The sequence below is a fragment of the Streptomyces sp. NBC_01717 genome (genome assembly GCF_036248255.1).
GTDB lineage: Bacteria > Actinomycetota > Actinomycetes > Streptomycetales > Streptomycetaceae > Streptomyces.
On sequence record NZ_CP109178.1, the window covers coordinates 1,418,042 to 1,475,712 of the forward strand.

The window sequence follows — 57,671 nt, forward strand, 5'->3', positions numbered from 1 at the left end:
TTGACCCGTCAGGTTGTCAACCGTCGTGTGGCCCTCGCTCCCGGGAACGGTCACAGGTGGCGTGCCTGCTGTGTGCTGCACCTCGGCCTCCGGCGGGGACGGGTCCCAGGCGCAAGCCAGGGATCCGCCGACAAGGCCGAAGAACATTCCGAAAAGGAGGCCCCCGAAGTTGGCAAGGGGGAAGGAGACGAGGCTGAGCAACAGGCCCGCGATCCCGGCGAAGACACGCACCTGCTGATGGAACCAGAGCGTGATGCCCAGAGTCATGAGCAGGATCCCGATGATCAGCGATGCGGCACCGGCCGTGGTGGACAGGGCAACAGCGATGCCCTTCAGCGTGATGTGAACGTAAGGGAAGTAGATGATGGGCGCCCCCGCCAGGAGCATGAACAGGCCGGCCCAGAACGGGCGCCCACCACGCCAGGTTCTGAATCTGCGTCGGGTGCCGTCGATCCTGTCGCGTAGTCCTGGGCGGGTGCCGAAAAGTTCGCTGATCACGTGCGGCTTTCAGGGTGAAGGGGTGGGTATCGCCTGTGATGATGCGGTACGTGGAGTCGGTGAACGTTGGTGCCCAGCTGAACGAATACGGATGGGCCGGTCCAGGACCGCGCGTCGGCACGGTGTCCGGGGCCATAGCGGTGCGCCCGGAGTCAGAAGCAGCGGTGGCTGCCCTGCTTGAGACTCACTGCGAGGTCAGGGACGCTGAGTGTGGCAGCCGAGATGGCAACCGCGTTGATGCGCACGTCGGTCAGGGTGGTCGACACGGCCTGCTGGGCAAAGCCGTTGGGATCGAAGAACCCCGAGTTCCGGTCGCCCGGGTTGATCGGCCCCTTGGTGATCGAGCCCGCGGCGACACCGATGTCCAGGTCGTTCAAGGTCGCCCGACCGGCTGTCAGGGATGTCGCATCGATGAAGATGTCCCGGGCCTCGGCCCGGTCGCCGCCGGTGAGCCGCAGCGTGTACAGGCCCAGAACCGGGATCTCGACCGCTACGGACTCGCACAGTCTCTTGATCGTCGCGTGCCGGGCACCTGTGACCACGACGGGCACACGGCGGCCCTCTCTGGTCACGTCCACCATGCCGTAGATACTCGTACCGCGAGTGGTCAGTGTGTCTGCAGCGAACTGGAACCGGTCGCCGGAGATGAAGAACGACGCAGCCAGTGCACCTTGCGCCATGCCGATACCCAGCGCCGCGGCAGCCGCCGTGCTCGGAACCAGGACAAGGGCGAAACGCTTCCACCGCGTCCTGCCGCAGCCGTGCGACATGCCGTGCCTCTCTCCTGTGAAGTGCAGGCCGCCCCCAAACACCGTGCCCTCGGACAGGCTCGCCCGCCAGGCTGGACGGCGGACATTCCGGTCGCGACACAAGCCTTGCAGGTACCGGCGGTCCGACATGGACCACTGTCCTGCGCCTTTGATCGACTCTAGAGTGCGGACAAGGAAACCCGTCGGCACGCCAGCCCGCCCAGACGGGTGAAACAGAGGGACCGGCGGAGGTCCCCTGCGACGGATCGCGGTGGTCGACGAGCTGGGTGAAAGTCAGTGCGCAGTTCGACGGGAAGCCGCCCTCGTCCTCGTCAGGCGGGAGTCCGTGAAGCCCGGGGCGCCGGAACCGTGACGCTGCGCCGGCACCAGGCCGGCCGGGGACGCCACGACAGCCCGGCCGACCGAGCGAAGTGGCGCAGCGATCAGGCCGGACTCGATCCGGGCCCGGATCAACCTCTGCCAGAAGGGGTGCAGGGCAGCTGACCGAGCTGAGGTCACGCTGTCGCTCGGCCTGCGCCGGGCGGCCACACGTACCGACTCGCCTTCCATGTCTGTGCGTTGACGTGCATCGCGGTGAGCCGAGGAGACTCAACGCCTCAAGGCCGCCCGGCAAGTTCTCGCTCGGCACCCCGATGGCATGATCAAGGCGTGACCAGTGAACCTGCTCGACCTGCCGGGAAGTACGTCCTGTTCGATGTCGACGGCACGTTGATCGACGCGGTGGAGAATCAACGGCAGGTCTGGGGCACTTGGTCGGCGCAATACGGACTGGACCCTGATGAGGTCCACAGGGTGGCGCTGCGGACGCGGCCGATGGAGACCTTCGCGACGGTCGCTCCTGATCGGGATCCGCGGGCGTGCCTGGCGGCATTGCATGAACTGGAGGACGAGGACGTACGGTCCGGTGTCTATGCCGCCTTCGAAGGTGCGACGGAGCTGCTGTCGGCACTGCCCTCAGGGCGCTGGGGTCTGGTGACATCGAACTACGAGCACCGGGTGCGCGGTCGGTTCGCCCGGACCGGCCTGCCGGTTCCTGACGTGCTCGTGGATGCCGCCGCCGTCGCGGAGGGCAAGCCGTCACCGGTGCCCTATCTGCTGGCTGCTGAGCTACTCGGGGCCGGACCGCAGGACTGCCTGGTCATCGAGGACGCGCCGTCCGGTGTGAGGTCCGGGCTGCGCGCCGGCATGACGGTGTGGGGGGTCAACGCTCCTGTTGCGGTGGACGGCGTGCACCGCCATTTCGGGAGCCTGCGCGAAGCGGTACCCGAGATCCTGGCTTTCGCGACGTGAGCACGCGGGAATCCGCTGTCCGCGTCCGCCTTCCGCCGCGCGAAGGCGGACGAACCTGACGGTGCGCAGGTCGACGCCGCTGTCCGGGGACTCGAAGTCCGCGGCCGACCGCATCGTCCAACACCTGAGGGCTGTCCCGTGATCCCTGGTGGATCAACGCGCGGCGTCAGATGCGGTGCATCGCAAGGCGGAGGGGCGTCCGCATACCGGGTGTATCGGGCGTTCCGACAACGCGGCGAGGTGCCGTAGCTGTCGTCGCGCGCCCGCCAGGGATAACGGGACAGCCCTTAGTATGGCGTACCAGGTGTATGGGCCACCGGGCCTGCGTCGCACACGCGTGCGGCGCGCCCGAAGCCGGGCATGCGCCGAGAGGCGTCCCCATGCCGGAAACCCCGGCCCGATTCCGACGGGCCGGGGTTTCCATGTGATGCGGGTGGAGCTGTTACCACTTGTTGCCGTAGTGGTCCCTGACCACTCGGAAGCTGCCCACTACGCCGTTCTTGACCCACACGCCGCCGTGGACCTGGCGGGTGAAGACACCATTGCTGGTGCTCCAGGGACCGACAGTGGCGACCGGGGAGCCGTTGTCGCAGGTCGCCCCGCGGAAGAGCTCTACGGTCCTGCGGCTGTCGTTGCGGACGTTGAAGCTCCGCGAGCCCAGGCCGCTGACCACGGTGATGCAGCCGTCCGGCTGAGCGGAGTACGACCGCTCGTTGATGTGGATCCGCCCCTTGTCGTAGCCGCCGTAGCCACCGTCGTCGCCGCCACGGCCACCGCCGCCGCCACCGCCGCCGAAGCCACCGCCACCGCCGCCGCCGCCACGGCCACCGCCGCCGCCACCGCCGCCGAAGCCACCGCCACCGCCGCCACCGAAGCCGCCTTCGTCGCCGCCACGGCCACCGCCGCCGCCACCGCCGAAGCCGCCTTCGTCGCCGCCACGGCCACCGCCGCCACCGCCGCCGAAGCCGCCTTCGTCGCCGCCACGACCTCCGTTTCCGTTCCCTCCGTTTCCGTTCCCGTCGCCGGCAGCGGGGCCCGGGGCGGGGGCTGCCTGTTGGACGGATGGGGCGGCTGGAGCGGATCCAGCAGCCGAGGCATAAGTAATGCCGGTTGTCGCGAGGACTGCGGCGCCCACTACGGCGGCAGTCACAGCGACGGTACGCGTCGTCATGTCACTTCTCCCTGTCTCAGAGACGTCGGCCGGTAAGCCGACCTGCGATGAACGTACTAATAGTCCCTTTAGCTGTCATATCGGACATCCCCATGGTGTGACGCGAAGGGGCCGACCGGGTGTACGAACGGCAGGTTCCATGGGCCGATGCATCATCTGATGGGTCGTGAAAGCCCAGGAAAATGGGCATATCTGGCGCACCGTTGGGCTTTCCGGGCGACATACTGCGGCCCTCTCACCCTGTCGGCAGCATGCCGCCGATTCCAGCACGGCGGAAACGCCCCCCGCCGCCCGTCCCGACGCCTACGCGTCACATGTCCGGTCAGGTCTCCCCAAGTTCTCGGGACTCATGGTGGGTCCCTCAGAACACGGACCGAATGGCAACGGCCCGGCGCCCCGCACCGATCCCCGGCCCGGATGCCCCGTGCTCGGGATATTGACGATCCCTTGACCTCCAGGACCGCATCCATGACTGCGCCCGCGCTGTCCTCAGTGGTATCGAACCTGCCCCTCGTGAAGGAGTCCGCTGCCATGGATGGCGCTGTCGTTGGAGCTGTGGTTGTCGTCGTCTGCGTGCTGCTGGTGCTGCGCAGCGGGATGCGTGTGGTCAATCAGGTGGACCGAGGGGTGGTCTTCCGCTTCGGCAAGACGCTGCCCGGCCATCGGCAGCCCGGCATCACCTTCCTCATCCCGTTCGCCGACCGGATGCGGAAGGTGAACGTACAGGTGGTGACGCTGCCTGTGCCGACGCAGGAGGGCATAACCCGGGACAACGTGTCGGTGAAGGTCGATGCCGTCGTCTACTTCAAGGTCGTCGATCCGGTACGGGCCACGATCGAGGTGCAGGACTACATCTTCGCGGTCGGCCAGGTCGCCCAGTCCTCCCTGCGCTCCATCATCGGCAAGAGCGACTTGGACGATCTGCTCTCGGACCGCGAACGGCTGCACGAAGGGCTGGCCCTGATGATCGACAGCCCGGCGGCCGGCTGGGGTGTGCACATCGACCGGGTCGAGATCAAGGACGTGCAGCTGCCGGAGTCGCTGAAGCGTTCCATGTCGCGGCAGGCCGAGGCGGAGCGTGAGCGGCGCGCCCGGGTGATCACCGCGGACGGCGAGTTCCAGGCGGCACAGCAGCTCGCCAACGCTTCGCGCATCATGGCCGACACGCCGGAGGCGATGCAGCTGAGGCTGTTGCAGACGGTGGTCGAGGTGGCAGCCGAGAAGAACTCCACGCTGGTCATGCCGTTCCCGGTGGAACTGCTGCGGTACTTCGACCGGGCGGCTCGCCAGTTCGGGACGGGCAGCGACGTCGCGACACCCGTTCCGGCCCCGCACGACGAAACAGTGCCCGACCCCCGCGCGTAACGCCGTCAGGGGTCCGTCAGGGTCTGCTGCCCCGGCGTCAGGGATTCGCCAACGCACCATGATCGCCACCGCCCTTGGGCCTTCCATGAGGTCAGGACCTGAGGTCGGCGAGGAGTGGTGACGAAATGGAGCGAGCGGACGAACGGCGTGTGGTGGCCGGTGTGAGCGGCACGCTGGGCAGTCTGACAGCACTGCACCGGGCCGCGGCCGAGGCCCGGCGCACCGATGCCGTACTGCGGGCCGTACTGGCCTGGTCACCTCCCGGCGGCGAGCTCGGGCAGCGCAGTCAGCCGTGGCCCGAGCTGCTGACCGAGTGCCGTCGGGTGGCGGGCGACCGGCTGCTCCGGGCGGTGGACACCGCCTTCGGCGCGGCCGGGCCCGGGGTGCCGATGGAGACTCTGGTCGTACGGGGCACACCGGGCGTCGCGCTGATCGCTGCGACGAACGGCCCCGACGACCTGCTGGTGGTCGGGGCCGGGGCGCGCGGAGGGCTGCGGAGGGCTCTGCATCCTTCGGTCGCCCGGTACTGTCTCGCGCACGCGACCTGCCCGGTGCTCGCCGTACCCCCCTCTCCGTTGCAGGACGACATTGCCGCCGTCCACCGCCGGATTTCCTGGCACATGCCGCTGAACGCCCGGGAGTTGGCGGACTGACGGGCTGCGTCCGTGCGCGTGAGGACGGTCGCCATGAAGTGGGTCGCGTCCCCGTCGACCCGGGGGATGAACAGCGCCCTTGACGGTCCTCCGAATATCGGCCGACGGAACGAGCAGCGCTGTCGTCAAGGAGTTGTCAGCAGGCCGTAAATCCGGGCCGGATCGGTCGAACAGCACCATCGCGGCGCTTAGATTCTGTTTGTGCCGCTCAAAAACTGCGGACGCTCAGGCCCTGACCGTGCCCGACAACCCGGTCGCGCCGACGGAGGATACGCGGCGGCGTATTCTCCGCACCGCGCCCGCGCACGGCCTTTCCGGTACCGGGGCCCCGGTACCGGAAAGGCTCAGCCTCACTTCCGGTCGACTCACCGGTTGCTCGCGCTGTGCGGACGATCGTCTTCAGCACCCTGATCATCCTGGCCCTGATCCGCTCGCCCTGCGCAGCGTCCGCCACCGCCTCGGCCGACTCCTGTCAGGGGGTCATCAGGGATTCGCGCGCCGGCTTGAAGCGGGGCAATCGGCAGAGTGGGATAGGGGACGTGAACAGCGGTCTGCGACATGACGATCGGCCACCGAATACGGTGCCGCCGGTGATGCGCGTCGTTCACCCCTGGATGCGTTGACGCATTCGCCCGTGCTTCGGCACACGGTGCTCCTGCGCACCGCTCACCTGCGGCCGCCCGATCAATGAAGCGGCCGCTTCTCCATTTCTCTTTCCACTGTGCGCGCCTTGCCCCATGCACACCTGAAACTCAATTCGCAGGCGGCTGGGGCTGTTCCATCGCATCGGCCCGACACCCGAGCCCGCACGTACAAGAACAGGAATCCACGATGTCTTCTGCCTCCTTGTCCGGACCGGGCCGTGCCGGTCACCGGGGCCACTTCCGGTGTCGGCTGGGAGACCGCCCGGATCCTCGCCGAGCGCGGCACGCTCATCCTCGTCCACGGCCGCACCGCCGAGGAGGCTCAGGCCGCGACCGACAGGCTCATGGCCGCCGGTGTCAGTGAGCCCCACCTACGCACTTACGCCACCGACTTCACGGGCTCCGACACGGCGGAGGCGATGGTCCGGGAGGTCGTCGGGATCCACCCGCACCTGGACGTGCGCGCGTACGACGAGGGCGTCGCCCCGGCGCCGCCCGCCACCGGGGAACGGCTGAAGCGCCCGCAGAGACGGCCAGAACCCGGCGTACTGGCCGCCGCTTTCCCGTACACCCGGCTCCGGAAGGGACCCACCATGATCGAACTCCTGCCGCACCGACTTCCCGCACTCTCACGCTGGTTCCCCGCCGGAGCGCCGGGTCCGGCAGCCCTGGCCGAGCATGTCCTGACCACCGGGATCGGCCGCTTCTGGGCCGACCACGCCGTCCAGCCGCGCGCAATCGCCGTCGACTGCGCCGCCCATGTACTGCTGCGTGGCGATCCCGGCGCACTCGTCCCCGCGGAACTGGCACCGCTCGGCTCGCGCTACATCGAGGCACCCGCCCGATTCCTTCCCGTCCTCGGCGCCTCCTTCGACCGGATCATGCCGTGGGAGCGCATGGTCTACACACAGCAGGAGGAACCGACCTCCCCTGCGCGCACTCCCAAGGGCGTGACCGTACGCCGCATCACCGCCGCCGATGCCGACGCACTCGACGCGCTCGGCCCGGGTGCTGCCTGGATACATGCCAGCTGGGGTGGCCCGGCCGGGCTCGCCGCCTCCGGGCACGCCTGGGGCGCCTTCCACCAGGGCGAAGCCGTCGCCGTGGCGTGCACGTACTTTCTCGGCAGCGCGTACGAGGACCTCGCCGTCGTCACCGCCCCCGACCATCGCCGCCGGCAGCTCGCCCTCAGTTGCGTCACCGCACTCTGCGCCGACGTCACGGCACGCGGCCACACACCCAGCTGGAGCTGCTCGCGCCACAACAGGGCCAGTCGGCTGCTCGCCTGGAACGCCGGTTTCCGCCTGGTGCGCGAATACGTCCACCACGCCACCGGCGCACCGGCCGTCCGCGGGATGTCGGGGACGAGAATCCCCGCATGAAGCCCCACCCGGCACTGCGGCAGCTCGCGGCGCAGGTCGACCGCAAGACGGCCCGCACGGTCTTCAAGGTCTCCGACCTGAAGTGAACCTGCCCGACTGTGCGGGATACCGGCTCGGTCGGCCCGCGGCGCGTCAGGACCCTGCACTGCCCCCGGTCGTACAGGTCGCCACGTCGATCACCACCGCCGGCACGATGACACCGACGGGGATCCACAGAGTTCTGCTCTGCTGCGCCGCTCCCCGACGCTCCGGAGAAGGCGCTCGCGCCGCATCCGGGACGGTGCGAAACGTGTACGGGCGGCCGTCGTGGCGTGCGCGCCGTCCCATGCGGATGCGAAGTGCGGCACAAGTGGCGACGCTGGAAGGGTCAGGGTGAACGCACCGAGGAGGACCCATGTCCATGATGGACAAGATCAAGCACATGCTGAAGGGCCACGAGGACCAGGCGGGCAAGGGCATCGACAAGGCGGGTGACACCATCGACGACAGGACCCAGGGCAAGTACACCGGCCCGGTCGACACCACTCAGGACAGGCTCAAGGGCCAGCTCGGTTCGGACCGCGGCCAGGACCAGCCGCCGCAGACCTGACCCTCACCAGGCCATTGCACCGTCAATAGGCCGCTGCCGCCTCGCCTGCTCATGACGTGAGCAGGCAGGGGCGGCCGGATGTCCGGTCCATGCGGGCGCGGTGCGGTCGAGACCGGCTCCCACCGTCGATCCAGCTGTCCCGCAGACCGCCTGCGGGTCGTGGCGTCGCTGATTCCCCGGCGGCCATCAGGTGCCGGCTGTCCGGCTCCGTCCCGCCACGGCGGCTGAGCGGCTCGGACCTCTTCAAGGAGAACGTGCATCGGGCTCGTGCGAGCCCGATGCGGCGTCCTCGTCCTTGAGCCGGTGGCCGCGCACGCCTCGTACGCATGGTCAACGGGAAACTCGCATGGCCATGCGAGTCGTCCCGTTTCTCTCGGGGGGGGGCGGGGGGCGCCGCACCTCGCTCGCTACCGCCCGGAGAGCGGCGGGTCAGCAGATCCGGGGCAGCTGCTCCCCGATCGGCAGGTCGACCACGCGCGTCCCACCGAGCCCGGTACGGGCCACGACCATGCCGGGATGCGACTCCACTGCCTCGCCGATGACGGCCGCCTCCGCTCCCAGCGGATGCGCCCGCATCGACTCCAGAACGGCTTCGGCGTGCTCACGGGGGACGAATGCGACGAGTTTTCCCTCGTTGGCCACGTACATCGGGTCCAGGCCCAGGATCGCGCAGGCGTTGGCCACGGCCGGCGGGACCGGGATGTCGCGCTCCTGGAGGACGACACCGGTGCCGGAGGCCGTCGCGATCTCGTTGAGCGCCGCGGCCAGTCCCCCTCGTGTGGGATCACGCAGGACATGGAGGTCGGGGGTGACCGCGAGCATGGTCTCCACCAGCCCGCCCAGGGCCGCGCAGTCGCTCTCGATCTCCACGCCGAACTCCAGGCCCTCGCGCACACTCATGATCGCCACGCCGTGCGCACCGATCGCACCGCTGACGATCACGACGTCGCCGGGGACCACCCGCTGGGGACGGAGGTCGACGCCGGCCGGGACCAGGCCGATCCCGGCGGTGTTGATGAAGATGCCGTCGCCGTGACCGGCGTCCACGACCTTGGTGTCGCCGGTCGCCACCTCGACGCCCGCCGCGCGCGCGGCTGCGCCCAGCGCGTTGGCCACGCGTGCGACGACCGAGACCTCTACGCCTTCCTCCAGGATGAAACCGCAGGAGAGGTAGGCGGCCCGGGCACCGCTCATGGCCAGGTCGTTGACCGTGCCGTTGACCGCGAGGTCGCCGATGCTGCCGCCGGGGAAGAACAGCGGCCGCACGACGTACGAGTCGGTGGAGAAGGCCAGCCGGGCGCCACCCAGCGATACCACGGCCGAGTCGGTCAGTTGCGCCAGCACGTCACCCCCGTAGCCGGGCGCGAAGACGTGCTGGACCAGTTCGGCCGAGAGTGCACCGCCACCGCCGTGGCCCATCACCACCCGCGGCTGGTCGCGCAGCGGTGCCGGGCAGGTCCATGCCGTCAGGTCGAGTACGGCCGGGTCGCCGGGAGCGTCCGTCGCCGTGGCGGTGATGTTCAATGCTTCGGTCGTCTCAGGCAACGGGGCTCGTCTCCCTGGCTGCGGTGGTGATGTCCAGTCGCCGGTAGAGGTAGTACGCGGCGCAGGCGCCCTCGCTGGAGACCATGGTGGCCCCGAGCGGGTTGCGCGGAGTGCAGGTGGTACCGAACGCCTCGCACTCGTGGGGCTTCAGCAGCCCCTGCAGGACCTCGCCGCTGCGGCACGCGGCGGGCTCCTTGGTGTCGATGCCGGTGACGGAGAACCGGTACTCGGCGTCGTAGTCCCGGTAGCGCGTGGAGAGCCGCCAGCCGCTGTCGGGGATGGTGCCGATGCCGCGCCAGGCACGGTCGGTGACCTCGAAGACGTCGTCCAGCATGGCAAGCGCCGCGGGGTTCCCGTCCGGGTGCACGGCGCGCGGGTACGCGTTTTCCACGCTGTGCTCGCCGCGCTCCAGCTGCAGGACGGTGCGCCGTACGCCTTCGAGGATGTCCAGCGGTTCGAAACCGGTGACCACAATGGGCACCCGGAACCGTTCGGCCAGCTCCGGGTACTCCCGCGTGCCCATCACGCTGCACACGTGACCGGCGGCGAGGAAGCCCTGCACCCGGCAGCTCGGCGACTGCATGATGGCCTCGATGGCGGGAGGGACCCGCACATGGGACACCAGGAGGCTGAAGTTCGCGATACCGAGTCTGCGTGCCTGATACACCGTCATGGCGTTGGGGGGTGCGGTGGTCTCGAATCCGATCCCGAAGAAGACCACCTCGCGGTCGGGGTTCTGCTGGGCGATCTTCAGGGCATCGAGTGGCGAGTAGACGACCCGTACGTCGCCGCCCTCGCTGCGGACCCGGAACAGGTCGCGGCCGGTTCCGGGTACTCGCAGCATGTCCCCGAACGAGCAGAAGATCACCTCGGGGCGGGAGGCGATGGCCAGCGCCTTGTCGATGACCTCCAGGGGCGTGACGCAGACGGGGCAGCCCGGACCATGGATCAGTTCGACCTGTTCCGGCAGGAGTTGATCGATGCCGTGCCGGATGATGGTGTGCGTCTGCCCGCCGCAGACCTCCATCAGCGCCCAGGGCCGGGTCACCACGGAGTGGATGTCGTCGAGCAGCCGGCGCGCCAGGTCCGGGTTCTGGAACTCTTCGATGTACTTCACTGCTGCACCTCCTCGGGTGCGTCGGCACCACCGGCGCTGGATGCGTCGCCGGGCTCCGCGGCCCGTTCCCATGGGTCCCCGAACTCTTCCTGGAGCAGGCCGAGTTCGGCGAAGAGTTCGAGCGTCTTCCTGGCCGACTCCTCGTCCAGCCGCTGCAGGGCGAACCCCACATGGACGATGGCGTATTCACCGACCTGGAGATCCGGCAGATACTCCAGGCACACTTCTTTGACCACACCGCCGAAGTCGACGGTGGCCATCCGGGTACCGTCACGCTCCTCGATGTCCATCACTCTGCCGGGTACCGCCAGGCACATGGCTGCTCCTTGCTGTGGGGGGGGCGTTGCCCGGCTCTGCCGGGCCGGACGTCAGTCGGCGGCTGCGCCGGTGCGCGCCGCCGCGTTGCGGGTGGCCACCATGAGCTGACCGAGCGCCAGTCCACCGTCGTTCGGGGGGACCTCACGGTGGCGCAGGACGGTGAAGCCGATCTCGTTCAGCGTCCGGGCGCACCGGGAGGAGAGCAGGGTGTTGGCGAACACACCTCCGGTCAGGGCTACTTCCTGCAGGCCGTACTGTTCGCGGGCTGCGACGCACACCTGGAGCACGACGTCCGCGACGGCTGCGTGGAAGCGTGCGGCGACCAGTGCCGTCGCCGCACCGGCGCGCACGTCTTCGACGACGGCTGCGAGTACCGGCGAGGGGTCCATGACCAACGGCTGTCCGTCGACCGGGTCCGCCGGGCGCAGCGCGAAGCCGTAACCGGGCCCGGGGTCGGCGGCGGCGCCGACCGCGGCGGCCTCCAGTTCGACGGCGGCCTGGGCTTCGTACCCGGCGCGGTGGCAGACGCCCGCCAGCGAGGAGACCGCATCGAACAGCCGGCCCATGCTGGAGGTGGGAACGCAGTTGAGGTTGCGCTCCAACTGCCGCAGCAGCACCTGTCGTTCGTCCGGTGGGCAGGCTGCCGCGCAGGGCAGATCGTCCGTCCAGCCGATGCCTGCCGCGTACAGGTGGGCCAGCGCCATCCGGTAGGGCCGGTGTACGGCGGCATCGCCGCCGGGCAGCGGCGCGTACGCGAGGTGTGCGAAGCGGAGACAGGCGTCGTAGTCGGCCAGCATGATCTCGCCGCCCCACACCGCCCCGTCGTCCCCGTATCCGGTGCCGTCGAACGCGACGCCGATCACTCGGCGGCTGCCGTCCCGGCCGTGCTCGGCCATCGCGGCGGCGATATGGGCATGGTGGTGCTGCACACGCACGACCGGTCGGCCGGCGGCCCGGCGCAGCGCCCACTGGCCGGTGCGGTAGCGGGGATGCCGGTCGGTTGCCAGGATGCCGGGCCGCACGCCGGTGAGGGTCTCCATGTGCTGTTCGGCGCGCGCGAAGGCCTGCTGCGTGTCCAGGTCGTCCATGTCGCCGACATGGGCGGACAGCCAGGCCCTGCGCTCCTCGGCGAGGCAGAAGGTGTTCTTCAGGTCGCCGCCGGTGGCGAGGGTCGCAGGCACCGGGTGGGGCAGGGCGAGCGGCAGCGGGGCGTAACCGCGTGAGCGGCGTACGATCAGCCGCTCCCCGTCGCAGACGCGCACCACGGAGTCGTCGCACGGCACATGGATCGGGCGGTCGTGCATGAGCCAGGCGTCGGCCAGGTGGGCCAGCCGCTCCAGCGCCTCGTCGTCGTCCGTGACGATCGGTTCACCGGCCACGTTGCCGCTGGTCATGACGAGCAGGCGCGGTCCAGGCGGGTCACCGGGCAGGCCGAGCAGCAGGTGGTGCAGCGGGGTGTACGGGAGCATGACGCCGAGGTCGGGGCTGCGCGGGGCGACGGCATCGCACGGCCAGGGGGTGCGGGCGCCCGGGCGGGCGTCGGCACGCCGCCGCAGCAGGACGACGGGCCGGACCCCACCGGTGAGCAGGGCCCGCTCCTCCTCGCCCACATGCACGAGGTGCGCGACGTCGTCGACGTCCCGCGCCATGACGGCGAACGGCTTGTCGCCTCGGGCCTTCCGGCGGCGCAGCAGGGCGACCGCGGCGGAGTTCTCGGCATCGCAGGCGAGGTGGTGGCCGCCGAGCCCCTTGACCGCGAGGACCGCACCCTCCGACAGCAGTCGGCGTGCCTCCGCGACCGGGTCGCGTCCGGCTGCGCACTGCTCGGGCGTGGTGCCGGTCGGCCGCCCGACGAGCAGTCGCAGCGTGGGGCCGCAGGCGGGGCAGGCGACCGGCTGGGCGTGGAAGCGCCGGTCGGCGGGGTCGGCGTACTCACGGGCGCAGTCGGTGCACATCGGGAAGCGGGCCATGGTCGTGTGCGCGCGGTCGTACGGCACCGCGGTGACGATCGTGAACCTGGGCCCGCAGTGCGTACAGGTGATGAACGGGTGGCGGTGGCGCCGGTCGGCCGGATCGGCCAGTTCGGTGAGGCAGTCGGCGCAGGTGGCCGCGTCCGGGGAAACCAGTGTGCGGGCCGGTCCGCCGGTGTGGGAGTCCACGATGCTGAAGCGGGATCCGCCCGCGGCCGGGACCTGCGTGTGGTCGACGGAGTCCACCCGGGCGAGCGGGGGTGCCTCCGCTGCGATCCGGTCGCAGAACAGGGCCACGGCGGCCGGGGCGCCCTCGACCTCGGCGACGACGCCTTCGGTGGTGTTGGTGACGTGTCCGGCCAGGCCCAACCCGGTGGCCCGGGCGTACAGGTAGGGCCGGAATCCGACGCCCTGCACGACGCCGCGGACCACGACCCGTCGGCGCTCCACGGCTCCCGCGAGGGCTGCTGCGCCGGGCTGTGGGGTCGTCACGAGCGGTACTGCGCCGCGGAGTCGGGTGCTGTCGTCATGACGAGCGGCTCGTCGGGATGCGCGTGTGCGTGGGGGCCGGTGTGCGGATGTTCGTGGGTGCCCAGGTCCGGATGGGTGTGCGTATGCATGCCGGTGTGCGCGTGGGTGTGGGTGTGCGAGCCGCCGTCCGCGCCGTGGTCACTATGGGTGTGGGTGTCGTCGTGTGTGGCCATGTCGCCGTGCGTGTGGGTGTGCTGCTGGTACGGGTGCTGCCGGGCCATCACCGGTCTGTGGACCGGGGCGCCTGCACCTGCGGCCAGGGCCCGGTCGAGAAGCGTGCCCACCCCTTCACCGCGGCGGGCGGCGGTGAGCAGCACTTCCACACCGGGGTTGACCTGCTGGACATGGGCACGGAACGCGGCCTCGTCGAAGTCGACGGCCTCTGCGATGTCGGTCTTGGTGACCACGACGAGCTGGGCCAGTCCGAATGCGGTGGGGTACTTCAGCGGTTTGTCCTCGCCTTCCGTCACGGAGGCGAGGACGACCCTGAGCGTCTCCCCCAGGTCGTACGAGGCTGGGCAGACCAGGTTGCCCACGTTCTCCACGAAGAGGATGCGGGTCCCGTCGGGCAGCCAGTTGTCGAGGTGGCGGCCGAGCATGCCGGCCTCCAGGTGGCACAGTCCGTCGGTGAGCACCTGCTTGACCGGCACGCCGGACCGGGCCAGGCGTACCGCGTCGTTCTCGGTGGCGAGGTCTGCGGTGAGTGCGGCGACCGGCACTCCTCTCTCGCGGGCCCGGCCGAGTTCGCGTTCCAGCAGTTCGGTCTTGCCGCTGCCGGGGCTGGAGAGCAGGTTGACGACGGTGGTGCCGCGGGCCGTGAGCCCGGCTCGCAGGCTGTGCGCCGTCGCGTCGTTCTTGGCGAGTACCGCCTGCTGCAGGTCGACTTCACGGCACATCGTTCAGTGCTCCTGGGAGATCGGTTCGCGGGTGTGTTCGGGTGCGGGGCCGTCCTGCCAGTGCACGCTGAGGATCTGCAGTTCGCGACCTGACAGGAGTTCGGCGGTCGCCTCGCCGCAGACCGGACAGCACAGCTGCGGCGGCATGCCGACCGCCCATTCGTCCGCACAGGGCACGCACCGCGCGCGGGCCGCCACGGAGTCGATGACGAGTTCGGCTCCTTCCAGGACGGTCCCGGCGCAGGCGAGTTCGAAGCAGAAGAACAGGGCGTCGGGGACGACTCCGGCCAGTTCCCCGACCTGGAGCCGGACGGACCCGACCGAAGTGGCTCCGCCTGCCTGAGCCGCCTCTTCCACCTGGTCGACGACGGCCATGGCGATCGACATCTCGTGCATTGGTTCTCCGTCCTGCACTGCGTCATTACAGCGGCGGGTCACGGGGCCCGGCAGACCGGCTCGCCGGTACCCGTGCGGCACATGCACCATTCGGTGCAGCCACGGGCCGGGTCCGGGCGGCAGGTGCCGTCACATCCTGCGCATCCGCAGATAGCGCCTGACGTCGGGCAGGATCTGCGCGACGACGGCTGCGACGGCGACGGCGCTCAGGCCGCAGACAAGGATCTTCTTCATGATGGTGGGTTCCTTCTGCTCAGTTCATGACAGGTCCGGCCGCCGTCCGCCTGGCGTCGGCCGGACGGTCGGCTGCTTGTACGAGGTCCAGGACCATCCGCACGGCATGGGGCACCGCTGCGGCCACGGGGGCGCTCAGCCCGATCCCTTCGTCGACACTGCCGGGTTCGCAGCCGACGACGAGCGTGCGCTTCGGCGGTACGGCTCCGGTGCCCGCGCACAGGGTGCCGAGCAGTGCCAGGACGGCATCGGGGGACATCCGGTGTCCGTCGAGGAGCGCGTTCTGCGGTTCGACGGCTCCGGGTTCGTCGGCCTCGATCAGATACAGGGTTCCCGGGCGGCCACCGCGCGCGGTGGCGTCGATCAGGACGAGGGTGTCGTATCCGTCCAGGAGCTGATAGGCGAGATGGACGCCCCGTACGCCGATGTCGACCAGCTCGACGTCGTCGGGGAGCCGGTGCGAGGACAGTGCGCGCACCGTCTCGACGCCGAAGCCGTCGTCGCCGAGGAAGATGTTCCCGATCCCGGCGATGAAGGTTCTCACGTGCTTCTGCGCAAGGTCGTTCACGCGTCCTCCAGGGGGGCGATCTCGTCCGGCTGGAAGTACAGGAAGCGCCCCTGCTCGCGGCGGATGTCCGCGCCCGGGTCGCCTTCCACGGTGACCGCGAGGTGCACTCCGCCGTCGACGTCGTGGAGCACTGCTTCGACCTGTGCGCTGCGGCCCTTGAGGAAAAGGTCCTGGGCATCGGTCCGCCGGAGCCCCGGTCGCAGGAGGACGCGGCTGCCCACGCCCACGGACCGTCCGTCCACCAGGATCCGGTCCCGGGCCGGGTCGGCGGTGTCGTCGCTCGCCGGGTCCCACCACGGGGTGTCGGGCCGGAGTACGCCGCGGGTGTCGATCAGGTCCACGCCGTCCGGGACGGGGTCCTGCGCGGCGGGCGGAGGCGTCTCGGGTCCGGTGATCTCCCGCAGGGCCCGTACCGCGCCGTGCAGCCGCTCCAGGACCTCGGGGGGCATCGACTCGGCCAGGTCGATGACGGCTGCCGCCCGGGGATCGGTGCCGCGCGCCTCGCGCTTCTCCTGGTCGGTCAGGGCCGCCGTGCGCAGGGCGAGGATCTCGTCGATCTCGGTGGCGTCGTAGAGCGTGCCCGGGCTCTCGGGGGCGATGGCCGGATGGTCCTCCAGGATGATCGGGGACGACAGCATCAGGTCCGCTCGCCCGGGTTCCCCGGCGAGCACCGGCCAGGTGTGCAGGTTGCGGCAGGCCGCGACCGCACCCTTGGCCCATTCGGGCGGGTCCGTCATCGACAGGAACGATCCCGCGCTGAGACCCAGCAGCAGGTGCGCGGCGACCAGCGACCGTGGGAGCGCGGCCTCCCGGTCGGCCTCGGCGGAGTCGGACGTCCAGTCGCTGGTGTTCTCCACCACGGCGGTGAGCCTCATGACCCGGTAGGGGCCGTCGAGTTCACGGGCGGACAGCCGCACAGCACCGCTGATCTCCTCGCAGCGGCGGACCAGGCGGCCCACCGTCCGCCCGTCCGCGTCCAGGACGGGTTCGGTCTCCTCGCGGGCGGGCCGCGTGAAGGGGACGGTGACGCCGTCCCCGGCCAGTTCGGCGACGTCCACGACCACTTCGACGCGTTCCTCGGCGCCCTCGTCCCACGGGACCAGCACCCGGTCGGCCAGGTCGAGTCGGGCCACCGTCTCGAACGTGCCGTTGTCGAGGGCCTGTTGCACCGTCCGTCGCTGGGCGTGCAGGAACCGTGCCTCGACGGCGAGCGTCGCACCGGGCTTCGGTTCCATCAGGCACTCGGTGTGCTGGAAGTCGTGCTCCTCGCGGTCGGCGCCCCAGCCGGGCGGTACGAGCACCCCGAACTGCCAGCGCAGCCGGTTCTTGGCCGCGGAGGCCCGGTACGGGTACAGCACATAGCCCTCGAAGAGGACGGTGTCGGCGACCTGCCGGGCGGTGGCGAACCGGGACTCCAGTGCGGGCGTGAGCAGGGATGCGGTCACGGCGCCGTCCTCTCCGTGACGCGGGGCAGTACGGGCCGGCGTGCCGGGCGCTCAGGGGTCGGAGCCCCGGCCGCTCCGGCCAGGTCGATCAGTGCCTGGACGGTCGCTTCCCAGGACGGCAGGGCCTGTCGGGAGCGGAAGGCGAGCAGCGCGTCCATGGTGTCGCGCGGCAGCCGGATCCAGCCGCAGCCCGGGAAGTGCTGCTCGATCATGTCCTTCCACACCGCCACCGGCATGCGGCAGGAGGCCTCGCGGTCCCAGGGCACCGGCTCGACGTGGAAGCCGCTGTCCCCGGTGAAGGCGGTGCCGGAGAAGAGCAGGAGGAGCGGCACCTCGCCGTCCTGGAGCGCGTCGAAGTAGCGTGTCGCGGCGACGTCCAGGTCGTAGGTGCAGGGCACGACGAGGTCCACCTCGGTCTCCGTGGTGAATGACGGGACCATCAGGGAGACCTGGGCGAACTGCAGGGGCTGGAGTGTGTTTCCCCAGCGTGAGCGGTCACCGAAGAGGTCGTGCAGTCCGTCCGCCTCGGCCTGCTCGTAGCCGCGCCGGCCGGGTTCGATACGGATCTGGCAGCGAAGCGCGAGGGCGTGCACCCGGGCTTCCGGGGACGCGGTGATGCGCAGCCGGAGGACCAGCGTGGGGCCCGCCGCGTACGGGTCGGCGCGGACTCCGGTGCAGGTGAAGGCGAATTCCGTCACCGCGGCTGCCCCTTCTGCTGGGTCCGGGCGGCGCGTCCCTCGACGTGTGCGAAGAACGCCTGGAGGTCGGCCCTCGCCTCGGCCCCGCCGTCGAAGCCCTGCCAGAGGAGGCGCATGCGTCCCACCAGCTCGTAGCAGATGTCGATCGGTACGAGGTAGCACTCGGCCCGGCCCTCCGTGCGGCGCATCAGCAGCGCCTCGACGTCGGGTTCGAGCAGTGCGGCGAGGCGGGTGGTGCCGAGCACGGTCTGCCAGGTCTCCGGGTCGAGTTCGCTCTCGGTGGCTCCGGCCGGGCTCGGGTAGAGCGCGACCAGCCGGTCCAGAGCGGCGTTGCGGAAGAAGAACGCGACGCCGACCGGAATCTGCAGGAGTTCCCACGCACCGTCGTCGAGACGGTGGTCCGGATCGGACAGATAGCGGTCCGGGACCGTTCTGAAGCGTCCGTGGGCTGCGCCCGGCCGGTCGAAGAGCAGGGAGCACGGGGTGCACGCGCAGGCCAGCGCCCGCTTCTCGGTGTCCACGAGATGCCGATGGCCGCCCTCGGTCACGGGCACGCCGCAGAGCTCGCAGCGCTCCTGCCGGGGTTCCGGCGGCGTGGTGAACCTGCGCAGGCCTCGGGGGCGGGCAGCGGGCTCCGGGCGCCCGGCGGGCGCCTGGGGTGCGATCATGGCGCCTTCGCCTCAACGGACTTCCCGGCCACGGAAGTTCCGGCCGGCGGACGGGTGGCGATCTGGAGCAGCGGTGGCTCCCGGTCGGTGGTCGAGGACTCCATCTCCACCTGGTTCACTTCCGGCACGAAGCAGGCCAGCGCGTCCTCGACGCTGCGCCGGGTCGCCGCGCCCGTGCTCGGGCAGCCGCAGCCACCGCCGTCACCGGCTTCGGACGAGGAGCGCAGCCGCAGAATGCCGGTCTCCTCGTCGAAGCCGACGACCTCGACAGGGTCACGGACGGAGTCGAGGGCGCGCGCGATGCGCGTGCCGATGTCCTCCGGGTGCAGGTCGTGCAGGGCCAGCAGGCTCGACACCAGTTCGTCGTCGAGCAGCGCGGCGAGCGGTCCGCTGCCGGTTCCGTGGTCCACGGGGGTGCTGAGGCGGTCGACGATACGAGCGAGGCCGGCGCCGTAGAAGTCCATCAGGACCCGCACCAGATCCTCGGCCGCGGCACCCACTTCCTGGTCTCCGACGGCGGTCAGACGGTCGAGCAGTTCTTCGACCCGCTGTCCGGCCTCCACGGCGTCGACGGCTCGCGGCGGTGCGACGGCCGACGGGGCTGCGGCGCTCATCCGGCCAGTCCGCTCAGTCCGGTGGGCACATGCATCTGCTTGACGGTCCTGCCGTCACCCACGTACATGTGGACGCCGCACGGCAGACAGGGGTCGAAGCTGCGGACTGCCCGCATGATGTCGATGCCCTTGAAGTTCTCCGGGGTGTTCTCCTCGAAGATCGGTGTGTTCTGCACCGCGTCCTCATAAGGGCCGGGAGTGCCGAACGTGTCCCGGGTGCTGGCGTTCCACGGAGTGGGCGGATAGGGGTGGTAGTTGGCGATCTTGCCGTCCCTGATCACCATGTGGTGGGAGAGCACTCCCCGTACGGCCTCCGTGAAGCCGACCCCGATGCTCTCGTCCGGCACGTCGAACTTCTCCCAGGTCTGGGTGCGTCCGGCGCGGACCTCCTCGAGCCCCTTCTCGGCACAGTGCAGCGCGATGGCGGCGGCGTACGCCTGGAAGTAGGTGCGGGCGCGGTTGCGTTCCAGCGCGTTGCTCCACTTCGGGATCTTCCACTCGAAGGTGGTCTCGGGCTTGGTCATCGTGCGCGGCAGGTTGATGACGACGCTGTGGCCGGTGGACTTCACATAACCGACGTCGACGAGCCCGGACAGGGCGGTGGACCAGAGGCGGGCGATGGGGCCGCCTCCGGTGTCCAGTGCCAGGTGGTCCTTGCCGTCGAACCAGCGGGGCGACATCACCCAGCTGTACTTGTCGTCGAAATTCCGCTTCTGCGGGGCGGGGATGGTGTGCTGGTTCCACGGGTGGCGGGGGTCCACCGGGTTGCCCAGCGGGTCGTGGGTGACGAACTGTTCCCGGCCCTGCCAGTCGTCGTAGTACGAACTGCCGAGCAGGATCCGGATGCCGAGGTTGATCTCGGTGAGGTCGTTGGTGACCAGTTTGCCGTCCACGATCACGCCGGGGGTGACGAACATCTTCCGTCCCCAGTCCGTCATGTTGGCGTACGTGAAGTCGCAGTACTCGGGGTCGTTGAGCGCTCCCCAACAGCCGAGCAGCACCCGTCGGCGGCCGACCTCCTCGTACCCGGGCAGCGCCTCGTAGAAGAAGTCGAACAGGTCGTCGTGCAGGGGAACGACCCGCTTCATGAACTCCACGTACCGCATGAGGCGGCTGAGGTAGTCCGTGAAGAGCTGGACGGACGCGATCGTTCCCACACCGCCCGGGTAGAGCGTGGAGGGGTGCACATGGCGCCCTTCCATCAGGCAGAACATCTCCCGCGTGTAGCGGCTCACTTGAAGAGCCTCGCGGTAGAACTCCCCCTCGATGGGGTTGAGGGAGCGCATGATGTCGGCGATCGTGCGGTAGCCGTGCTCCCCGGCGTGCGGCGCCTCGGTGCGCTCGGCGAGCTCCAGGACTCCGGGGTTGGTCTCGCGGACCATCTTCTCGCAGTAGTCGACCCCGACCAGGTTCTCCTGGAAGATGTTGTGGTCGAACATGTACTCCGCCGACTCGCCCAGGTTGATGATCCACTCAGCGAGGTGCGGCGGCTTCACCCCGTAGGCCATGTTCTGCGTGTACACGGAACATGTGGCGTGGTTGTCGCCGCAGATCCCGCAGATGCGGCTGGTGATGAAGTGGGCGTCCCGGGGGTCCTTGCCCCGCATGAAGACGCTGTAGCCACGGAAGACCGACGAAGTGCTGTAGCACTCCGCGACCCGCTTCTGTTTGAAGTCGATCTTCGTGTGGATGCCGAGACTGCCTACGATCCGGGTGATCGGATCCCAGGCCATCTCGACGAGGCCACTGCCGTCGCCGGCCGCCTTCGTCGTGGATGCCATTGTGTGTGCCATAACCCTTCTGGGAAGCGGGAGTTGAGGGAGGGGGAGCGAAGGCGCGCCGTCCGTCGATCGCGGAGCGGTGGCGCCGGGCGGTCGGTCACCAGGGCGGGCGGTACCCGGTGGTCAGCTTCTTGCCCGTGTGACGCCACTTCGGTTCCTTGTCCACGGTCCTGGCCGTGACCGACCGGAGTCTGCGGATCACCGCCCCATACGCTCCGCTGGCGCCGACGGATACCTTTCCGCCGGGCGGTTCGTCCATGAACGGCATGAACTTGTCGGGGAAGCCCGGCATGGTGCAGGCGATACAGATGCCGCCGACGTTCGGGCAGCCGCCGATGCCGTTCATCCAGCCACGCTTGGGGACGTTGCACTTGACGACGGGGCCCCAGCAGCCGAGCTTGACCAGGCACTTGGGCGAGTCGTACGTGGTGGCGAACTGGCCCTGCTCGTAGTAGCCGGCCCGGTCGCACCCCTCGTGCACGGTGGCGCCGAAGAGCCAGGTCGGGCGCAGCTTGTCGTCCAGCGGAATCATCGGAGCGGAGCCCACCGCCTGGTAGAGCAGGTAGGTGAGGGTCTCCGAGAAGTTGTCCGGCTGGATCGGGCAGCCTGGCACGCACACGATCGGGATGCCGGCCTTCGAGGTCCAGTCCCAGCCCAGGTAGTCGGGCACGCCCATGGCACCCGTCGGGTTGCCGGCCATCGCATGGATGCCGCCGTACGTGGCGCAGGTTCCGATGGCGACGACCGCCAGGGCCTTGGGCGCCAGCCGGTCGATCCATTCACTGGTCGTGATCGGCTGGCCGGTCTCCGGGTTGTCGCCGAAGCCGCACCAGTACCCCTCCTGCTTGATCGACTCGTTGGGGATGGACCCCTCGACGACCAGCACGAAGGGATCGATCTCGCCACGTTCGCCCTTGAAGAACCACTCGATGAAGGTGTCCGCACCGCCCACCGGACCGCATTCGAAGTCGATCAGGGGCCAGTGGACCTGGATCTTCGGCAGGCCCGGCAGCACACCGAGGACGATTTCCTCGATACTCGGCTGCATCGCCGCCGTCAGCGACACCGAGTCGCCGTCACAGCTCAGCCCCGCGTTGATCCAGAGGATGTGGATCGGGGACTCCTCGTCGCCGGCCGCACCGTCTGCGCGGTCGCCGACCGTGTTCGCTGTTGCTGCATCCATGGGGATGTCTCCTTGGGGAGCTCTGCGCTGAAAGCCCGCTTTTCGGCCTTCCTGTCCAGCTAACCGTCAGTCGGTCCGGGTACATCGGTGAGCGCCGCCGTTGCGGTGACGGCACGGTCCCGGGTGGCGGACGGCTGGGCCGTGCGCCTTCCGGGTACGCCGACGCCGAGGTGAGGCGGCGTCCGGGTCGGGGGTTCCTTGCGTACGAAGGCACGGCGCAGGCGGTGGTACGGGGCGTCCAGGTCGAAGAAGATGGACCGCATCGCGGCCAGTTCCTCCTGCCGGTAGGCGGCCAGCGGCTTGAGCGCCTCCTGGCGCTCGAGCGCCGTCTTCTTCCGGGCGATCCGTGCCTGTGCGGCGGTCGACGAGGCCAGCCGGGCGGCCAGTCGAACGGCCTCGCCCGGGAAGTCCTGGGGCCGGCAGGCGATGGTCCGGTCCACCAGGCCGAGCCGCTCGGCGGCTTCGGCGCCGAGCGGCAGCGCCTCGCGGGAGATCCGCTCGGCCGTCTCGGGCCCCACTCTGCTCGGCAGGGTACGGGTCCAGTACTCCGAGCCGGACAGTCCCATCAGCCGGTAGTGCGGGTTGAGCACCGAGCCCCTGCGGCACCACACCTCGTCGGCGGCCAGCGCGAGCATCGCTCCACCGGCGGCGGCGTTGCCGCCCACGGCGGCGACCACCAGCCGGTCGGTGGTGGTCAGCACGGCCTCCACCAGGTCGTTCATGGCGTTGATGTTGGCCCAGGACTCCTCGGCGGGGTCGGCCGCCGCCTCGATGACGTTCAGGTGGATGCCGTTGGAGAAGAAGTCCCGGCCGCCGCCCAGCACCAGGACCGAGGTGGGCCGGGAGCAGGCGGTCCGGTAGGCGTCCAGGAGGCGTGTGCACTGCGTGGTGCTCATGGCCCCGCCGGGGAACGAGAACGTCAGATGTCCGACGGCACCGGTCTCCTCGTAGCGGATGTCGGTCCAGGTTCCGCGGCGCCCGGATGCGTCCGGCGGGACCGGGTCCGCAGGCAGCGGTGGCAGCCGGTCGCCGAGCGCCAGGACGGCGGGGAGCCTGAACGGGGCCGGCTGTCCCGGCTGCCGCCTGGCGCGCAGCTCCGGGATCCATACGGCGCCGTCGACGGTGGCCCGGCAGACCCCACCGGCCCGCGTGGCCAGCAGCTCTCCGGGGCGGCCGCGCAGCCGGTCCTCGGGGTGCCCCCCGTGCAGGAACCACTCGCCGCCGAGCAGTTCGTCCAGCACGCCGGGCTGCGAGTCGGCCGCCCGCAGCTTTCGCAGCACGGTCCCGGTGGGGTCGGAGCGCCAGTCGATCCGCCGTCGTTCCTGACGGAGATACGGCCGGGTGCCGTCCGTGGCACGTGAGCCGTCCTGGGGCCGGGGGGTGTACATCCCCGAGGCGAACCGGTCGACGGCCCGCAGCACCGCTGTCAGCGCCGCGTCGGAGACCTCGTTGCGGTACAGGTCGCTCTTGCCCACCTGCGGAACGGAGAACTCCACCGACGCCCAGACGTCTCCGGCATCCATCTCCTCGTCGGCCTGCAGAACCGTTACGCCCCAACGGGTGACGCCCTCGTGGATCGCCCAGTCGAGTGAGGACGGTCCGCGGTCGCCGACGGGTCCTGGATGGACGATGAGGCAGGTGTGCGCCGACCACACGTCACGCGGGATGGCGGTCCTGAGCATCGGAGCCACGATCAGGTCCGGCGCGAACCCCCGGACCGCGTCCCGCAGATGGACGTCGGAGAGTGCGAGTCCGACCGCCACGGTGTGGCCCCGGTCCCGCAGCTCCGCGTGGACGCGCTGAGTAAGGCTGTTGAACGCACTCGCGACGAGCAGGATGTGCACGGCGGACTCCCAGCGGCTCTGAGGTTCTGCGGCTCTGCGGCTCCCGGCCGGAGCGGGTCCGGCCGCCTGCAAGCCTCGGACACACCCGACGGGCTCCGTCATCACCGGGCGGCGGAGTCACTCGAAAGGGGGAACGTCCTGCGGCCACCCGACGGCCGGGAACACAGCCATGGGGGCGACGGTGCGTGAGGGTGGGCAGGGCGGCCCTGACGCACCGTCGGCTCAGTTCTCGGCCGCGTTCTTCCTCAGCCCCCTGGACCGCTTCCCGACGACGACCACGACCCCGGCCGCACTGCCCGCGAAGGCGAGGGCGACGATCCGCGGCCGGTTGAGGAGGTGATGGGTCGCGTGGTCGAGGGAGTACCGGCCGGGGCCGGTCAGGCCGATCGCGGCGGCGGTGAAGCCGAGGAAGGCCGGGTACTCGTACCCGCCGCCCTGCGCGAAGAAGCCCGCGGGCGCGTGGACGGCGACGGCGGCCGACATGATGCCCGCAGCGGCCGCTCCGGCGACGGGGGTGGCGAGGCCGAGGGCCAGCAGGGCGCCGCTGCCCGCCTCACCGAGTCCGGCGACGACGGCACTGCGCCCGGGCGGATGGAAGCCCATGGCCTGCATGCCCGCGGTGGTCCCCTCGATCCCCCCACCGCCGAACCAGCCGAACAGCTTCTGACTGCCGTGTGCGGCCAGGACCGCGCCGGTGCCGACTCGCAGGAGGAGCAGACCGAGGTCACGCCGGTCGAGGCAGGCCATGGGGGTCTCCGTGGAGTTCGGGTGTGTTCCGGGTCACGGATCCACTCTCCGCACCACGACGGGTGGACGTGCCCCGGTGCTACTCCGTCCGGGGGCCGCCATCCGGCGGTGAGCAAATGCGACGCAGGTCATTGTGCAACTTGTTGCACAATGACGTTTCGGTGGTCTACAACTGGCGCAACGACACTGTGTGAGGAGCCGCCGGATGACCCCGTACCCGAACCTGCTCAGCCCGCTCGACCTCGGGTTCACCACCCTCCCCAACCGGGTGCTGATGGGATCGATGCATGTCGGCCTGGAGGAGGCGGAGCGCGGCTTCGAGCGGATGGCGGCGTTCTACGCGGCCCGCGCCCGCGGCGGTGTGGGCCTCATGGTCACCGGTGGCATCGCGCCGAACGACCGCGCCCGCCCGTATCCCGGCGGCGCCAAACTGACCACCGAGGCGGAGGCCGAGCAGCATGCTCAGGTCACCGCCGCGGTGCACGCGGCGGGCGGCCGGATCGCCATGCAGATCCTGCACTTCGGCCGGTACGCGCACCATCCGGACCTGGTGGCGCCGAGCGCCATCCAGGCCCCGATCAGCCCGTTCACACCGCACGCCCTGACCGACGACGAGGTCGAGGAGACCGTCGAGGACTTCGTGCGGACCGCGGAACTGGCGCGACGGGCGGGCTACGACGGTGTCGAGATCATGGGCTCCGAGGGCTATCTGATCAATGAGTTCATCGCCGCCGAAACCAATCACCGCACCGACCGCTGGGGCGGTTCGTACGAGAACCGCATGCGGTTCCCGGTGGAGATCGTGCGCCGGGTCCGCGAGCGGGTCGGCAGCGATTTCATCCTGATCTACCGGCTCTCGATGCTGGACCTGGTGCCCGGCGGCTCCTCGCTGGAGGAGGTCGTGCAACTCGCCCGGGCCATCGAGACGGCCGGGGCCACGATCATCAACACCGGGATCGGCTGGCACGAGGCCCGCATCCCCACCATCGCGACTTCGGTGCCGCGCGGTGCCTACACCTGGGTCACCGAGAAGGTGCGCGGCTCCGTCTCCGTACCGCTGGTGACCAGCAACCGGATCAACACCCCCGAGGTCGCCGAGGAGATCCTCGCGTCGGGCCGTGCGGACATGGTGTCGATGGCCCGGCCGTTCCTCGCCGACCCGGACTTCGTGGCCAAGGCGGGCGCGGGCCGCGCCGACGCGATCAACACCTGCATCGGCTGCAACCAGGCGTGCCTGGACCACACGTTCAGCGGGAAGATCACCTCCTGTCTGGTCAATCCGCGCGCCTGCCACGAGACCGAGGCCGAGCTCACCCTGTCGCCGACCCGGACCCGCAAGCGCGTCGCGGTCGTCGGCGCCGGGCCCGCGGGTCTCGCGTGCGCCGTCTCGGCTTCCGAGCGCGGGCACGCGGTGACGCTCTTCGATGCGGCCGACGAGATCGGCGGCCAGCTCGACGTGGCGCGCCGGATCCCGGGCAAGGAGGAGTTCAACGAGACGCTGCGGTACTTCCGCACCCGACTCGCGGAGCAGCAGGTCGAGCTCCGGCTCGGGACGAAGGCCACGCCGGGCACCCTCGACGGCTTCGACGAGATCGTTCTCGCCACCGGTGTCACGCCCCGCTCCCCCACGATCGAGGGCCTCGACCACCCCAGCGTGGTCAGCTACCTCGATGTCCTGCGCGACGGGGCACCGGTCGGTGAGCGGGTCGCGATCATCGGTGCGGGCGGGATCGGATTCGACGTCGCCGAGTTCCTGACGGACGGCGGCGACGCGGCGAGCCTCGACCCCGAGGTGTTCTTCCGGCAGTGGGGGGTCGACACCGGGTACCGGGAGCGCGGCGGTCTGCGCCTCCCCGAGCGCCCCAAGCCGCCGCGCACCGTCCACCTGCTGCAGCGCAAGGAGAGCAAGGTCGGCGCGGGGCTCGGGAAGACGACCGGGTGGATCCACCGCACGGAGCTGCGGCACCGCGGCGTGACGATGATCGCGGGCGTCGCGTACGACCGCATCGACGACGACGGACTGCACCTGACGGTCGACGGCGAACAGCACCTCCTGCCGGTCGACACGGTGGTGCTCTGCGCCGGACAGGAACCGCGTCGCGAACTGTACGAGGAGCTGCTCGCCGCAGGCCGTACGGCGCACCTGATCGGCGGCGCCGACGTGGCCGCCGAACTGGACGCCAAGCGGGCGATCCGCCAGGGCACGGAGCTCGCCGCCGCGCTGTGACGACGGGCCGCTGCGCCCGGGGCCCACGGCTCCGGGCGTGGCGCCGTCCTTAGGATGCGTCCCATGTCACTCCCGAACGCGATCCTCACCGCCCTGCTCGAGAAGCCGTCGTCGGGGCTGGAGCTGACCCGCAGGTTCGACCGGTCGATCGGCTACTTCTGGTCGTCCACGCACCAGCAGATCTATCGCGAACTCGGGAAGCTGGAGGAGGCCGGACAGATCCGGGCCCTGCCGTCGACCCAACCGGCCCGTGGCCGGAAGAAGGAGTACGAGGTGCTGCCCGCCGGCCGCGAGGCGCTGGCCGCCTGGGTGGCGCTCCCGGAGGACCCGAAGCAGATCCGCGATCCGCTGCTCCTGCGGATGCGTGCGGCGGCCGTGGTCGGCGCACCGGGCCTCACGGCGGAGCTACGCCGCCACTTGGCGTTGCACGAGAAGCAGCTGGCCGAGTATCTGGCGATCGAGAAGCGGGACTTCCCAGCCGGTCGGGACTCCGAGGCGGACCGGCTGCGGCATCTGGTGCTGCGCGGCGGAATCGATCTGGAGAACTTCTGGATCGGCTGGCTGAGCCGGGCTCTGGCGCAGGACGCCGGTTCAGTCACCCCGGCGAGCCCGTCCGGCCCATGAGGGCCGTCCTGGGGACGTCTGATCAGGGCGGTCGCCGAGGACGGTCGACGAAGGCCGCGTACGAGGGCGGGGTGGCAGACCGGCCGTACCCGGCCCGCCATCCCGCCCCGCCCCACCCGCGTCACGGCCCGCCGACCCGCGTACCTCCCGGTTCCGGGCTGAGGACCAGCCGGTCGTCCCTCGTCCGGGGGCTGCCGATCACGACCCGGGACTGCGCGCTCGGCGCCGGTTCCGTCCTGGCCCGGTCCGCCAACGACATCGTCTCGCCCTGGGCGCGGCTGAGCAGAATGACCCCGCGTACCGCCGCGGCGGAACCCAGCAGGGCCGGGATCAGGGCGATCGTCCCGCCCTGGAGGCGTTCGCCGAGCAGCGCCAGGCCGATGACCGCGGCGGCGATCGGGTTGGCGAGCGTGACCACGGCGAGCGGCGCGCCGAGACCGCCCTGGTACGCGGTCTGGGCGAGGAGCAGGCCGCCCATCGCGAAGGCCGAGACGAGCAGCGCCACCGTCACCAGGCGCCAGCTGAACAGCGGGCCCGTGTGGTCCGTTGCCGCCACCGTCAGGGTCTGGGTGAGCGCCGATGCCACGCCGGACGTGATGCCGGACGCCGCCGCGTGCCGCAGTCCGGGGCGGGTCCCGGGGCGGCTGAGTCCGGCGACGACCGCCATGGTCGCCGCACCGACCGCCAGCGCCTCGCCCAGGCTCAGCGTCTCGTGCGGGGCCGTGCCGCCCGCCGTCAGGAGCAGGGCGCCCAGGCCGAGCAGGGTGAGGATCGTGCCGTGCCATTCGGTGCCGGTGACCCGGCGTCCGGCGGCGCGTGCACCCAGCGGTACGGCGGCGACCAGGGTGAGCGCGCCGAGCGGCTGGACGAGGGTGAGCGGGCCGTACTTCAGCGCCGCGACATGCAGCAGTGCTCCACCGGCGTTCAGTGCCACCGCCGACCACCAGGCCGCGCGCCCGAGCATCCGGAACACTCCGGCGCCCGGCTCGCTGCGCCCCGCCAGCCGGGCCTGCGCCACGGCGGCCGAGGCATAGGCGACGGCGGAGACCAGGGACAGCGCGACGGCTGTCAGCGTGGCGTTCATTGCCGGCCTCCGGACGACGAGGCGTACACCTCGGAGACGGCCGGATCGGGTATACGGGACATCGGCAGCCCGGTCCGGGCGACGGTGGACTCGGCCGCACCGGCGACGGACGGCCACGGAGTGTGCACACGGACCGGCACGGTCCGCTCCAGCCGCAGCGCCGCGAGCGCGACGGCGAGCAACGCGCTGACGACGATCGAGTCGAGCCAGTAGTGGTTGGCGGTGCCGACTATCACCAGCAGTGTGACCAGCGGGTGCAGCAGCCAGAGCCACCGCCACCGCGAACGCGTGGCGACAATCAGCCCGACCGCGACCATCAGCGCCCAGCCGAAGTGCAGGGAGGGCATCGCGGCGAACTGGTTGGCCATCGAGTCGGTGGCCGGGGTGTCTCCGTACACCGTCGGCCCGTACACCTGCCCGGTGTCGACGAGCCCGGCGGCGGCCAGCATCCGCGGCGGGGCGAGCGGGAACAGCAGATGCAGCGCGAGCGCGGCTCCGGTGAGCACCGCGAGGATCCGGCGCGACCAGACGTAGTGGAGGGGCCGGCGCCAGTAGAGCCAGGCCAGGAAGAAGAGCGTGGCCGGGAAGTGCACGACCGCGTAGTAGGTATTCGCGAGGTGGATCAGCGTCTCGCTGTGCAGCAGCGCGCCCTGCACGGCACCCTCGCCCGGCAGGTGCACCGCCCGTTCGAGGTCCCAGACATGTCCGGCGTTGCGGTACGCCTCCTCGACGTGACCGCTCGCGGCCTGGCGGCCGAGCTTGTAGATCGCGAAGAGTCCTACGACGAGAAGGAGCTCGCGGACGAGGGGCGGTCGGGCAGAAGTGTCCGGCTCCCGATCTGCGGGCTCACTGCGGGCGTACATCACCCGGTGCCCCTTTGCTGACGAAGCGGTGTTACGGCGGCATGGTCCAGTCCATACTGCATCGATACGCCAGTGTACCGATACGCGAACGTATCGGAACACCGGCGTTTCGGTACACTGGCGTATCGATGGACCTCGTCGCACAGTCGCAGAGAGGGAACAGCACATGTCGTCGCACGATTCCGTGCAGGAACCGGCTCACACACCGCGCCGCTCGAAGATCACGCCGGAGCGGGCGCAAGAGCTCTACACGGCCGTGCTCGACCTGCTCCGGGAGAGCGGCTACGAGTCCCTCACCATGGAAGGGGTCGCGTCCCGCACCCGGTGCGGGAAGTCCACTCTCTACCGGCAGTGGGGCTCCAAGCCGGAGCTGGTCGTCGCGGCACTGCACAGCACCCGGCAGATGCTGCTGTCGCACATCGACACGGGCACGCTCGCCGGTGACCTGCGCGAGGCGGCGCGGGTCATCGGCGCGCGCTCCGGGCGTGACACGCCGCTGATGCATGCGCTGAGCCATGCCGCGCTGCAGAGCCCGGAGCTGCTCTGCGCACTGCGCGAAGCACTGGTCCTGCCCGAGTTGGCGGCGATCGACGCCATGGTCCGGCGCGGCAAGGAGCGCGGCGAGATCACCGAGGACAACGCGGGCGCGGAGTTCGTCTCCGCGCAACTGCTGGGCGTGATGCGCGCCAGGCCGCTGCTGGAGGCGAAGATCGCGGATGAGGCATATCTCACTCGCTTCGTGGAGAGCGCCGTTTTTCCGTCACTAGGTCTGGATCCGGCAACGACCGGGTCCTGCTGAACGTGGGCCGTCGTCCGAGCGGATGACGAGGGCCCGCCTGCGCCGCACCGTGGGGACGGGGGCGGCGCACCGTCCGGTCGGCCGGTGACTTCTTCGGGAGTCACCGGCCGCCCGCGTTTCACGTGTCCGTCCCCCTCGACAGCTGTCCGGTCCCGGCTACCAGCCATCAAACAAACGATTGGTAGATTACTGTCGCATTCGGCACGCACTTCGGCAACAGCAGGGGTGGACCATGGACATCGGCAATCCGGTCGACTTCACGGGGCGAGCGGTCATCGTCACCGGCGGCACCAAGGGCATCGGCGCCGCGATCGCCGAGATGTTCCTCGCCGCGGGCGCAGAGGTGATGGTCTGCGGGCGCAACGAGCCGCCGGCACCGCCCGAGGCGGGTGGGCGGACGGCTCACTTCCGGTCGGTCGACGTCCGGGACCCGGCCGCGGCCGCCGGTCTCGTCGACGCCGCCGTGGAGCGGTTCGGACGGCTGGACGTGCTGGTCAACAATGCGGGCGGCTCCCCCGACGCCGATGCGGCGACCATGTCCCCGCGGTTCGTCGAGAAGATCGTCGCGCTCAATCTGCTGGCCCCGTTCTATGTGGCGCAGGCGGCGAACCGGATCATGCAGGGCCAGCAGGACGGCGGCTCGGTCGTCAACATCGGCAGCGTCTCCGCCCACACCCCGCAGCCGGGCACCGCCGCCTACACGGCAGCGAAGGCCGGCCTGCTGGCCCTGACCCGGGCGCTGGCGCTGGAGTGGGCACCGAAGGTGCGCGTCAACCACATCACGACCGGACTGATCCGCACCGAGAGCGCGGTGCCGGTGTACGGCGAGGACGGTGGTGCGGCGGTGGCGGGCGTCATTCCGATGGGGCGGATGGCCGTGCCGGACGACGTCGCGCGCGCCTGTCTCTATCTGGCCGGCGACTTCGCTCCGTACGTCAACGGCGCCGATCTGGCGGTGCACGGGGGCGGCGAGGTGCCGGCCAGGTTCCTCGTCGCGAAGGGCGGTCGACGTCGAGACGCGCACCCTGAACCTTTTTCGTCCTCTTGACGATATCGATCGGGCTCCCTTATCGTCTCCATGACGAGAATCGAGGGGGATCCGACATGGCCGACATCACCAAGCGGTTCGGCTGGCGCCATCTGCGCTCCGCACCCACCGCCCACATCCGCCACCACAAGCGCGGACGACTGGCGCACGACGGGGCGGGACTGAGCTTCTGGTACCGGTCACTGAGCGCCGCACTATCCGAAGTGCCGGTCAACGACCGGGAGTTGGCGATGGCCTTCCACGCGCGTACGTCCGACTTCCAGGACGTCACCGTGCAGGCCACTGTGACGTACCGGATCAGCGACCCGGCCGAGGCCGCCGCCCGGCTCGACTTCTCCGTCGACCCGGACACCGGCGGCTGGCGCGGTGCGCCGCTGGAGCAGATCGCCACACTCCTCACCGAAACGGCCCAGCAGCACACCCTGGACGTGCTGGCACGCACCCCGCTGGCCGGGGCGCTGGTCGACGGAGTCGCGTCGGTACGGAACCGGGTCGCCGAAGGACTTGCCGCCGAGCCCCGGCTGCCCGCCACCGGCATCGACGTGGTTGCCGTACGGGTCGTCGCGATCCGACCCGAGGCCGAGGTGGAGCGCGCCCTGCGCACCCCCGCTCGGGAGCAGATCCAGCAGGAGGCCGACCGGGCCACGTACGAACGCCGGGCCGTGGCCGTCGAGCGCGAGCGGACCATCGCCGAGAACGAGCTCGCCAGTCAGATCGAACTTGCCCGCCGCGAGGAACAGTTGGTCGAGCAGCGGGGCACCAACACCCGCCGCGAGGCCGAGGAGAACGCGGCGGCCGACGGGGTGCGCGCCGAGGCCGAAGCGGCGCGCAAGGTGCGCCTGGCCCGCGCCGAGGCGGCAGCCGCACGCGAGGTCGGCGCCGCACATGCCGAGTCGCAGGCGGCCTGGCTGCGGGTGCACGCGGAGGTGGACACCGGGACGCTGCACGCCCTCGCCGCCACCTGGTTCGCCGAGAACCTGCCGCGCATCGACAGCGTCACCCTCTCCCCCGACGTCCTCACCGGGCTGCTCACCCGGCTCGGCCGGCCCGACCCGGAGGCGCGCGCGTGAGCCTCGCCCCGCGCGCAGTGCTCGTGCACCGGACGACCGAGTACGAGGAGCTGCTCGCCCGCCACGGCACGCACGGCCAGGCGGAGTTCTTCCTGTCCTCCCGCGGCCGGTCCATCGAGGAGGTGGCGCGGCGGCACGGGCGGACCCGGCAGGCGCTCGCCGATGTGGCAGCAGCCGTACCACTGCAGTGGCGCCAGTCCCGGGTGGAACGCGCAGATCTCGACCGCTTCCTCTTCGGGCCCGAGGATGTGGTGGTCGTCGTCGGGCAGGACGGGCTGGTCGCCAACGTCGCCAAATACCTGTCCGGCCAGCCCGTTGTGGGCATCGACACCGACCCCGGGCGCAACCCGGGCGTGCTGGTGCGCCACCGTCCCGGCGATGCGGCCGCCCTGTTCCGGGCGGCCGCGTCCCCCGGCGGCACGACGGACGATCTCACCATGGTCGAGGCCGTCGCCGACGACACCCAGCGCCTCCTCGCACTGAATGAGATCTATCTGGGCCCGCCAGGTCACCAGACGGCCCGGTACCGTCTCGGCCCCGACGCCGACGGCTCCCCCGTCGAACCGCAGGCGTCCTCCGGCGTCCTGGTCGGCACCGGCACCGGCTCCACCGGCTGGTTGCGTTCGCTGTGGCAGGAGCGCGGGAGCACCCTGGCGCTGCCCGGCCCGACCGATCCCCGGCTGGTCTGGTTCGTACGCGAGGCCTGGCCGTCGCCCACGACCGGCACCTCGCTGGTGGCGGGCGAACTCAGGCGTGACCAGCGGCTGCGTCTCACGGTCGAGTCCGACCGGGTGGTGGTCTTCGGTGACGGAATGGAGGGGGACGCACTGGAACTGACGTGGGGGCAGACCGTGCGACTCGGCATCTCGGCGACATCACTGCGGCTGACCGTATGAGCAGCCGTCGCGGGCCGGACGGACAAGGAATGCCGGGGCGTGGCCGCAGCTCGGTCAATGCCTCGATCGAGTGACTTCCCACCGCACGGGTGAATCGAACGCCCGATTACGGCCGCTTGCCCAGCCGTACTCCGGAACGCGCATCCAACTCGAACATCAGGCCGATGATTCGCTCTCGTCCCTCCGTGACGACCTCTTGATCAGCCGCGTTCTCCGGTCGCTCGTCCCGATCGAAGCGGCCTCAGGAGGAACAATGAATTCCGTACGCGCCCTTCAGCGTGTTCATCTCATGTTCGATGCACTTCCGGTGCCTCCCCTGCCTCCCCGGCGCCGGGTTGACGCTGTCTCAGTTTTTCTCCTGACCCTGGACAGGCCGGTCTCGGGGTGGTGGGCATGAGCCTGGAGAAGCCCCTGCCGACCGGTCCCGCCGCCACAGTCCCGCACCAGGAAGGCAGGAAGAAGCCCGGTGCGCCACGGCCCGCAGCACCCCCGGAACTGAGTTTCAGCGGGCGGGTGCACGCCAACGCGATGCAGGACGCGACCCTGTGGGACATGGCGCGCCGCATCCCGGCCGCGCTCGGCCGTACGTTCCGGCTGGCCTGGTCGGTCGACCGGCACATGGTGGTGACCGTGCTGGTCTGCCAGTTGCTCTCCGGCATCGGGACGGCCGTGATGCTCGCGTCGGTGGCGGACGCGATGGGGCCGCTGTTCGGCTCGACGGACGCCGCGGCCGGTCTTCACCGCGCGTGGCCCGCGCTGACGGTCGCGGGCGTCGCGCTGGGGGTCGGCTCGACGGCCTGGCTGGTGGCCGACTGGGCGACGCGCCGGCTCAATCCGCAGGTGGCGTCGGCCGCCGATCTGACCATGGTGGACACGCACATGCGGGTCGAGCTGTCCGCGTACGACCAGGAAGGATTCAGCGACCGCAGCCAGGCCGCGGAGATCGGAGCGATGCGGGCGGTCGATCTCGCGGAGGACGCCAAGAGCATGACCAACGGGCTCGTCCAACTCATGACCGCCGCTTCCGTACTGACCGTGCTGCACCCCCTGCTGCTCGTGGTCCTGCTGCTCTCCGTCGTCCCGCGTGGTCTCGGCGGGGTGATCGCCGCCAGAATCGACTATCGGGTTTTCGACGCGTCGGTCTCGGCACGCAACACGAGGGGCATGATGCGCTGGTTCCTGACGACACCGACGCTCGCCGACGAACTGCGCGCCAACACCATGCGCCCCTACCTGCATTTCTGGTATCGCACGATGTGCGACCGGGTCGAGGGGCGGGCGCTGGCCGCGGCGCCGCTGTATCTGCGGGTCAACGCCGTCGCCGCGGCACTGAGCGGGGTGTTCACCGTCGGGATGTGGGCCTCGCTGGCCGGGCTGGTCGTGTCCGGGCGGATGACCCTGGCGATCGCCGGCACGGCCGTCATGGCCTCACAGACCGCAGGTCGTTCGCTCAACTCCGTGATCCGGTACGGCGCTGCCATGTTCCACCACGGTCTCTACCTCGACGACTACCACCGCTTTCTCGCCCGGGCCCGCGATCTGACCACCCACCGGGGCGCAGCCGTACCGCAGGCCCCGACCGAGATCCGGCTGACCGGAGCCGGATTCAGCTACCCGAAGAAGGACACCCCGGCCCTGCACCCGGTGTCGCTCACCCTGCGCCGGGGCGAGGTCGTCGCACTGGTCGGCGAGAACGGGGCGGGCAAGTCCACCCTGGTACGCCTGCTGACCGGGCTGACCCTGCCCACCAGCGGCACCGTGCACTGGGACGACACCGATCTGGCGACGGCGGACGCCGAAGCGGTGTGGCAGCACGTGGGACTCGTACCGCAGCAGAGCGGTCACTGGCCGCTGGCCGCGCGCGAGAACATCGACCTGGGACAGCCGCGGGAGCACGGCGACGACTTGGTGTGGGAGGCGGCGGCGCGCGTCGGCATGGACGAGCCGATCCGGGGCCTTCCCGACGGGATGGATACGCTGCTCGCCCGTTCCCTGTGGGGCGGACACGAGCTGTCCGGTGGCCAGTGGCAGCGTCTCGCCTGCGCGCGGGCCATGTACCGCGGGCCCGGCTTCCTCATTCTGGACGAGCCCACCAGCGAGATGGACGCCCGGGGCGAGCACCAGATCTTCACGGCGCTGCGGGAGATGGCCCCGGACCGGATCACCCTGGTCGTCACGCACCGCCTCGACAATGTGAGGATGGCCGACCGGATTCTCGTCCTCGACCGGGGCCGGATCCGGGAAGAAGGGACTTTCGACCAACTGGCTTACGGAGACGGCCTCTTCGCCGAGTTGTACGCCCTGTCGCAGGACCGCTGAGCCGACGACCGCACCGACCGACGACCACCCGGGGGATCGTCGCGCCCGCTCGCACCGGGCGCGACGGTCCCGGCCCCCGAGGAGCACCATGGATTCCCGACCCACCGAGATCCCCACGCGCAACAACCGTCCGCCCGTCGCCCAAGCGGCGCTCGGCGTGGGGGTCGTCGTGCAGGACGAGCGGGGACGCATCCTGCTCGGCAGACACCACAGCGGCACCTGGGAGCTGCCGGGCGGCAAGGTCGACCCGACGAACGAGTCGATCGCCGCGGCTGCCGTGCGGGAGTTGCGCGAGGAGACCGGCCTGGACGTCACCGAGGACCGGGTGACGGTCTTCGCGATGCTTCACGACGTGGTCGCCGGTATCAACCGCGTGACCATGGCCGCCGTGGTGACCGTGCAGTCGGAGAACCCGCAGGTCACGGAACCCCATCTGATCAGCACCTGGCAGTGGACCGGCCTCGACGACCTGCCGGAGCCGCTCTTCGATCCCTCGGCCCAGATCCTCGCGGCCTGGCGCCCGGAGCTGCCCGTCGAGCATCCCCCCGCCCACTGTCTGAAGGTCATGGACGTCCCCGCCGGAGCCGACTCATAACCTAGGGCAATTAATCGTTTGCCTAGGACTCATAGGCATCATTAGCGTCCTCGGCATGAAGGCCGTGAGTGAGCAGGACATCCGCGCATCGTTCGTCAATTGCTCCAAGGGGGAAGCCAGGCGTCTGCCGATGCCGCGCGATCTTGCCGAGCAGCCCTGGGACGACCTGGATTTCCTGGGCTGGCGCGATCTCGCCGCACCGGGGCGCAGCTACATCGTCACCGATCACGAAGGCGAGCTGATCGGCATCACCCTCCGGTTCCCCTCCCGGCAACGGGGCTTCCTCCACCGCAGCATGTGTTCACTCTGCCTGACCACACACCCGGGCAGCGGTGTCTCACTGATGACTGCCCGCAAGTCGGGCCCGGCAGGGCGGGAGGGGAATTCGGTCGGCGTGTACATCTGCACCGACCTCGCCTGCTCGCTCTATGTCCGCGGCAGGAAGGTACCGGCCGCCGGCGGACGCTTCAAGGAGACGCTGACCCTGGAGGAGCAGGTGGCACGCACCCGGACCAACCTCGCCGCGTTCCTGCGCACGCTGTACGTGGCCTGACCGCCTGGCCGCCGTCACAGACCAGGGGCCGCACCGGATCCGGTAAGAGCCGACGGGTCACCCTGAGCCTGCTGGTGATCGTATTGAACGCAGACGCTCGATACGCTATTGGGCGTACAGTGACCTGCGAGGAGTCACTCTCCGCGTCTGTCCGTCCAGCCTTGCCACAGGGGGAGCCCATGCGACTGCATGTCGACCAGCGCCATGAGCGGGTGCTCGAGCTCGTCAGGGAGCGCGGCAGCCTCCGGGTCGCCGATCTGGCGTCCGAACTCGGTGTCTCAGCAGTGACGTTGAGGCGCGATGTGGAGGCGCTGGCAGCTCAGGGGAGGGTGCAGCGGCTGCACGGGGCCGTGGTGTGGCCGGGTGGGCAGGCCTCGGAGGCGCCGGTGCAGACGCCGGCCGCCGAGGGCGCCGTGATCGGAATGATCGTGCCGACCACCAACTTCATCTTCGCCGACATCGTGCGCGGGGCGCGCGAGACCGTGGAGGCCCAGGGCGGCCGCCTGGTGCTCGGGATGTCCGGCTACGTGGACACGGAGGACCCCGTACAGGCGGAACATCTGCTGGCGGGAGGGGCCGAAGGGCTGTTGATCGCGCCCAGTTGGTTCGGTGGGGTACCCGCCGACGGCCAGGAGAAATGGCTGCTGGAATGCCCGGTTCCGGCCGTGCTCGTCGAGCGCACGGCGCCGGCCGGCAATCCCGCCGCAGGGCTCGACCGCGTGCGCACGGACCGGGCGCACGGCGCCGCGGTGGCGGTCGGTCACTTCGCGAAGCTGGGGCACCGGGCGGTCGCGGCGGTACTGCAGGAAGGACCGCACGCCGCGCAGATCGCCGCGGGATATCTGGCCGCGATGGAGTCGCTCGGGCTGACGACCGTGCCGGGATCGCCGGCGATCAGGGGACACGGCGAGTACGACGAGACAGTGCAGTACCTGGTCGACGCGGTCAGGGAACGGGGGGTCACGGCAGCGCTCGTGCACAGCGACGAGGACGCGATCGTGCTGGTGCCCAGGCTGCAGGAACGCGGCATCAATGTGCCCTCCGACCTGGCCCTCATCGCGTACGACGACGAGGTGGCGGGCCTGTCCGACGTGCCGCTCACGGCCGTCGCGCCACCGAAGCGGGCGGTGGGCGAGCTGGCCGCGAAACTGATGCTGCAGCGGCTGGCGGAGCGCGCCTCGGGCCGGACTCCGACGCCGCGCCAGCACCTCGAACTGCTGCCGGAGCTGCGGGTACGGGCGTCGTGCGGAGCCGGCGAAGTGAGCGGCAACTGATCGTATCTCGATCGTTTTGATTGTTGTGTGCGTTCGCTCTTGACTGTGATCGACATCGCGCAAATGATGTCCCTCGTTCGCCTCTCTTCCCGTACGAGGTCCCGTAGGAGCCGTGCAATGTCGCGCACTTCACGTTCGTTCCGTATAGCCGCCGTCTCTTCCGTCGCAGCTCTGGGCCTGCTCGCCACCGCCTGCGGCGGCGACGGCGGCTCGACCGACGCCAAGTCGAACGGCAAGCCGGTAACCATCAGCTACTGGACCTGGACGCTGGGCGCCAAGGCGACTGCCGACGAGTTCAACAGGACCCACAAGGACATCCAGGTCAAGTTCACCGAGATCCCCAGCTCGACCGAGGGCTACAGCAAGCTGGCCAACGCGGTGAGGGCGGGCAACGCCCCCGACGTCGCCACCATCGAGTACCAGATGGTCCCCGAGTTCGCGAGCCAGGGGAATCTGGTCGACCTCACCGACCTCGCCGGTGACACGGTCAAGGAGAAGTTCCCCGAACCCATCCAGAACCTGGTGAACTTCGGCGGCAAGACCTGGACGGTCCCGTTCGACGCCGCTCCGCAGCTGTACTACTACCGCACGGACCTGTTCAAGAAGTACGGCATCGAAGTCCCGAAGACCTGGGACGAGTTCAGGACCGCTGCCGCGAAGGTCAAGAAGAAGGACAAGAGTGTCCGTCTGGCCTCGATGCCCAAGTCGGACCCGGCGCTGTTCGCCGCGCTGTCCTGGCAGGCCGGTGGCAAGTGGTTCTCCACCGAGGGTGACGCCTGGAAGCCCGCCGTCGACGACGCCGGCTCCAAGAAGGCCGCCGCCTACTGGGACGGTCTGATCAAGGACGACCTCGTGCAGACCTTCACCGGCTGGAGCCCCGAGGAGACCAAGGCCCGGGTCGAGGGCAAGACGCTCAGCTTCCTCGGCGCCTCCTGGTCCGCGGGCGGCATGAAGACCTCGCTCCCGGACCTCGCGGGCAAGTGGGCCGCCGCGCCCATGCCGAACTGGGGCACCCCGGCCAGCGGCAACTACGGCGGCACCTCCTACGGCGTGCTCAAGGGCAGCAAGCACACCGAGGCCGCCGCCGAGTTCATCAAGTGGGTCACCACCAACGGCGACGCCGTCAAGGCCCGCCTGAGCGACAAGAAGTCCCCCAGCAGCGCACTGCCGGCCAACCCGGAGATGCGTGAGGTCGCCGCGTCCCAGTTCGACACCGCGTACTTCAAGGGCCAGGACATCTACGAGCTCGCCTCCGAGCAGGTCGACACCATCGTCCCCGGCTGGACCTGGGGTCCGAACCAGATGGACGTCTACACGGCGGTGCAGGACGCATCCGCCAAGGGCGGCTTCGCAGCCGGCGTCGGGGCCGGCCAGCAGAAGGCCAAGTCGGGCATCGAGGACCGCGGGCTCAAGCTCGCCAAGTGACCCGTCGGGGTCCGGCCGCGCCTGACCGCGGCCGGACCCCGTCGACCACCCTCCCCCGCAGCGTCCATCCGCCAAGGAGCCCACCGTGGCAGCACCACTCGCCAAGGCCGTGCGCCCATCACGAGCCGGCACCCCCCGCGCGAGCGCGTCCCGGCTGAAGCGCAATCAGCGCGGTGCCGCGGCCCTGTTCATCGTTCCGTTCTTCGTGCTGTTCGCCGCCGTCATGGCGGCTCCGATCATCTATGCCGTGTGGATGAGCCTGTTCCAGGAGCGCGCCTCCTCCGGGCTCGGATTCGGCGGCACCGAGCGGGCGTTCGCCGGCTTCGCCAACTTCACCAACGCCCTTTCCGACCAGGGCTTCCGCGAGTCCTTCCTGCACATAGCGGTCTACTGCGCGCTGTACATCCCGGTCATGATCGGCGCCGCGCTCGGACTGGCGCTGCTCGTGGACTCCGCGGTCGCCAGGGCCAGGAAGTTCTTCCAGCTGGCGCTCTTCCTGCCGCACGCCGTGCCTGGTCTGATCGCCTCGATCCTGTGGATCTACCTCTACACGCCCGGCCTCAGCCCGGTCCTCGACTGGATCGGCGCCCTCGGCGGTTCGTGGAACTTCTTCAGCGACGACCATGTGCTCTCCTCCATGGTGAACCTCACCGCGTGGCAGTGGATCGGCTACAACATGGTGATCTTCTACGCGGCGCTGCAGGCCGTACCGCGTGAGCTCGTCGAGGCCGCCGTCGTCGACGGCGCCGGGGCCATCCGTACCGCCTTGCAGATCAAGGTGCCGATGATCGCCTCCGCGGTCGTCATGACCGTGCTCTTCACCTGCGTCGGCGCGATCCAGCTCTTCACCGAGCCCAAGCTCTTCAACCAGCGGGGCACCTCGTCGGTGGACACCGAGTGGTCCCCGACCCTGTTCATCTGGAAGGCCGGCTTCGTCCAGCACGACTACGGACTCGCCGCCGCCGCTTCCCTGATGCTCGCCGCCCTCGGCGTGCTGCTCTCGTACGTCGTCACCAAGCTCGGAAACCGGTGGAAGTCCGCATGAGCACTCACACGGTCACCCAGGAATCCGTCCCCGCCCGGGCGCCGGCCGCTCCCTCGGAGCGCAGACCCGCCGCGACCGGCCGGCGGCGCAGCCCGGCGCATGTGCTGCTCTCCAAGGGCGTCGTCAACGGAGTGCTGCTCCTCGCCGCGTTCTACATGCTGATGCCGGTCAGCTGGCTGCTCTTCGCGGCCACCAAGAACCACCGCGACCTGTTCGCCACCGGTGGCTTCTCCTTCGGGGACTTCAACCTCTTCGCGAACATCCATGACGTCCTCACCTTCAACGACGGCATCTACCTGCGCTGGTTCGGCAACAGCCTGCTGTACTCGGTGGTCGGCTCGGCCGCCTCCGCGCTGCTGTGCACCGCCACCGGCTACGCCTTCGACAAGTACGACTTCCGGGGCAAGGAGAAGCTGTTCGGTCTGGTGCTCGGCGGCGTCCTGGTGCCGGCCACGGTGATCCAGCTGCCGATGTATCTGCTGGCCTCCAAGGTCGGCGTCGTCAACACCTACTGGGCAATCCTGCTGCCGGCCCTGGTCAACCCGTTCGGTGTGTATCTCGCCCGGGTCTTCTCCGAGGGATACGTACCCAACGAGGTCCTCGAGGCGGCGCGGGTGGACGGCGCCGGCGAGCTCCGTACGTTCCGCCGGATCTCGCTGCCGATGCTCGCCCCCGGCTTCATGACCATCTTCCTGTTCTCGTTCACCGGAAGCTGGAACAACTTCTTCGGCGCCCTGGTCATGCTCAACGACGACTCCCTCTACCCGGTCAACCTGGGCCTGTTCATGTGGAACACCACCACGTCCCAGCAGCCCGAGTTCTACTCACTGGTGATCACCGGCTCGCTCATCGCCGTCATCCCGCTGATCATCGCGTTCATCGGCCTGCAGCGCTTCTGGCGCTCCGGCCTGACCGCGGGTGCGGTGAAGTGATCATGCTCGTACCGGAAGGCACCGTCCTGAACAGCTCGGACCGCACCCCGGCCGGCCGGCGACCGGTCACCGTGCTCGCCATGGGCGGCGAGATCCACCGCACCCTGCTGGCCGGCGGCGCCCTCGAGCGACTCGGGCACATCGCGGCGGTGGACACGTCGCTGCTGGTCACCGACTACGCCGCCGCCGATCCCGCCGTGCTCGCCGACACCGAAGTCCTCTTCACCCACTGGGGCTCCCCCCAGCTCTCCGACGAGGCACTGCGGCTCATGCCGCGGCTGCGGGCGGTCGTCCACGCGGCAGGTTCCGTCAAGCACCACGTCACCGAGGCGGTGTGGGAGCGCGACATCGCCGTCTCGTCCGCGGCTGCCGCCAACGCGCTGCCCGTCGCCGAATTCACCCTGGCCGCGATCCTGTTCGCCAACAAGCGGGTCCTCGGCGCCGCGCGGCGCTACCGCGAGACACGGGGCGCCTTCGACCTCCTCCCGCACTTCGCCGGGCAGGGCAACTATCTGCGCACCATCGGAATCGTGGGTGCCTCACGGATCGGCCGCCGGGTGATCGAACTGCTGCGGCCGTTCGACCTGGAGGTCCTGCTGCACGATCCGTATGTGGGCAGGGAGGACGCCGCCGCCCTCGGCGTGGAGCGCGTCGGTCTCGACGAACTCGTGCGGCGCAGTCATGTGGTGTCCATCCACGCTCCCCAACTCCCGGAGACCCGGCACATGTTCGACGCGCCACTGCTCGCGCTGATGGCGGACGGGTCCACGCTCATCAACACCGCGCGCGGCTCACTCGTCGACACCCGGGCCCTCACCGAGGAACTCGTGTCCGGACGCATCCACGGCGTAATCGATGTGACGGACCCCGACCACCTGCCTTCCGATTCCCCGCTGTACAACCTGCCCAACGTACTGCTGACCCCGCACATCGCCGGCTCCCTCGGCAATGAGCTCGGTCGCATGGCGCACTGGGCGATCGATGAAGTGGAGCGGTACGCGCAGGGTGCGCCGTTCGCGTACGGAGTCGGTCCCGACGAGCTGAACCGCTCGGCCTGAGGAGCATCCCGCATGACCGCAGCCCGGCACCGGACACCGCCCATGTCGAGGACCGTTCACCGGGCAGCGGCCGACTCGACCCCGGGGCAGCGGCAGCGAACCGACTTGACCGCCCCGTCGTCAACGGGCGCGGCCGGACCCCGAGCCGGCCACTCCGATCGAACCTGGGAAGGGCTTTGTCATGTCTGGTCGTGCCCACCGCGTCCTCGTCGTCGGCATCGACGGCGTGCGGCTCGACACCCTGCGCCGGCTGCCTACCCCGCATCTGGACGCCCTCGCGCGGCAGGGCTTCCTCGCACCGGTCGGGATCGACGACGACACCCCGACGATGTCGGGGCCGTGCTGGGCCACGGTCGTGACCGGTGTCACCGTCGCCAAACACGGCGTGTGGAGCAACGACTTCACCGGCCACCGCCTCGCCGTCTTCCCCGACTTCGCGACCCGGCTCACGGACCAGGACGGACGGCGCACCTTCGTCGCGGCCGGCTGGGAGCCCCTGATTCTCGCCCGCGGCGGGGGCCCGCTCTTCCAGGCCCCGGCGAGGACCGCGTACGTCTCGCCCGTCGTACACACCCCCGAAGGCTGGGACGCGTGCGACGAGCAGATCACCGAGGAGGCCGTACGGGTGCTGGCCGGAGACGAACCGGAGGCCTCGTTCGTCTATCTCGGCGCGCCCGACGAGACGGCGCACTTCCTGGGCTGCGGCAGCGCGTACGAGAGTGCTGTGCTGGCGGCCGACGGGCGCCTCGGACGGCTCCTCGACGCGGTGCGGTCCCGGCCCTCGTACGAGAACGAGGACTGGACGTTTCTCGTGGTCACCGACCACGGTCATGCGGACGCGGGCGGGCACGGCGGCCGCACCGAGGAGGAGCGCACCGCCTGGCTGATCGCGGCGGGTCCCGGCATCGCGGCGGGTGCTGTCCCCCGCGCCGTCCGCCATGTCGACGTGGCCGCCCAGGTGTTCGCCTCGCTCGGTCGGCACGTCGACCGGCACTGGACGCTGGACGGGCGGCCCTTCGCCGCGGCCCCGCACGCCGTCCTCTTCGACATGGACGGCACACTCGTGGACACCGAGGCGCTGTGGCTGCGAACCGCGCGGGAGACCGCCGCGGGGCTCGGCCACGAGCTGGGAGAGACCGACCTGCCCTTCGTCCTGGGCCGCGCGGCCGCCGACACCGCCGTTCATCTCAAGCAGGTCTCCGGCACCGGCCGCAGTGCGCGGTCCGTGGCCGGGGAACTCGACGCAGCCTTCCTGGCCGCCGTCGAGTCCGAAGCCACGGTGTTGCCCGGCGCGTTGGAATTCCTTGATCTGCTCGGGGATCTGGACATTCCCGTGGCGCTGGTCTCGGCCTCCCCGCGCCCCGTGGTGGACGCGGTGCTCAAGCTCCTCGGCGCGGAGCGGTTCCGTACGACGGTCGCCGAAGGCGAGACGCCTCGTACCAAGCCCGCGTCCGATCCCTATCTCGCTGCGGCGCGGGCGCTCGGCGTGGACCCGGCGGCGTGCCTCGCCGTGGAGGACAGCCCGACGGGCGTCGCCTCGGCCGAGGCTGCGGGTTGCAGGGTGCTCGCGGTGGCCTCCTTCACGGAGATCCCAGCCGCGTCGCGGAGGACGGTTCTGAGCGATCTGCGGGCGATGGAGCCACAGATCCTGTGGACGGCGGGACTTCGGGCCGGGTAGTGGCGCGCAGCCACCGGCAGCGAGCGGCGAGGCGCGCCTGACACGCGCCACGCTGCCCGCTGCGGCATCGGCCAGGAGGCGGCGAGGGCCGCGGCTGCGATGACGGGCAAGGACCTGCGCATGGTTCAGCCTCCGGTGGTCATGGTGACTTCGCCGCTGCTGAGGCTGTAGCTCGCATTCGCTTTGCAGGGGCCGTAGGTGTACGCACTCGTGTTGGTGCCGGTACCGGGCTCGGGGCTGACGAACGGCTTGCCCCAGACCGCCTGCCCGTACGGGATCGAGGCGCAGTCGGCGACCGACTTGTAGTACTCGACGAAGCCGACTCCGCTGGGCTTGAGCAGTCCGGCCGACGAGGAGACGTTCCAGCTCCCGATCGTCGTCCAGGTGTTGGTGCTGGTGTCGACGACGTACCCGGTCGGGTGCCCGGCCGACCGGTCAGCCGAGCTTGACGGTGACCTTCTGCGTGGCACCCGCGGTGCCGCTGAGGTCGCCGAACGTGAGCCGCAGTGAAGCCCCGGTGGTGGCCCCCGTGACCGTGGCCGGCTTGGCGGTCACCGAGGCCACGGCCCTGTTCCAGGTGAGTGTCAGAGATGTCTGCATCCGCATCGGATCGCTGACGCAGATCACCGCGGTGCCGTCGCTCCTTTCGCTGATCATCACCGCGCAGGGCGCGCTCGCGGTGAGCGTCCCGACGGTGCCGCCGAACCAGAAGTTGATGCCGGTGAAGCCGAGTGAGGGGACGCTGACGCCCTGCTGGTTGTCGGTGTTGGCGAGGATCTGCAGCCAGCCCGTGTCCGCCGCTCTGGCGGAGGTCCGGTCCGCGGTGGCTCCCGGCAGGAGCGTGTAGGCGTACGAGGCGTTGACCGGGTTCGTACCGTGGTCGACCCACATGGTCAGGTACTTGCGGTTCAGGGTGGTCGTGGAACTGCCCCTGTTGATGGTGCTCCACTTGCCGTCGCGGGCCTCGCGCTGCGCCTTGACGGTGGCACCGCCGGGGAAGACATAACCACCGTGGCCCCCGATGTGTGCCCACATGGCGCCTGTGAGGGTCTCCGACCACGGGTAGGTCAGCGGCTTGGTGGTGCCGTCGACGGTGAAGGTGGTACTGCCGGTGGGGCCGAGATTTCGGTTTTCGACGGTGGACTCCACGGCTGTGCCGTCGCTGCACTTGATGCCTGCTCCCAGACAGACGATCGCGTCGTCGAGACAGAACCAGGACTTCTTCGCCAGCAGCGTGCTCTGCAGCCCCTTCAGGTACTGACCGATGGCCGCCCGCTGCCCGTCGGTGGCGCCGCCCACCCAGTTGACGTCCGGCAGGGACGCGCCCCAGTCGCCGCCGGCGGCGTCCGCGAGCGCCTTGCGGGATGCGGTGATGCCGGGCAGCCGGTACGGGTCGACGGTGGGCCAGAAGGCGTCGCTGTACTGGCCGTTGCCGTAGGTGTCGCCCCACCAGTAGAGCATTCCGGAACCGGTGTGCCAGCCGCGCAGATTCTCGCCGTTGCCGGTCTCGTAGTACGTGGTGCGCCTGTCGGTCATGCTGATCGAGGCGCCCCAGCCGGGGCGGCGGTGGGTGGCCCGCGACATGTTGGTGAAGAGCCGGTGGCCGGTCGGTTCGGCGATGGCCGAGACCGCGGTGTCGTCCTGAACGCCCTTGAGCCGGGCCAGACCTGTCAGCCCGAGCGAGGGGTTGCTCATCGGCGGGCTGTAGTAGTCCCGCTGCATCCAGCCCTTGACCAGGCCGCGCCAACGGGTGTTCTCGGCCGCGCTCGCACCCTGCCCGAGCAGCACGATCGAGGCCAGGATCGGATGGCCGCGCAGATGGTCGTCCTGCTGGATGCTCCTGGCGTCGGATGCGGAGATCCCTCGGCTGATGGCGCGGCCCGAGACGCCGTCCATCACCAGTCCGTTGTAGAGGAACGGCGCCCAGGCGTTCTCCACCGCGTCGAACACGATCTGTCGGTCGGCGTCGGTGACCGCCCAACTGGACCCGGCGAGCAGCGCGAAGAGCATGCCGAGGCCGCCGAGCATCACCGAGCCGTACGAGCCGGTGTACGGGACGGTGGTGTGCTGGATGAACGACCCGTCCGTATAGAGGCCGTCGCCGCCGGTGACGTACGGGAAGACGGGCGAGAGGGCGTCCCGAGCGAGCGCGATCTTGGCCGGGTCGTCGCCGACTACGCCGCGCAGCGCGAGTACCCGGCACAGGTCGACGCGGTTGGCGCCGGTACTGGTACCGGTGTAGCTCGACACCGCGGAGTCGGGCACGAAGTGGTCGACGGCCTTGGCGTAGTTCGCGAGCTGGGTGGCCGACAACTGGTCGTACATCAGGACGCAGACGTCGAGGAGGGCCTGCGGGGCGCCTATCTGCCAGCTGTACCAGTTGCCGTACCGGGTCAGGCTCTCGTTGTACACCTGGGCGTAGAGGTGGTCGAGGCCGGTCAGGATGTCGGTCCTGAGGCCGGTGTTGCCGGTCAGGCCGGTGCCCTGCTGGCAGTACGCCTGGGCCATGGTGTTCAGCCGGCCGTAACTGCTCGCCATGTTCCCCGAGAAGCCATACGACTCCTGGTCGGTGTCGGGCTCGGGGTCGGCGAAAACCAGGTCGGGCCAGAGCGAGCCGGTGGCCGGTGCCATGGACGACCGGAGCTGGGTCGCGGTGGCGCCGAGGTCGGTGAGACGGCTCTTGAAGGGCTCCGCGGTCGGGCTGAAGCCCTCGCCGACTATCAGAGTGCGCCACTTGGCACGCAGCGCGGAGAACTCTTCCCCGGACTCCTTCCGGGGGGTGCCCCCTGCTGCCGCGGCCTCAGGAGTCAGGAGGGGCGTCGAGGCCAGACCGAGGGCGAGTGCCGTACCGCCGGTTGCGGCCAGGAAAGTGCGACGGGGCCAGAAACGCGTCATTGCGATCTCCGGATGAGGAGGTGGGAGGAGGCTGAGGGGCCTTGGACCGGCGTTGCGGATTCAGGACGGGGGCTGAGGATCTTCGGTCGGGACGGGGATCACCGGGAGGCTGCGGCGGGTGAAGCCAGGACCGGAGTGAGGGCAAGCGGCAGGACGATCGCTGGGCGGGTGCAGAGGCGCTTGAGCGTGGGGGGAGCCCTTTCTGCTGCGATCTGTTCAGTTGGGATGTGCCGGGCCGGGTTCCTGCTCAGGCAGCTGGGAGGAACCCGGCCCACCGAGGCGGTGCCGTGCGTCAGGCCGGCCGCACCTTCACCTGGTGGGTCGTGCCGTAGCTGCCGCTGAGGTCGCCGAACGTGATGGTGAGGGAGGAGCCCGTCTGCACATCGGTGACCGAAGTCGATTTGGAGAGGACCGACTTGACGGGTCGCTTCCAGGTGAGGGTCAGGCCCGTGACGGTGCGGGACGGGTCCGCCACCGAGATCGTCGCCGTGCCGTCGCGCCTCTCACGGACCTGCACGCTCACCGGTGCGCTCGCCATGACCTTTCCGACCGTGCCCGCCTCCCAGAAGTTGATCCCGGTGAAGCCGAGGGAGGGGACGCGGATGCCGTGCTGTTGCGCAGTGTTGGCGAGGATCTGCAGCCACAGCGGGTCGATGGCGCGAGCAGCGGTGCGCAGCTCGCTCGCGCCGGGCATGAGGATGTACGCGTACGAGGCGTCCTGCGGGTCGGTGCCGTGGTCCTGCCACAGCGTCAGATAGCGCCGGGTGAACGACGTGGGAGAACTTCCGGTGTTGATGTCCTTCCAGGCACCTGTGCGCTCCTCGCGCAGTGCGCTGACCCGGCTGCCACCCGACTCGGGGAAGACATAGCCCGCGTGCCCTGCGATATGCGCCCACCTGGTGTGCGAACGGGTGACCTGCCGGTCCTGGGTACCGGGCTGCGGAATGCCGTTGAGGCTGAGCCGCGCTGTCCCCGAGGCGCCCAGGTTGCGGTTGTCGATCACCGTCTCGACCGCGGCGCCGTCGGCCGAGGTGATGCCGGCGCCGAGACAGACGATCGAGTCGTCGAGCCAGAACCACGACTTCTTGGCGGTCATCGTGCTGTCGACGCCCCGCAGATGCTGCCCGGTGACGCCGAACTCGCCGTCGGTGGTGCCGCCCACCCAGGCCGTGTCCGGCTTCGGGTTTCCCCAGTTGCCGCCGAAGCCGTCCGGCAGCGGCTTCTTCGAGACGGTGATTCCGGGCAGCCGGTACGGGTCGACCGTCGGCCAGAAGGTGTCCGAGTACTGCTCGAGACCGTGGTCGTCGCCCCACCAGGACAGCCAGCCCGAGCCGGTGTGATAGCCGCGGGCGTGCTCACCGTTGCCGAACTCGTAGTGCGCGATGCGCTTGGAGGCCATGCTGACCGAGGCCCCCCAGTCGCTTCGGCGGTGAGTGACGCGGTCCATGTTGGAGAAGACCCGGTGCTCGGTCGGCTCGGGTGATGCCTTGACCGTGTCGTCGTCGAACAGCGTCTGCAGCCGGGCCGTGTTGACCAGGCTCAGCTTCGGGTTCTTCAGCGCGGGACCGTAGTAGTCGCGCTGCAGCCAGCCCTTGACCATGGCCTTCCAGCGGGCCTGCTCCTCAGGGCTCGCGCCCTGGCCGACCAGCAGGACGGACGCCATCACGCTGTGCGCGCGGGTGTGATCGTCCTGGGGAAGCTGGAAGGGGTCGGACACCGTCAGGCCTCGGCTGATGCCGCGGCTGGAGACGTTGTCCATCATCAGGCCGTTGTAGATGAAGGGGGCGATGGCCTTCTCGACGGTGTCGAGGAAGAGCTGGCTGCCCGGGTCGTTCACCTGCCACGTCGAGTCGCGCAGCAGCGCGAACAGCCGGCCGAGGCCGTCGTGGAGCACCGCGCCGTAGCCGCCGATGTAAGGGACGTCGGTGTGCTGGATGAACGAGCCGTCGGCGTAGAAACCGTCACCGGTGGTGACGTACGGGAAGACGGGAGACAGGGCGTCACGGCCGAGCTGGATCTTGGCCGCGCTGCCGCCGACGACGCCTCGCAGGATGATCCCGCGGCACAGATCGACACGGTTGGCGCCGGTGCTGGTGCCGGTGTACTGCGCCACGGCCGAGTCCGGCAGGAACTTGTCCACGGCCCGGCAGTAGGCGGCTATCTGCTCGGCCGACAGGTGGTCGTAGAGCAGCACGGCGGTGTCCATCAGCGCCTGCGGCGAGCCGATCTGGAAGTTCCACCAGTTCCCGAACCGGGCCTTGTTCTCGTTGTAGACGTCCGAGTAGAGGTGGTCCAGGCCGGCGATGACGGCGTCCTTGAGCGCGGCGTCTCCCGTGAGCCCTGTTCCGGGCTGGGCCCACGCCTGGGCCATGGTGTTCAGTCGCGTGAAGCTGTCGTTCATCCTGGCCGAGTAGCCGTACGACTCCTGGTCGGTGTCCGGCGACGGGTCGGCATAGCTGATGCCGGACCACAGCGATCCGACCGCCGGCGCCATGGTGGCCTGGAAGCCGGCGGCCTGGGTGCCGAGCGTGGCGAGCTTGGACTTGAAGGGCTCCGCGGTCGGGCTGAAGCCCTCGCCGAGTATCAGAGTGCGCCACTTGGCGCGCAGTGCGGCGAATTCGTCGTCCGCCTGGGCGGCAGCCGATGCCTGGGTGCGAGTGGTGGCCGCGGCGGTGCCGGGCTCGGTGAGGCCGACCGCGAGCGCGGTGCCGCCGGTGGCCGCCAGAAAGGTGCGGCGGGACCAAGGGGGCGAGGAAGGGGGCGTCATGGGTGCTCCGGAGGCCGGGAGGGGTTGCGGGATGCCGCTGTGGAGTAGGCGGTTTCTAGCACGCAAGCGCTCAACCGCTCAACAGAAGAAGCAGAATTGAGCATTTCGATCGTTCTGCGCGTTCATTTTTGGCCCACTTCGCCCCTCCTCTACCGCTACCTCCTGGGCTGCTCATCAAGCGGTCCGGGCCGCACACTCTCGGCGGTCGCCGACAACGGAAGAGACCATGACCGACAGATCCATGCACACACTCGCCTTCAGTGCAGGTCGGCCCGCGCAGGGCTGCCGTCGAGGAAGCCGCCCGACTGGTGCTGCCACAACTTCGCGTAGGAGCCGTCCGACGCGAGCAACTCCTGGTGGGTGCCCTGCTCGACGATCCGTCCGCGGTCCAGGACGACGAGCCGGTCCATGGTGGCGACCGTGCTCAGCCGGTGCGCCACCACGAGCGCCGTCCGCCCGTCCATGAGCCGCCACAGCGCCTCCTGGACGAGGATCTCGCTCTCGGAGTCCAAGGCGCTGGTCGCCTCGTCGAGCAGCAGGATCGGCGCGTCGCGCAGGATCGCCCTGGCGAGGGCGACCCGCTGGCGCTGTCCGCCGGACAGCTTGACACCGCGCTCGCCCACCATGGTGTCGAAGCCGTCCGGCAGCGCGTCGGCGAACTCCGTGACGTGCGCCGCCTCGGCCGCGCGGCGGATCTCGGCATCGGTGGCGTCCGGCCGGGCGAACGCAAGGTTGTCCCGCAGCGTGCGGTGGAACATCGCCGGGTCCTGCGGCACGTAGGCGATCAGGCTGCGCAGGTCGGTCTGACGCAGCCTGCTGATGTCCTGCCCCCCGATCAGGATCCGGCCGGCGTCGATGTCCGTCAGCCGGAGCAGCAGCCGGGTGAGCGTGGTCTTGCCCCCGCCGGACCGGCCGACGAGACCGATCTTCGCCCCGCTGGGCACGGCCAGGTCGAGGCCCTCGAAGAGCGGCTTCCCGCCCCCGTGGGCGAAGGTCACCTGCTCGAAGCGGACATCGGCGGCCTGGGACAGCAACGCCTCCGGCGACGCCGGGTCGAGCACGGTCGGCGGCGTCAGCAGCAGTTCGGTGAACTGCGCGGCCTCCGTCATCGAGCTCTCCAGGCGGCGGTAGATCTGGTTGAACTCGAACATGATCCGCGTCGCGTTGCTGTAGTACGTAAAGGCGACCACGACCGCCTCCACGCCGTGCACGCCCCCGCCGAGCGTGACCGCGAGCAGCAGGCCCAGCGCGTTGGTCAGCACGGACATCGGCGCGACCAGCGTGTCGATGCGCAGGTTGCCGTAGTCCCACGACCTCAGCGTGAGCCGCCGCGACTGCGCCACGCGGGACCGATGCTCGGCGGCCTCACGTTCCTGGGCGGCGAACGCCTGGACCGTGTCGATGTTCGTCAGGCTGTCGGCGACGTGGCCCGACACCCGGGCGATCGCCTCCTCGCGCTGTTTGACGAGCGCCTGTCGGCGACGGATGAGGGGCACCACGCACAGCGCCGTCAGTGCGATCATCGCCAGGAGCCCGACTACGAGCAGCGGGTCGTAGCGCCACAGCACCACCGACCCGAACAGCAGCGGCACGAAGCTTCCCACGACCGAGAACGTCAGCGTGTCGATGAACTCCTCGAAGCGAGAGGCGAAGCTGAGGACCCGTTTGGTCAGCGACCCGGCGAAGTTGTCATGGAAGAACGCGGCGTCCTTGGCGAACAGCTCGTCCATGCCGATCACGTACAGGTGCTCGATGGCGAGGGCGGCTACGCGGTTCAGGCAGTGGAAGCCGATGCGCCACAGCGTCTCCGCGAACAGAAGGACGCCGGCGAAGCCGAGGACGTAGGGCAGCGTCGAACCGATGGAGATACCGTTGTCGCCGGCGATTCGGCCGACGAGCTTCGCGACGACCAGCGGCGCGATGTAGTTGATACCGATGTTGCCCAGCGCCGGCAGCAGCATCGCGGGCACCGTCAGCCGCGGGCACCGGGCCAACTCCCGTCCGTAGTAACGAAGTGCGAGGAATACCGAGCCCCTGCTCCGAGGAGCCTCGCGCGATTCAGGTAAGCCCATCCCAACCCCGTGTTGTCGTGCAGCAGCCCGCCGTGCGCCTCTCGGGGGCATGCCGCTGTCTCCATGGCCGTGCGGAGCTTCGGTTCGAGTGAGTGCCCGCGCTCGGGTCGTCCTCCGACAGGCGGGGCACGACGACAAAGCCCCCCGCGCAGATCACGGCGACGCCACCGTGCGAGTACGGGCGGGCCAGGCATCACAGTGTCCCGCGATGACGCCCGCGGAGTCCAAGCGTTTTTGTCAGCCGGCGGCGCACCGCACACACGTGCGCCCCCAGCCGGACAGGTGCGGGTCTCCAGGAGCCGCGCGCGACCTGTCAACAGCGCGTCGGCGGAGGGCAGGTACCGCGAAATCGTTGGATCAGAACCACTCGGGTCGGCTGTCCGCCGCGGTGCGGTCCAGGCTGTCGAGCAGGTCGAACTGAGGTCCCGTACGCGGCAGTTCCACGCGGAAGAAGTACCGTGCCGCCTGTCGTTTGCCCTCGTGGAAGTCGTCCGTGTCGTCCCTGAGCGCGAGGAACTGCTCCAACCAGACCCAGGCCAGTACCACGTGGCCGACGGCTTCCAGGTAGACGGAGGCGTTGGCCAGGGCGGTCGCGGGGTCTCCGGTCGACCAGAGCCCGGCCGTGGTGCGCTCGGCTCGGGCCGTGGCCTGCTCCAACGAGGCGGCCAGCTCGGCCGCCTCGCCGCCGCTCGCCGTGGCGCGGGCGACGGTTGCCATGATGGTCTCCAACAGCAGACGCAGCCCCGCCCCGCCGTTCGTGACGACCTTGCGGCCGAGCAGGTCCAGTCCCTGGATGCCGTGCGTGCCCTCGTGGATGGCGTTGAGACGGTTGTCCCGGTAGAACTGCTCGACGTTGTACTCACGGGTGTAGCCGTAGCCGCCGTGCACCTGGATGGCGAGGTCGTTGGCGGCCAGGCACCACTGCGACGGCCAACTCTTGGCGATGGGCGTCAGGACGTCCAGCAACAGCCGGGCGCGAGCGCGCCCGGGTTCCTGCTCGGCGGTGCGTTCCTCGTCCAGGAGGCGGCTGCAGTAGAGGCTGAGCGCGAGGGCACCCTCCACGTAGCTCTTCTGTGCCAGCAGCATCCTGCGTACGTCGGCGTGCTCGATGATGGGGACCTGCGGGGCGTTCGCGTCCTTGCCCGTCAGCGGGCGGCCCTGCGGGCGGGTGCGGGCGTAGTCGAGGGCGTGCAGGTAGCCGGTGTAGCCGAGCGCCGTGGCTCCGAGCCCGACGCCGATGCGGGCCTCGTTCATCATGTGGAACATGTACGCGAGCCCGTGGTGGGCCTCGCCCACGAGGAAGCCCACCGCGCCCGGGGCGCCGCCCGGGGTGTGCCGGCCCTCGCCGAAGTTGAGCAGGGTGTTGGTGGTGCCGCGGTAGCCCATTTTGTGGTTGAGGCCGGCCGGCACCACGTCGTTGCGTTCGCCCACGTTGCCGTCCGGCTCGACCAGGAGCTTGGGCACGATGAACAGCGAGATGCCCTTCACCCCCGCCGGCCCACCGGGGATCCTGGCCAGCACGAGGTGGACGATGTTCTCGCTGAGCTCGTGGTCGCCGCCGGAGATCCACATCTTCGTACCGGTGATCCGGTACGTTCCGTCGTCCTGCGGCACCGCCCGGGTGGTGATGTCCGCCAGCGAGGAACCGGCCTGAGGCTCCGAGAGACACATGGTGCCGAAGAACCGGCCCTCGACCATGGGGCGAACGTAGCTGTCGACCTGCTCCTTGCTGCCGTGCGCCAGGAGCAGGTTGGCATTGCCGATGGTGAGGAACGGATACGCGGCGGTGCCCACGTTGGCGGCCTGGAACCAGGACATGCAGGCGTTGGCGACCACGGTGGGCAGCTGCTGCCCACCGACGTCGTAGTCCATCGCGGCGCCGGTCAGGCCGGCCTCGGCGAAGACCCGCAGCGCCTGCTCGACCTCCGGGATGACATGCACCCGCTCGCCGTCGAAGCGCGGCTCCTCGGCGTCGTTCTTCTTGTTGTGCGGGGCGAAGTGCCGGGTCGCGATGGCCTCACTGAGGTCCATCACCGCGTCGAAGGTGTCCCGGTCGTGGTCGGCGTAGCGGGGGTGGCGGGTCAGGCCCGTGACATCCAGCCAGTCGTGGAGCAGGAAGTCCAGGTCGCGGCGGGAGAGCAGCAGGGAGTCCATGGGCATGGTCCGATCGGGAAGGGCGACGGAAACGGGTAGGCGTGTGCGTCCGACGGGCGGTTCAGACGGTGGTGCCGATGCCGCCGTCGACGGGGATCACTGCGCCGGTGACATACGCCCCGGCCCGGCTGGAGAGGTAGATCGCCACGCCGGCCATGTCATCAGGGCGTCCGATCCGGCGCAGCGGTGCGGACTCGACCACGGCGTCGCCCTGTGCCTTCAGGGTGGCGGCCATCATCCTGGACTCGAACGGGCCGGGGGCGATCGCGTTGACGGTGATGCCCTGCGGCCCGAGTTCCTTGGCCAGTACCCGGGTCAGGTGGTGCAGTCCGGCCTTGCTCGCCGCGTAGGAGTAGGTGGGCAGCGGGTTGACGTGCAGGCCGTCGATGGAACCCACGTTGATCACGCGTGCAGGGTCGTCATGGGAGCCGGCCTTGCGCAGCAGCGGCAGCAGTGCCTGGGTCAGCAGGAAAGGGCTGCGCAGGTTGAGGTCCATCACCTTGTCCCAGCCGCTGACCGGGAACTCGTCCAATGGCGCACCCCAGGTCGCGCCCGCATTGTTGACCAGGATGTGCAGCCGCTCCTCGCGTTCGGCGATCTCCGCGGCGAGCCGGTGGCACTCCTCCTCCCGCGACAGGTCCGCGGGCAGTGCGTTCACCTCGCCGAGCTCGGAGAGCTCACGAGCGGCCTCGTCGCAGGCCGCCGCGTTGCGGGAACTGATGTAGACGCGGGCCCCGGCTGCGACCAGGCCGCGGGCGATCATCAGGCCGATACCGCGGGAACCTCCGGTGACCAGGGCGGTTTTGCCGGAGACGGAGAACAGTGAGGTCACGGCGGACTCCAGAGGCGGTGATCGGACGGGGGCGGGCTTCCAGGATACTAAGCAGTCGCTTAGAACGCGTCAACCAGCCCGTCCCGCCCCGTCACCGGCTGAGCGGGACTTGTCCGGCAGGCGGGCTGATCGGGGGAACGGCCGGTGTCGCGCATCGAGGTGCAGGGGTCGGGACTCCTACGGAGCAACTGCCCACGCTGGTCCTGGACTACGACTACGAACAGTTCTATCCGGGGCAGCCGCGCCAGATGTTCGACAAACTGACGTCCCCCAAGGACTACCTGAAGCTCACCGCGGCGACCGGCGCACAGCTGCACTGCTCCCCGATGGCCCCGCAGCAGCACTGCGAGGTCGTCTTCGACTGGCTGCAGGAAACGTTGCCCGGGCGCTGACCGCGCGTGACGCGGCGTCGTGGACAGCGCTCGGCATGACACCGCTGCTTCGGCACCGAAAAGGGCCCCCCGCACGGCCCCCGCTCACGCGCAAGGGGCGCTCCGAAGAGCGCCCCTCACCTGCGGAAAATTCCGACATCTCTGTCGGGACGACAGGATTTGAACCTGCGACCCCTTGACCCCCAGGAGTGAGGGCCAGGCGGACTATCGTGACATAACAGACTAATCCTGCAGGCGAGTTGTGTGTGAGCGCCCAGCACGTTCGCTGCCGCGCACACCGCGTGGTCCCCAACTGGTCCTCAAATCAAGCACATGGCGGAGGCCATCCCGAGTCGACGGCAGACTACGAGGCGGCACTGACAGTCGGGCGGGATGGACGCTTCTCCCCCCAGGGCGTCGTCGCGACGTCCCTCGTCGCCGAGCAGGACGGCGAAGTTGATCAGGCTCTCCGCAGCGGGCGAGTTCGCGTCGGAGGTCGAGGTTCTCGCCGTGGGCCTGTTCGGCGCTACGCGCCTTCGCTCCGCCGGCAGCCGCTCGACCGTCCATCACGCCAGGGTGTCCACTTTTCAACCGGCCTTGACGGCTGTTCCCCGCGGCTTCGGCCCGTCGCTCGATGCGAGTTCCGAAATCCACCGATGAGTACCGCAGGCTGGGCCTGTCTACCCCGTCGTACACCATCGAACCTCGGACTGGAGACCCACCATGACCACTCCCGCACACGCCGGTCGCATGCTGTTCGTGAACATCCCCGTGGCGGACATCGAGCGCAGCAAGGCGTTCTTCGCGCAGCTCGGGTTCAGCTACAACCCGATGTTCACCGACGAGACCGCCGCCTGCATGCTGGTCGGCGAGCAAGCCTCCGTCATGCTGCTCAGCCACAAGACGTTCGCGCAGTTCGCGAAGCTGCCGATGGCCGATCCCACCACGCACACGCTGGCGCTCTACTGCTTCAGCGTGTCAGCCCGCGATGAGGTTGACGCGGTCGCTGAGGCTGCGCTCGCCGCGGGCGGCTCCGAGGCAGATGGCCCCGAGGACCACGGCTTCATGTACTCACGCAGCTTCTTCGACCTCGACGGCCACGGCTGGCAGGTCATGTGGATGGATCCGTCGAGCACCACGGACAGCTCGACTTCCAGCACGCCCGCGAGAACGTGATCCTGCTCGGACCCACCGGCCCGAACAGGATCACGGACTCGCCGTCGTGAAGCCAGCACAGGGCGGCCAGGTCGCGGATCTGGGCGGCCGGTAGCGTCGGAGCTGCGTTGAAGTCGAAGCCTTCCAGGGTGGCCTGCTGCTCGAACTTCGCCTTGCACAGGCGGCGTTCGAAGGCGACGGTCTCACCGTGGGCGATCTCGTCCTGGCAGAGGACCTGGAGGAAGTCGGGGTGGCCGAGTTCGCCGCCATGGGTCTGGGCGAGGCGGGCATCCAGGGTCTCCAGCATCCCCGACAGCCCCAGCGTCTTGAGCGATTCACGCAGGGCGTGTCCATGCCACTCATCGGACCGTCTCCTCGGCGGCTTCGCTGTGTCCCTGGTCATCGTGGTGCTCGGCCGGCGTCTGGGTGGGGATGTCGGCGGCGAACAGGCCCTCGGGCCCGTGCAGGAAGGCCGCCGCTCCGGCGTCCCCGCTGTCGGGTTCGGGGTCGGTCTCGGTGCCGGCGACCTGTACGCAATCTCCGACTGAGAACCGTCAGCGAGAGCCCCGGCTGGACGGGGTGCCTGAGGCGGGTAAAGCGAGAACGCTGGTCGCACGCCGTCTGACCCCACACGGTCGTCACGACTGCACTACGCCACCTGGGACGGCCGCACCCCTCGACGGTGCTGTCCTGCCACCACGCCGGCACACCGCGGCACCCGTCATTGGTCGGAACCCGGAACATAGTCACGAGCACAGGCCGCTGGCGACAGGGGCGTTGGATGGACGCGGCCGTACGGGCATCGGTCCGCGGAGGGCGGAAAGTACGCACGTCAACGCACCGCATGGCCCACCTTGACTGGGTCAATGTGTGCTTCACCCCAGCCAGGTGCACTGGTCCCCCCAGCTGGTCCCTGAAAATGATCAAGGGGCCGTTTCAGATCTCCTCTGAAACGTCCCCTTGATCTGCGACTTCGCAAAGTCGGGACGACAGGATTTGAACCTGCGACCACGGTGCA

The 57,671-nt window shown here is 69.8% G+C and carries 50 protein-coding genes (1 of these 50 cut by a window edge); 22 read left to right on the plus strand and 28 right to left on the minus strand.

The annotated features are described in order from the left end of the window. Both OHB49_RS06610 and OHB49_RS06615 read right to left on the minus strand, forming a co-directional pair. A protein-coding gene (locus OHB49_RS06610; protein WP_329158674.1) for a DUF6114 domain-containing protein crosses the window boundary here: on the minus strand, positions 1–498 show its 5' portion. It extends 72 nt beyond the left edge of the window; only the first 498 of its 570 coding nucleotides appear in the window; it begins with the start codon at positions 496–498; its stop codon lies off the left edge, out of view. Between the two features lie 152 nt (positions 499–650). Beyond that, the gene (locus OHB49_RS06615) at positions 651–1,268 is read right to left on the minus strand and encodes a DUF6230 family protein (protein WP_030973622.1); all 618 of its coding nucleotides are present in this window, start codon (positions 1,266–1,268) and stop codon (positions 651–653) included. Positions 1,269–1,916: 648 nt separating this feature from the next. Between OHB49_RS06615 and OHB49_RS06620 the strand changes: the two genes are divergently transcribed. Then, positions 1,917–2,558 carry an HAD family hydrolase gene (locus tag OHB49_RS06620; protein WP_329158675.1) on the plus strand — a complete coding sequence of 214 codons (642 nt, stop codon included), beginning with the start codon at positions 1,917–1,919 and terminating at the stop codon, positions 2,556–2,558. Positions 2,559–3,000: 442 nt separating this feature from the next. Here the strand turns inward: OHB49_RS06620 and OHB49_RS06630 are convergent, their stop codons facing one another. After that, complete coding sequence (locus OHB49_RS06630; RefSeq protein ID WP_329158677.1) at positions 3,001–3,729, minus strand: hypothetical protein; 729 nt, start codon at positions 3,727–3,729, stop codon at positions 3,001–3,003. A gap of 531 nt (positions 3,730–4,260) precedes the next feature. On the opposite strand from OHB49_RS06630, the gene OHB49_RS06635 reads away from it, so the two are divergent. From OHB49_RS06635 to OHB49_RS06650, 4 genes are all read left to right on the plus strand, one after another. Beyond that, a complete protein-coding gene (locus OHB49_RS06635; protein ID WP_329158679.1) occupies positions 4,261–5,094 on the plus strand; it encodes a slipin family protein in 834 nt (277 codons plus the stop codon). Positions 5,095–5,219: 125 nt separating this feature from the next. Further along, positions 5,220–5,747, plus strand: coding sequence for a universal stress protein (locus tag OHB49_RS06640; protein ID WP_030973614.1), 528 nt, complete (start codon positions 5,220–5,222; stop codon positions 5,745–5,747). Positions 5,748–6,609: 862 nt separating this feature from the next. Then, on the plus strand, positions 6,610–7,773 hold the full coding sequence (locus tag OHB49_RS06645; protein WP_329158680.1) for an SDR family NAD(P)-dependent oxidoreductase: 1,164 nt from the start codon (positions 6,610–6,612) through the stop codon (positions 7,771–7,773). 394 nt (positions 7,774–8,167) lie between these two features. Then, entirely contained in the window at positions 8,168–8,362 is a 195-nt protein-coding gene (locus OHB49_RS06650) for an antitoxin (protein WP_329158682.1), read from the plus strand. Between the two features lie 429 nt (positions 8,363–8,791). Here the strand turns inward: OHB49_RS06650 and hypE are convergent, their stop codons facing one another. From hypE to OHB49_RS06725, 16 genes are all read right to left on the minus strand, one after another. Further along, complete coding sequence (hypE, locus tag OHB49_RS06655; protein ID WP_329166384.1) at positions 8,792–9,880, minus strand: hydrogenase expression/formation protein HypE; 1,089 nt, start codon at positions 9,878–9,880, stop codon at positions 8,792–8,794. 19 nt (positions 9,881–9,899) lie between these two features. Continuing rightward, positions 9,900–11,024, minus strand: a complete 1,125-nt coding sequence (hypD, locus tag OHB49_RS06660) for a hydrogenase formation protein HypD (RefSeq protein WP_030973606.1) — start codon at positions 11,022–11,024, stop codon at positions 9,900–9,902. Beyond that, a complete protein-coding gene (locus OHB49_RS06665; RefSeq protein ID WP_329158685.1) occupies positions 11,021–11,341 on the minus strand; it encodes a HypC/HybG/HupF family hydrogenase formation chaperone in 321 nt (106 codons plus the stop codon). Before OHB49_RS06665 ends, hypD begins: the two co-directional genes overlap by 4 nt. A gap of 51 nt (positions 11,342–11,392) precedes the next feature. Next, the gene (gene hypF / locus OHB49_RS06670; protein ID WP_329158687.1) at positions 11,393–13,804 is read right to left on the minus strand and encodes a carbamoyltransferase HypF; all 2,412 of its coding nucleotides are present in this window, start codon (positions 13,802–13,804) and stop codon (positions 11,393–11,395) included. Continuing rightward, the gene (gene hypB / locus OHB49_RS06675; protein ID WP_329158689.1) at positions 13,801–14,739 is read right to left on the minus strand and encodes a hydrogenase nickel incorporation protein HypB; all 939 of its coding nucleotides are present in this window, start codon (positions 14,737–14,739) and stop codon (positions 13,801–13,803) included. The genes hypF and hypB overlap by 4 nt, the downstream gene beginning before the upstream one ends. A 3-nt stretch (positions 14,740–14,742) precedes the next feature. Next, positions 14,743–15,135 (minus strand): hydrogenase maturation nickel metallochaperone HypA, encoded by a 393-nt coding sequence (gene hypA / locus OHB49_RS06680; protein ID WP_329158691.1) that lies wholly within the window; start codon positions 15,133–15,135, stop codon positions 14,743–14,745. Positions 15,136–15,264: 129 nt separating this feature from the next. Beyond that, positions 15,265–15,369 (minus strand): DUF6893 family small protein, encoded by a 105-nt coding sequence (locus OHB49_RS45815; protein ID WP_376255183.1) that lies wholly within the window; start codon positions 15,367–15,369, stop codon positions 15,265–15,267. A gap of 19 nt (positions 15,370–15,388) precedes the next feature. Beyond that, positions 15,389–15,937: a hydrogenase maturation protease gene (locus OHB49_RS06685; protein ID WP_329158693.1), complete on the minus strand. Its 549-nt coding sequence runs from the start codon at positions 15,935–15,937 to the stop codon at positions 15,389–15,391. Further along, a complete protein-coding gene (locus OHB49_RS06690; protein WP_329158695.1) occupies positions 15,934–17,382 on the minus strand; it encodes a hypothetical protein in 1,449 nt (482 codons plus the stop codon). The genes OHB49_RS06685 and OHB49_RS06690 overlap by 4 nt, the downstream gene beginning before the upstream one ends. Further along, complete coding sequence (locus tag OHB49_RS06695) at positions 17,379–18,080, minus strand: DUF6084 family protein (protein WP_329158697.1); 702 nt, start codon at positions 18,078–18,080, stop codon at positions 17,379–17,381. The genes OHB49_RS06690 and OHB49_RS06695 overlap by 4 nt, the downstream gene beginning before the upstream one ends. Next, complete coding sequence (locus tag OHB49_RS06700) at positions 18,077–18,748, minus strand: DUF5947 family protein (RefSeq protein ID WP_030973591.1); 672 nt, start codon at positions 18,746–18,748, stop codon at positions 18,077–18,079. Before OHB49_RS06700 ends, OHB49_RS06695 begins: the two co-directional genes overlap by 4 nt. Continuing rightward, positions 18,745–19,362: a hypothetical protein gene (locus OHB49_RS06705; RefSeq protein ID WP_030973589.1), complete on the minus strand. Its 618-nt coding sequence runs from the start codon at positions 19,360–19,362 to the stop codon at positions 18,745–18,747. The genes OHB49_RS06700 and OHB49_RS06705 overlap by 4 nt, the downstream gene beginning before the upstream one ends. Then, on the minus strand, positions 19,359–21,143 hold the full coding sequence (locus tag OHB49_RS06710) for a nickel-dependent hydrogenase large subunit (RefSeq protein WP_030973587.1): 1,785 nt from the start codon (positions 21,141–21,143) through the stop codon (positions 19,359–19,361). The genes OHB49_RS06705 and OHB49_RS06710 overlap by 4 nt, the downstream gene beginning before the upstream one ends. Positions 21,144–21,240: 97 nt before the next feature. Beyond that, complete coding sequence (locus OHB49_RS06715; RefSeq protein ID WP_030973585.1) at positions 21,241–22,326, minus strand: hydrogenase expression protein HypE; 1,086 nt, start codon at positions 22,324–22,326, stop codon at positions 21,241–21,243. Between the two features lie 59 nt (positions 22,327–22,385). Beyond that, positions 22,386–24,170, minus strand: a complete 1,785-nt coding sequence (locus OHB49_RS06720) for an enoyl-CoA hydratase-related protein (protein WP_329158702.1) — start codon at positions 24,168–24,170, stop codon at positions 22,386–22,388. 222 nt (positions 24,171–24,392) lie between these two features. Then, on the minus strand, positions 24,393–24,917 hold the full coding sequence (locus OHB49_RS06725; protein WP_329158704.1) for a DoxX family protein: 525 nt from the start codon (positions 24,915–24,917) through the stop codon (positions 24,393–24,395). A gap of 205 nt (positions 24,918–25,122) precedes the next feature. On the opposite strand from OHB49_RS06725, the gene OHB49_RS06730 reads away from it, so the two are divergent. Together OHB49_RS06730 and OHB49_RS06735 are read left to right on the plus strand one after the other, a co-directional pair. Then, positions 25,123–27,144: an NADPH-dependent 2,4-dienoyl-CoA reductase gene (locus tag OHB49_RS06730; RefSeq protein ID WP_329158706.1), complete on the plus strand. Its 2,022-nt coding sequence runs from the start codon at positions 25,123–25,125 to the stop codon at positions 27,142–27,144. 63 nt (positions 27,145–27,207) lie between these two features. Beyond that, complete coding sequence (locus tag OHB49_RS06735; RefSeq protein ID WP_030973578.1) at positions 27,208–27,768, plus strand: PadR family transcriptional regulator; 561 nt, start codon at positions 27,208–27,210, stop codon at positions 27,766–27,768. Positions 27,769–27,889: 121 nt separating this feature from the next. On the opposite strand, the gene OHB49_RS06740 is transcribed toward OHB49_RS06735, so the two are convergent. Both OHB49_RS06740 and OHB49_RS06745 read right to left on the minus strand, forming a co-directional pair. Then, on the minus strand, positions 27,890–28,852 hold the full coding sequence (locus tag OHB49_RS06740; RefSeq protein WP_313940355.1) for a hypothetical protein: 963 nt from the start codon (positions 28,850–28,852) through the stop codon (positions 27,890–27,892). Then, a complete protein-coding gene (locus OHB49_RS06745) occupies positions 28,849–29,715 on the minus strand; it encodes a phosphatase PAP2 family protein (protein ID WP_443079497.1) in 867 nt (288 codons plus the stop codon). Before OHB49_RS06745 ends, OHB49_RS06740 begins: the two co-directional genes overlap by 4 nt. Before the next feature lie 166 nt (positions 29,716–29,881). Between OHB49_RS06745 and OHB49_RS06750 the strand changes: the two genes are divergently transcribed. The 13 genes from OHB49_RS06750 (at position 29,882) to OHB49_RS06810 (ending at position 44,407) form a co-directional block, all read left to right on the plus strand. After that, the gene (locus tag OHB49_RS06750; RefSeq protein WP_030973572.1) at positions 29,882–30,514 is read left to right on the plus strand and encodes a TetR/AcrR family transcriptional regulator; all 633 of its coding nucleotides are present in this window, start codon (positions 29,882–29,884) and stop codon (positions 30,512–30,514) included. A gap of 232 nt (positions 30,515–30,746) precedes the next feature. Further along, a complete protein-coding gene (locus tag OHB49_RS06755; RefSeq protein WP_329158713.1) occupies positions 30,747–31,562 on the plus strand; it encodes an SDR family oxidoreductase in 816 nt (271 codons plus the stop codon). Positions 31,563–31,618: 56 nt separating this feature from the next. Then, positions 31,619–32,632 (plus strand): SPFH domain-containing protein, encoded by a 1,014-nt coding sequence (locus tag OHB49_RS06760; protein ID WP_329158714.1) that lies wholly within the window; start codon positions 31,619–31,621, stop codon positions 32,630–32,632. Beyond that, positions 32,629–33,528 (plus strand): hypothetical protein, encoded by a 900-nt coding sequence (locus OHB49_RS06765; protein ID WP_329158716.1) that lies wholly within the window; start codon positions 32,629–32,631, stop codon positions 33,526–33,528. The genes OHB49_RS06760 and OHB49_RS06765 overlap by 4 nt, the downstream gene beginning before the upstream one ends. A gap of 393 nt (positions 33,529–33,921) precedes the next feature. Then, positions 33,922–35,847, plus strand: a complete 1,926-nt coding sequence (locus tag OHB49_RS06770; RefSeq protein WP_443079498.1) for an ABC transporter ATP-binding protein — start codon at positions 33,922–33,924, stop codon at positions 35,845–35,847. A gap of 88 nt (positions 35,848–35,935) precedes the next feature. Then, positions 35,936–36,442 (plus strand): nucleotide triphosphate diphosphatase NUDT15, encoded by a 507-nt coding sequence (locus OHB49_RS06775; protein ID WP_329158718.1) that lies wholly within the window; start codon positions 35,936–35,938, stop codon positions 36,440–36,442. A gap of 55 nt (positions 36,443–36,497) precedes the next feature. Further along, positions 36,498–36,995 carry an FBP domain-containing protein gene (locus OHB49_RS06780; protein ID WP_329158720.1) on the plus strand — a complete coding sequence of 166 codons (498 nt, stop codon included), beginning with the start codon at positions 36,498–36,500 and terminating at the stop codon, positions 36,993–36,995. A 179-nt stretch (positions 36,996–37,174) separates the two neighbouring features. After that, positions 37,175–38,269 (plus strand): substrate-binding domain-containing protein, encoded by a 1,095-nt coding sequence (locus OHB49_RS06785; RefSeq protein WP_329158722.1) that lies wholly within the window; start codon positions 37,175–37,177, stop codon positions 38,267–38,269. A 117-nt stretch (positions 38,270–38,386) separates the two neighbouring features. Further along, positions 38,387–39,694: an ABC transporter substrate-binding protein gene (locus OHB49_RS06790; RefSeq protein WP_329158724.1), complete on the plus strand. Its 1,308-nt coding sequence runs from the start codon at positions 38,387–38,389 to the stop codon at positions 39,692–39,694. 85 nt (positions 39,695–39,779) lie between these two features. Beyond that, positions 39,780–40,739: a carbohydrate ABC transporter permease gene (locus OHB49_RS06795; protein ID WP_234432884.1), complete on the plus strand. Its 960-nt coding sequence runs from the start codon at positions 39,780–39,782 to the stop codon at positions 40,737–40,739. Next, positions 40,736–41,671: a carbohydrate ABC transporter permease gene (locus OHB49_RS06800; RefSeq protein WP_329158728.1), complete on the plus strand. Its 936-nt coding sequence runs from the start codon at positions 40,736–40,738 to the stop codon at positions 41,669–41,671. The genes OHB49_RS06795 and OHB49_RS06800 overlap by 4 nt, the downstream gene beginning before the upstream one ends. Positions 41,672–41,673: 2 nt before the next feature. Next, positions 41,674–42,729 carry a hydroxyacid dehydrogenase gene (locus OHB49_RS06805; protein WP_329158730.1) on the plus strand — a complete coding sequence of 352 codons (1,056 nt, stop codon included), beginning with the start codon at positions 41,674–41,676 and terminating at the stop codon, positions 42,727–42,729. 181 nt (positions 42,730–42,910) lie between these two features. After that, positions 42,911–44,407, plus strand: a complete 1,497-nt coding sequence (locus OHB49_RS06810; RefSeq protein ID WP_329158732.1) for an HAD-IA family hydrolase — start codon at positions 42,911–42,913, stop codon at positions 44,405–44,407. A 125-nt stretch (positions 44,408–44,532) separates the two neighbouring features. On the opposite strand, the gene OHB49_RS06815 is transcribed toward OHB49_RS06810, so the two are convergent. From OHB49_RS06815 to OHB49_RS06840, 6 genes are all read right to left on the minus strand, one after another. Next, positions 44,533–44,877 (minus strand): hypothetical protein, encoded by a 345-nt coding sequence (locus OHB49_RS06815; protein ID WP_329158733.1) that lies wholly within the window; start codon positions 44,875–44,877, stop codon positions 44,533–44,535. Then, positions 44,843–47,302, minus strand: coding sequence for a polysaccharide lyase 8 family protein (locus OHB49_RS06820; protein WP_329158736.1), 2,460 nt, complete (start codon positions 47,300–47,302; stop codon positions 44,843–44,845). The genes OHB49_RS06815 and OHB49_RS06820 overlap by 35 nt, the downstream gene beginning before the upstream one ends. Positions 47,303–47,594: 292 nt before the next feature. Continuing rightward, the gene (locus tag OHB49_RS06825) at positions 47,595–50,069 is read right to left on the minus strand and encodes a polysaccharide lyase 8 family protein (protein ID WP_329158737.1); all 2,475 of its coding nucleotides are present in this window, start codon (positions 50,067–50,069) and stop codon (positions 47,595–47,597) included. Positions 50,070–50,326: 257 nt separating this feature from the next. Next, a complete protein-coding gene (locus OHB49_RS06830; protein ID WP_329158739.1) occupies positions 50,327–52,141 on the minus strand; it encodes an ABC transporter ATP-binding protein in 1,815 nt (604 codons plus the stop codon). 357 nt (positions 52,142–52,498) lie between these two features. Then, a complete protein-coding gene (locus OHB49_RS06835; protein WP_329166387.1) occupies positions 52,499–54,295 on the minus strand; it encodes an acyl-CoA dehydrogenase in 1,797 nt (598 codons plus the stop codon). A gap of 61 nt (positions 54,296–54,356) precedes the next feature. Beyond that, positions 54,357–55,127 carry an SDR family oxidoreductase gene (locus tag OHB49_RS06840; RefSeq protein WP_329158741.1) on the minus strand — a complete coding sequence of 257 codons (771 nt, stop codon included), beginning with the start codon at positions 55,125–55,127 and terminating at the stop codon, positions 54,357–54,359. 248 nt (positions 55,128–55,375) lie between these two features. Between OHB49_RS06840 and OHB49_RS06845 the strand changes: the two genes are divergently transcribed. Then, positions 55,376–55,519, plus strand: a complete 144-nt coding sequence (locus tag OHB49_RS06845; protein ID WP_329158743.1) for a hypothetical protein — start codon at positions 55,376–55,378, stop codon at positions 55,517–55,519. Positions 55,520–56,221: 702 nt separating this feature from the next. Continuing rightward, positions 56,222–56,674, plus strand: coding sequence for a VOC family protein (locus OHB49_RS06850; RefSeq protein ID WP_329158746.1), 453 nt, complete (start codon positions 56,222–56,224; stop codon positions 56,672–56,674). Here the strand turns inward: OHB49_RS06850 and OHB49_RS06855 are convergent. Continuing rightward, a complete protein-coding gene (locus tag OHB49_RS06855; protein ID WP_329158748.1) occupies positions 56,610–57,056 on the minus strand; it encodes an ATP-binding protein in 447 nt (148 codons plus the stop codon). The two genes, OHB49_RS06850 and OHB49_RS06855, sit on opposite strands and share 65 nt — an antisense overlap. Positions 57,057–57,671 lie beyond the last annotated feature (615 nt).

Coding starts and splice junctions, on each gene's coding strand:
- OHB49_RS06755 (WP_329158713.1), top strand. CDS start 30,747: ATGGACATCGGCAATCCGGTCGACTTCACGGGGCGAGCGGTCATCGTC.
- OHB49_RS06665 (WP_329158685.1), bottom strand. CDS start 11,341: ATGTGCCTGGCGGTACCCGGCAGAGTGATGGACATCGAGGAGCGTGAC.
- OHB49_RS06810 (WP_329158732.1), top strand. CDS start 42,911: ATGTCTGGTCGTGCCCACCGCGTCCTCGTCGTCGGCATCGACGGCGTG.
- OHB49_RS06820 (WP_329158736.1), bottom strand. CDS start 47,302: ATGACGCGTTTCTGGCCCCGTCGCACTTTCCTGGCCGCAACCGGCGGT.
- OHB49_RS06775 (WP_329158718.1), top strand. CDS start 35,936: ATGGATTCCCGACCCACCGAGATCCCCACGCGCAACAACCGTCCGCCC.
- OHB49_RS06745 (WP_443079497.1), bottom strand. CDS start 29,715: ATGTACGCCCGCAGTGAGCCCGCAGATCGGGAGCCGGACACTTCTGCC.
- OHB49_RS06825 (WP_329158737.1), bottom strand. CDS start 50,069: ATGACGCCCCCTTCCTCGCCCCCTTGGTCCCGCCGCACCTTTCTGGCG.
- OHB49_RS06770 (WP_443079498.1), top strand. CDS start 33,922: ATGAGCCTGGAGAAGCCCCTGCCGACCGGTCCCGCCGCCACAGTCCCG.
- OHB49_RS45815 (WP_376255183.1), bottom strand. CDS start 15,369: ATGAAGAAGATCCTTGTCTGCGGCCTGAGCGCCGTCGCCGTCGCAGCC.
- OHB49_RS06845 (WP_329158743.1), top strand. CDS start 55,376: ATGTTCGACAAACTGACGTCCCCCAAGGACTACCTGAAGCTCACCGCG.
- OHB49_RS06785 (WP_329158722.1), top strand. CDS start 37,175: ATGCGACTGCATGTCGACCAGCGCCATGAGCGGGTGCTCGAGCTCGTC.
- OHB49_RS06760 (WP_329158714.1), top strand. CDS start 31,619: ATGGCCGACATCACCAAGCGGTTCGGCTGGCGCCATCTGCGCTCCGCA.
- hypA (WP_329158691.1), bottom strand. CDS start 15,135: ATGCACGAGATGTCGATCGCCATGGCCGTCGTCGACCAGGTGGAAGAG.
- OHB49_RS06705 (WP_030973589.1), bottom strand. CDS start 19,362: ATGAGCGCCGCAGCCCCGTCGGCCGTCGCACCGCCGCGAGCCGTCGAC.
- OHB49_RS06790 (WP_329158724.1), top strand. CDS start 38,387: ATGTCGCGCACTTCACGTTCGTTCCGTATAGCCGCCGTCTCTTCCGTC.
- OHB49_RS06850 (WP_329158746.1), top strand. CDS start 56,222: ATGACCACTCCCGCACACGCCGGTCGCATGCTGTTCGTGAACATCCCC.
- OHB49_RS06835 (WP_329166387.1), bottom strand. CDS start 54,295: ATGGACTCCCTGCTGCTCTCCCGCCGCGACCTGGACTTCCTGCTCCAC.
- OHB49_RS06740 (WP_313940355.1), bottom strand. CDS start 28,852: ATGAACGCCACGCTGACAGCCGTCGCGCTGTCCCTGGTCTCCGCCGTC.
- OHB49_RS06735 (WP_030973578.1), top strand. CDS start 27,208: ATGTCACTCCCGAACGCGATCCTCACCGCCCTGCTCGAGAAGCCGTCG.
- OHB49_RS06615 (WP_030973622.1), bottom strand. CDS start 1,268: ATGTCGCACGGCTGCGGCAGGACGCGGTGGAAGCGTTTCGCCCTTGTC.
- OHB49_RS06630 (WP_329158677.1), bottom strand. CDS start 3,729: ATGACGACGCGTACCGTCGCTGTGACTGCCGCCGTAGTGGGCGCCGCA.
- OHB49_RS06700 (WP_030973591.1), bottom strand. CDS start 18,748: ATGATCGCACCCCAGGCGCCCGCCGGGCGCCCGGAGCCCGCTGCCCGC.
- OHB49_RS06800 (WP_329158728.1), top strand. CDS start 40,736: ATGAGCACTCACACGGTCACCCAGGAATCCGTCCCCGCCCGGGCGCCG.
- OHB49_RS06635 (WP_329158679.1), top strand. CDS start 4,261: ATGGATGGCGCTGTCGTTGGAGCTGTGGTTGTCGTCGTCTGCGTGCTG.
- OHB49_RS06780 (WP_329158720.1), top strand. CDS start 36,498: ATGAAGGCCGTGAGTGAGCAGGACATCCGCGCATCGTTCGTCAATTGC.
- OHB49_RS06750 (WP_030973572.1), top strand. CDS start 29,882: ATGTCGTCGCACGATTCCGTGCAGGAACCGGCTCACACACCGCGCCGC.
- OHB49_RS06715 (WP_030973585.1), bottom strand. CDS start 22,326: ATGGATGCAGCAACAGCGAACACGGTCGGCGACCGCGCAGACGGTGCG.
- OHB49_RS06730 (WP_329158706.1), top strand. CDS start 25,123: ATGACCCCGTACCCGAACCTGCTCAGCCCGCTCGACCTCGGGTTCACC.
- OHB49_RS06650 (WP_329158682.1), top strand. CDS start 8,168: ATGTCCATGATGGACAAGATCAAGCACATGCTGAAGGGCCACGAGGAC.
- OHB49_RS06640 (WP_030973614.1), top strand. CDS start 5,220: ATGGAGCGAGCGGACGAACGGCGTGTGGTGGCCGGTGTGAGCGGCACG.
- OHB49_RS06830 (WP_329158739.1), bottom strand. CDS start 52,141: ATGGGCTTACCTGAATCGCGCGAGGCTCCTCGGAGCAGGGGCTCGGTA.
- OHB49_RS06805 (WP_329158730.1), top strand. CDS start 41,674: ATGCTCGTACCGGAAGGCACCGTCCTGAACAGCTCGGACCGCACCCCG.
- OHB49_RS06855 (WP_329158748.1), bottom strand. CDS start 57,056: ATGACCAGGGACACAGCGAAGCCGCCGAGGAGACGGTCCGATGAGTGG.
- OHB49_RS06725 (WP_329158704.1), bottom strand. CDS start 24,917: ATGGCCTGCCTCGACCGGCGTGACCTCGGTCTGCTCCTCCTGCGAGTC.
- hypB (WP_329158689.1), bottom strand. CDS start 14,739: ATGTGCCGTGAAGTCGACCTGCAGCAGGCGGTACTCGCCAAGAACGAC.
- OHB49_RS06710 (WP_030973587.1), bottom strand. CDS start 21,143: ATGGCATCCACGACGAAGGCGGCCGGCGACGGCAGTGGCCTCGTCGAG.